The following is a 42,239-nucleotide window of genomic DNA, read 5'->3' as shown; positions in this document are numbered from 1 at the left end:
GCATGCGCTCACGAGCGTCACGGGAGAATTTTACGTCTTTGGCAGCCATTTTTAGCTCCTGGCAGGGGCTTGGATTGAGCCCGAAGATTTAAACGAGGGTGAGGCCGATATTCAGCCGATGATGCCCATAATGTCGGATTCCTTCATGATCAGAAGGTCTTCGCCATTGAGCTTGACTTCGGTGCCCGACCACTTGCCGAACAGGATGCGGTCGCCGGCCTTGACGTCCAGCGGGACGAGCTTGCCGGCTTCGTCGCGGGCGCCGGAACCGACGGCGATGATCTCGCCTTCCTGCGGCTTTTCCTTAGCCGTATCGGGGATGATGATCCCGCCCGCCGTCTTGGATTCGGATTCGACCCGACGAACGACCACGCGGTCATGAAGCGGGCGGAACTTCGACTTTGCCATTTTTTATTCCTCGATGAGAATGGTGAGAACAGTTCCTCCGTCCGGCGGCGCCGGACATGTGGTTAGCACTCATCTTGGGGGAGTGCTAACGTGGCGCTGAAATAGGCTGGCAGCTCGTGCGAGTCAAGGCGCCCGCTGGGCATAATCAGGACAATTGCTTCAAACGGATACTTGACCAAGTCAACTAAATCGCTGATCTTGCCGGGAGGAGGATGCCATGACCATTCATCATCACCCAGCCAAGGAGCGGATCGACGCGGTGCGAGCCTTCAACCGCTTCTACACCCGCCAGATCGGGCTGCTCGACGAAGGGCTGCTGAAAAGCACCTTCTCGCTGACCGAGGCGCGGGTGCTCTATGAGCTGGCGCATCGCGATGGCCTGACCGCCACCGACCTTGCGCGCGATCTCGGCCTCGATGCCGGTTATCTCAGCCGGCTGCTGAAGAAGTTCGAGGAGCGTGATCTGGTCGAGCGCGCCACGATCGAGGCGGATGCGCGGCGCTCGTCGATCGCGCTGACCAAGGCCGGGCGGCAGGCCTTCGCGCCGCTGAACCAGGGTTCGCACGACCAGGTCGCGGCTTTGCTCGAACGGCTTTCGGTTGCCGAACAGGACAGGCTGGTCAAGGCCATGCAGACGGTGCAGCTTCTGCTGGGCGGAAGCGCCGAACCCAAAATTCCCTATATGCTGCGGTCCCTGCAAGTCGGCGACATCGGCTGGATCATCCATCGGCAGGGCCTGCTCTACGCGCAGGAATATGGCTGGGACGAAACCTATGAAGCGCTGGTCGCCGAAATCCTCGGTGCCTTCGTCAAATCCTTCGATCCGAAATGGCAACGCAGCTGGATCGCCGAGCGGGAATGGGAGGTCGTCGGCTCGGTCTTCGTCGTGCGCCAGTCGGACGCGGTGGCGAAATTGCGCCTGCTCTATGTCGAGCCGTCGGCGCGCGGCCTCGGTATCGGCAAGCGGCTGGTCGAGGAATGTATCGGCTTTTGCCGCGCCACGGGTTACACGACACTGACGCTGTGGACCAACGACGTGCTCGCCGCCGCCCGCCACATCTATGAGGCTGCGGGCTTTAAATTGGCCAACGAGGAGCGCCACCATTCCTTCGGCAAGGATCTGGTCGGCCAGAACTGGAATTTGGAGCTGTAGCAGCGCCGCAGAATTTCGAGCATCGGCCTGGGGCGGTCGCTCAGGTCGCAGGCTTAATGTTTTGGTTCAAGCGAAAGAAATTGGTGGGATCATACTTGTTCTTTAGTGCGGCCAACCTCGGATAATTCTCGCCGTAAGCCGCCAGAACCCGATCAGTGCCCTCTTCGCCGAGATTATTCGCATAGACGCCGCCGGTCGAGAACGGTCTCATTGCATCCCACAGGTCGCGCGCCCATCGGATGTGCGTTTCGTCGTCAGACGGATTGTCCCAGATCGATATCGGGAAGCAATCGTAAAGTGCATCTCTGTTGGCGTAGGGCGTTCCGTCCATCGGTACTCGCGAGATGGCGCCGCCAACCTGCTGCAGGACTAGAAGCGATTCGCTGGGTGCAGTCATGTAAGCCGCTAGCATGGTATCGATCGCCTGATCTGTGATTTCGCGCATGAACTGCGCCTTCCAGTAGTAGCGCCGCCCGCGCGGAAAGAGGCTGTCCCCGGCCGATTGGATTTGAAGATAGGGGACAGGAGCAATCCGGCGCTCAACTGGCGTGCCATACTCTCTCAGAGGTTGAATGATTTGCTGGCCTTCGTCGAGTGGGCCGATGTAGCACGCCGATATGCTGAAGAAGCGTTCGCCCGAGGGCGCCGTCACAAGTGCTGCATCCAGGCTCAGCTCATCCGGGGCGCCGCTCGAGAACGCACGATAGAACCGCATCGCTTCGCGTGCCTCTTCGTAGCGGTATAGCATCGATCCCGCGATGAGGAGCGGACCCACGGGATGGAGCTTGTATTCGAAGGTGGTGACTATTCCGAAATTGCCGCCGCCGCCCCGAATGCCCCAAAACAAATCTGCATTTTCGGCCGCGTTTGCCGTGAGCAACCGGCCGTCCGCCGTCACGATTTCGACAGCGACAAGGTTGTCGCAGCTCAGTCCATGTTTGCGGCCAAGCTTGCCGAACCCGCCGCCGAGTGTCAGTCCGGCTATGCCGGTATCCGCGTTGACACCCACGGTCGTCGCAAGACCATGGACCTGTGTGGCTGCATCGAACTCGCCCAGGTTCAGGCCGGCTTCTGCGCGCGCAACACGGCGGATCGGGTCGACTTCGATCCGCTTCATGCGTGACACATCGATCACCAAGCCGCCGTCGCATACCGAACTGCCGGCGACGTTATGACCACCGCCGCGGACGGCGACGAGGAAGCCTTGCGATCGGGCGAAGTTGACGGCCGTGACGACATCGCTGGATTCGGCGCAATAGAAGACAGCCGCCGGCCTCTTATCGACCATGCCATTCCAAACTCTGCGCGCCTGGTCATAGCCAGGGTCGTCCGCAAGGATCAGATCGCCGCTAATCGCCTGCCTGAGCCGGGCGATATCTGGCGCCTGCAACGTCGGCTCGGAACCGTCTATAAGCTTGAACATGCTCATCAAGGGATACCCTTCGTGATCCAGCACGGTTGGACAGGCCGCTGTCGTTCACCGGATCATAATGATCTCATGCGGCGCCATTTCGCTGCAAAATCGAATATCTCAGTCGCTGGATGAGCTAAATTCATCTAAACTGCCTGGATGAGAAAACTTCCGCCGCTCGGGTCGCTTCGCGCCTTCGAAGCCGCTGCCAGGCTGATGAGCTTCAGGAAGGCCGCGACGGAACTCGGAGTGACGCCAACGGCCATCAGCCATCAGATTCGATTGCTGGAGGAGGTCTGTGGGCAACTGCTGTTCCGGCGGCGCCCACGACCGCTCGTGCTCACAGGCGTGGGCGAACGGCTATTCCCGGTAATTTGCAGCGGCTTCGACGCTTTCGCTGCGGCAATAGCATCAGCTTCGGCCGGAGTTGGCCAACGCCCGTTGCGCGTGACGAGCCCAAATGCATTTGCCAGCCGATGGCTGGTTCCGCGCCTGTCGAAGTGGCGCGAACAGCATCCGAACATTCCACTGGAGATCATCGGGACAGACGCTGTTCTGGACCTGCGAGCCGGTGACGCCGACGTCGCGATCCGCTATGCGCGCAGGATGCCGCGGGATGTTCCCGCGCAGGAAATTTTTCGGGACGCATTCTTTCCAGTATGCAGCCCGGAGCTGTTCGCAGGAGGCGACCGACAGATCGAGCGCGCCGCCGATCTGCTGCAATACCCGCTCATCCATTTCAATTGGACGAACCGCGACCCGGAAGCGCCGACTTGGCAACGATGGCTGGCGATCGCACGCTCGATCGATCCCAGCATCCCCAATGCCAACCAGGCATGGGACCTAAGCTTCCGCGAAGAGCTGCACGCGATTGACGCGGTAGCGGCAGGCCAAGGTATCGCTATCTGCAGCGATGTGGTCGTCAGAGGCGAACTCGAGGCTGGCAGGCTAGTCAAGGCACATGATCTCTGTCTGCCAGGCTATGGCTTTTACCTTGCCTGCGTAGCCAATCACCCCCGACAAGCGCATATCGAAGCGTTTTCCGCCTGGATGAGATCGATAGTCTGAGCATCTGAACGCCGATCTTCCGCATGCTCGTCACAAGCGCCCGGCGTAATAAATTGCTAACCACGATCGCCCTGCACCGACTGCCATGCACACTTGCCGGCTTCTGGCACAATCCGGCTCCTTGAATTATGAGCACGCTTATTATATATGTCGCTCATGGTTTCCGATGGCATCGACAGATTGGGCTTTTTGATCCACGATGTGCAGCGCCTGATGCGCAAGCGCTTCGAGGCGCGCGCCAGTGGTTTCGGCCTTTCTTCAGCGCAATGGCGGCTTCTGGTCCGCGTCGCCAAGGAGGCGGGTGTCGCGCAGGCGCGGCTTGCCGAGCTTCTCGAAATCGAGCCGATCAGCGTCTCGCGTCTTGTCGATCGCATGGAGGAGGGCGGCTGGATCGAGCGTCGTCCCGACGCGACCGACAGGCGAGTGCGCATGATTTTCCCGACCGCCAAGGCGAACGCGGCCTACGCCCACGTCAAGAGCCTTGCCGGCGAGGTTTATGAGGAATCGCTCGTGGGCGTTTCGCCAGAAGATCGCCGCGTCCTGGTCAAGGCGCTGGAGATGATGGTGCAGAATCTTGCGGATGGTGAGACGCCGCCCTCGGAAAAAGTGAAGAATACGGAAGGCGCAGCAGCATGAACGCGGTAGCCAAACTAGATGAGAATGCGACCAAGCTGGAGATGGAAGCTCCCGCGAAGCCGGCGGCAGCTCCGGTAACGGTCGCTCCGCAGATAGCTCCGGCGCCGGTGGCGCCGAAGAAGGAGCGCCGTGCCGGCCGCTTCCTTTTGATGTTTGTGCTGCCCGCTGCGTTGATCGCCGGCGGCAGCTATGTCTGGGTGACCGGCGGCCGCTATCAGGAGACCGAGAACGCCAATCTGCAGCAGGCCAAGGTGTCGATAGCCGCCGATACCGCGGGCCGCATCGTTCAGGTCGACATTTTCGACAACCAGTCTGTCAAGCAGGGCGACGTGTTGTTCGCTATCGATCCCGAGCCCTACCGGATCGCATTGGCCCAGGCCGACGCGGCGGTGGCCGGCGCACGGCTCAATGTCGAGCAGCTGCGTGCGGCCTACAGCCAGGCGCTGGCGCAGGAGAAGTCCGACGAAAGCCAGGTCCAGTACGCGCAGTCGCAATATGACCGCGCCGCCGACCTTGCCCAGAAGGGCATCAACGCCAAGTCGTCTCTGGACGAAGCCAAGAACGACCTCGACAAGGCGAAGCAGCAGCTGGCCGTGGCCCAGCAAGGGATCGTCAGCGCCAAGGCGGCACTTGGCGGCAATCCCGACATCGAGACCGACAAGCATCCAACGGTAATGGCGGCGCTCGCCGCACGCGACAAGGCGGCCTACGATCTGGTCCAGACCACGGTCAAGGCACCTGCCGACGGCATCATCAGCCAGGCCGCTTCGTTCAAGGTCGGCCAGTATGTCGGTTCGGGCACGCCGCTGTTTTCGCTGGTTGAGACCGGCGACACCTGGGTCGACGCCAATTTCAAGGAAACCCAGCTCACAAACATGAAGCCGGGCCAGAAGGCCGAAATCGTGGTCGATACCTATCCGGGCAAGACGTTCGAAGCCACCGTCAAGGCGATCGGCGCCGGCACCGGGGCCGAGTTCTCGCTGCTGCCCGCGCAGAACGCCACCGGCAACTGGGTCAAGGTCACGCAGCGCATTCCGGTCCGCCTGGAATTGGCCGATGCCGACGCCAAGACGGCGCTGCGCACCGGCATGAGCGCGACGGTCACGGTGGACACCGGCGTTTCCCGCGGGCTGCCGAGCATTTTCCGCCGCGCCACGGCAGGCGAGGCCAGGTAAAGAGGCCTGGTAGCGGCCGCATAGCAAACAGCGAGATGGATGCAGGATTGGTCCGAGGGAGGCGCAGGAAAAGTTGAATGCGTGGACGGGCTGCGCTGTAGCCTGCCTGAGCAGACAACGCCGCGCAGGATCTTCGGTCCTCAGGTTTCCGGGCGGCAGGCGCCCGCTTGTCGAGACGCTCAGTCGATGTAACCCCCACATCGATGCTCGCGTCCCACCGCGATGAGGGTCTCTCTACAGCGAGGGCCTCGCCGTCCGGAAACCTAATGTACACGTTTTTGTTACCTGCTGGAAGTTTTAGGTCATGAGCAGCCCAGAACCCTTTCGCGAAGTACCGCACCGCGGCCTGATCACAGTTGCGCTCATGCTTGCGACGATCATGCAGGCGCTCGACACGACGATCGCCAACGTTGCGCTGCCGACCATGACCGGCGATCTCGGCGCCTCCCCCGACAACATCAACTGGGTGCTGACCTCCTACATCGTTGCCGCGGCGATCATGACGCCGGTGACCGGCTGGCTTGCCGACCGCTTCGGCCGCAAGGAGCTGTTCCTGACGGCCGTGGTCGGTTTCACCGTCTTTTCAATGCTGTGCGGCATCGCCTGGAGCCTTGAGACCATCGTTTTGTTCCGGCTAATGCAAGGCGTGTTCGGCGCCGCCATCGTGCCGCTGTCGCAGACCTTCCTGCTCGACATCAACCCTAGGGAACGCCACGGCCAGGCCATGGCCATCTGGGGCGCCGGCATCATGCTGGGACCAATCCTTGGCCCGACGCTGGGTGGCTGGCTGACCGAGAATTTCAACTGGCGCTGGGTGTTCTTCATCAACCTGCCGGTCGGCATCATCGCCTTCCTTGGCATGGCCGCATATCTTCCCAGCGTCGCCCGTCGCGTGCGCAGCTTCGATTTCTTCGGCTTCACCATGCTCTCGCTCGGTGTCGGCGCGCTGCAGCTGATGCTCGATCGCGGCGGCGAGGTCGACTGGTTTTCCTCGATCGAGATATGGATCGAGCTTGGTCTTTCCATCACCGGTTTCTGGGTATTCACCATCCACACGTTGACGGCGGAGCACCCCTTTATCGACCCGAAGATCTTCCTCGATCGCAATTTCGTCACCGGGCTCGCGTTCATCTTTGTCATGGGCGTGCTCATCCTGGCGAGCATGTCGCTGCTGCCGCCAATGCTGTCGACCATCTTCGGTTATCCGACCCTCACCATAGGCATCGTCTTGGGCCCGCGCGGTGTCGGCACGATGATCGCGATGCTGTTCGTCGGGCGGATCATGCACAGGATCGATGCCAGGATCCTCGTCGTCATCGGCTTCCTGCTGACCGCGCAATCGCTCTACACGATGTCGAGCTTTTCGCCGCAGATGGACAACTGGCTTATCCTCAGCTCCGGCGTCATCCAGGGCCTTGGAATGGGAATGGTGTTCGTGCCGCTGTCCACCGTGGCTTTCGCCACGCTCGACGCACGCTTCCGCACCGATGCAACGGCGCTGTTCAGCCTGGTGCGCAATCTTGGCTCGTCGATCGGCGTATCGGTGGTGACGGTTCTGCTGGTACGCAACACGCAGATCAACCACGCCGAGCTCTCGGCCTATATCAATGCGTTCAATCCCAACCTCTGGGCGGCATCGCCGGCAGCGGCGGGCGGCGATCCGACGGCGCTGTCGCTGATGGATCGCATGGTCAATATCCAGGCGATGATGATCTCCTACGTCAATGACTTCAAGCTGCTGATGATGATGACACTGCTTGCTGTCCCCTTTGTTTTCCTGCTGCGCAAGCCAAAGGCTGCGCCGCCCGCCGGTGGCGCGCCTGCCGCGCATATGGACTAAGTCTCACGGCTCCGGCACCGCGACCGGCTCACGGCTTCCGTTGCCTGTGCCGGTAGCGTCGGCGTTGAGCCAGGTTCACCTGCCATTAGTATATCCGGACCAATATGCAGTCGCTTTTGGGTTGAAGGCGAGCCTCCTTTGCTTGCCTCAAGCATCAGCGGGAGGAATTGTGTTTGGCCACGAAGTCATCCAGGCAAACCGCCGACGCGCCCGAATCCGCAAATTTGACGACGCTGGCACAACTGGCGACTGCCTCATATGAGGCCCTCGAGCGCGAGCTTCGCGCCACGATTGCGGCACTTCAGGACCAGGCACTGCGGTTCCAGACCGCGATAGAGAACATCTCGCAAGGCATCTGTTTCTTTGATGCCGATGAACGGCTGATCCTGTGCAATCGACGCTATGCGGAAATCTATCGCCTTGCACCGGAGCAATTGCAGCCGGGTGCGGCGCTGCGCGAAATCGTCGAGCGGCGCGTCGCTGTCGGAACCTCGGCAATGAATGCGGACGCTTATCTGGCGTTGGCCCGGGCAGTCAATTCGGGCACGGCTTCGGGGAACTGGACAGCCGAGCTCGCCGATGGCCGGACAATTCAGGTCTGCCATCAGCCGATGCCTGACGGCGGCTGGGTGGCCACGCATGAGGACATCAGCGAGCTCAGCGCCAACCGCTTGGTCGTCGACGAGCGTATCTCCTTGCAGACGCTGATCGACCTGGTGCCTGACTACATGTGGGTGAAGGACACCGAAAGCCGCTTCGTCGTCGCCAACCGAGCCATTGCGTCCGACAGCGGTCGAGACAGCACGAGCGACATGATCGGTCTGAGCGACTTCGACCTTCACGCGCCGGATCTTGCGCAGAAATTTCGCCTCATCGAGCAGCAACTGATGCGCGACGGACAGCCGATGATCGACGAGGAGGAGTTCGTCGTCGATGCGTCAGGCACCGGCAAATGGTTCCTGTCTACGAAACTGCCGTTGAGCAACGTTCAGAACAACATTTTCGGCCTCGTCGGCATTGCCCGCGACATCACTGCGCGCAAGCAGGCCGAAATCCTTCGCGACGGGCAGGCGCATATCCTCGAGATGATCGCAAAGAGCGCTCCCCTCGAAGACGTGCTCGAGCGGCTCATGCGTCTGGTCGAGTCCCAACTGGCGGGGATATTCGGTTCGGTCTTGCTGCTCGACAAGGATGGCAGCCACTTGCGCCACGCCGCCGCGCCGAGCCTGGCGAGAGACTACACCGACGCCGTCGACGGCGCCGCGGTAGGCCCAAGGGCAGGGTCTTGCGGTACCGCAGTCTATCGGCGCGAGCCGGTGATTGTCGCTGACATCATGCAGGATCCGCTTTGGCAGGACTATCGCGAACTCGCGCGGCCACACGGTTTGCGTTCATGCTGGTCGACGCCGATCCTGTCGCATCAGGGCGCCGTGCTCGGCGTTTTTGCGATGTATTCTATGACGGTGCGCGAACCGACCGAGGCCGAGACTCGCCTCATCGATTTCACCACGCGCATCGCCGGGATCGCCATCGAACGCAAACAGGCCGAAGACCGGATCCACTTCATGGCCAATCATGACGTGCTGACCGGGCTTCCCAATCGCGCCTTGTTGGAGGACCGGCTTTCACAGGCGGTCTTGTACGCCCAGCGATACGATCGCTGGGTGACAGTGGTGTTCATCGATCTGGACAATTTCAAATTCGTCAACGACACGCTCGGCCACAATGCCGGCGACGAGCTTCTGAAGATCGTCGCAAGTCGCATGGTCGACTGCGTCCGGGCGACCGATACCGTCGTGCGACTTGGCGGCGACGAATTCGTCGTCGTGCTTTTCGACCAGCCGGCGAACGTCGATCTCGTTTCCGAGACCTTGCAAAAGCTCAGGGCTGCACTCGCCGAGCCGGGTCAGCTCGGAGCGCATCTTGTGCGGGCGACGGCCAGTATCGGCATTGCCAACTATCCCAAGGATGGAACGGATCCCGATATGCTGCTGGCAAATGCCGATGCGGCCATGTATCGCGCCAAGGAGTTCGGCCGCGATAATTTCCAGTTTTACGCTCCGGAGTTCAACACCAGGGCGCATGAAAAATTCGTGCTTCAGGAAGAGTTGCGAAACGCCTTGGCACGTTCGGAATTCACGCTGCTCTACCAACCGCAGGTGGACCTTCGGTCAGGTCGGGGTTTTTGCGGTCGAGGCGCTGATACGCTGGAACCACCCAACGCTTGGCACGGTAATGCCGACGATGTTCATCCCGACCGCCGAGGAGACAGGTCTGATCGTACCGATCGGCGACTGGGTTCTGCATGAGGCGTGCCGGCAGAACAAAGCCTGGCAAGACGCAGGACTGCCGCCCTTGACCGTTTGCGTGAATGTGTCGGCGCGGCAATTCAGGGAGCGCAACCTGATCGATCGCATCGTCAGCGCGCTGAAGGACAGCGGCCTGGAGGCCAGGTATCTCGAGCTGGAGGTGACCGAGAGCCTTATCATGCAGGATATCGAGCTGGCGGTCGCCACCATGAACGCCCTGCAAAGCCTGGGTGTCCAGATCTCGATCGATGATTTCGGCACCGGCTATTCCAGCCTCAGCGCACTCAAGACCTTTCCCGTGGCGCGGCTGAAGATCGACAAGTCCTTCATCAAGGATCTCGCCGCCGACGAGAACGATCAGGCTGTGGCCAGCGCGGTGATTTCATTGGGGCAAAATCTCAACCTGAGGGTCATCGCCGAGGGCGTTGAGACAGATGATCAGGTGGCTTTCCTGCGCAGGAACAATTGCGACGAAATGCAGGGCTATCATTTCAGCAGGCCGGTTTGTGCGCAGGACGTCGAGGAATTGCTCGGCGGCGGCCGCAAAGACTGACGGGTCGGCCATCCTGCAGGCTTCCGCCGACCAAATGGCGGAAGTTATCTGCCGAGCACAAGGCACCAGTAGCGAAGCGTGCTGTCGCGGCCGTCGCGCACATAGGCGAGGCCGAAGCGGGTGAAGCGCGGGTCGAGCATGTTGCGGCGGTGGCCTGGCGAATGCACCCAGATATCAAACAGCTTCTGCTGGTCGAAGCGGCCTTCGGCGATGTTTTCGGCGGCAGCGCCGGCAATGCCATTGTCTTTGACGCGCGAGGCAAAGTCCTTGCCCCAGCCGGTGGTGTGGTTCATTCGGCCGCCGCGCGCCATATAGCCGGCCTGCTGCAGCGCCGCCTGCTCGAGCGGCGCATCGGGGACAAGCGGCCCGAGACCCGCCGAAGCGCGGATGCCGGCCAGCGTGCCTGCGGCGGAGGCAGAGACACCGGCGCCTTCGCCGGTGGGCAGCACGGTGGCGCAGGCGACGAGCCCGGCAAGGGCGCCAAGGCCGGCAGCTCTGAGCAGCACGCGCCTGCTTAGGCTTGGTTGGGCCTCATAATTTTCGATTTTCGTAACGGTCATGCCCGCCTGACATAACCGCGATCATGGCTTTTGCCGGGCAGGGCGGTGAAAATGCGTGATGATGGTTTCGACGTGATGGCACTGTGTCAGATTGATTTCACTGCTCAATCGAAACAGGCTTGCTCGGATGGCGGCATTCGCCCAGGCGGCTGTTCGGGCTCCATACGCCCAGGGGCTCGATACCCAGTCAGGCATTCACGGACCGAGAGTTTCTTTTGCCCCATCTTTGCGGCTTGACGAGCGCTGGCGAGGTATCCTCGGTTGCAAATTTTCTCTGGGGGATATCGCTTGCAGTGACGACCGGAGCGATTCGTACGCCTGAGCACCAAGCAGCCTCCGGTATTGGTCTTCGAGACGCTGATTGAAATCGTGGACGGTCCGGATCACCGCAAGCGCCGCGTTAGTTGCAACGATTAATTTGGCCCGTCGGTCGTTCGGATCATGCGAGCGCCGAACATAACCGAGGCGCTCCAGTTCATCGATCAACTCACCCATCGATGCTTTGCCAATGCCCGCACGCTCTGCGAGGACGCTGGGTCGGGTTCCCTCCGCGTCGATGTTGGCGAATACAGCGCCGTGTTTGGGCTTGATTGCCGAATGGCCGCTCTCCCGGAGAACCTGGACCAAAGCGCTCGCCGACGATTGATAAGCATAGAGAAGCAGAGACTGCGTGTATGGCTGATTATCCATCTTTCCAAACTTATATGGTGCCCATATAGTATGGCAACCGAACTATATGACAGGAGATCAGCATGGCTACGGGCAACGTCCGAACTGAAGGGGTGGAAAGTGTCGCGCACAGGCTGATCGAAGCTTGGAATCGTCACGATGCTCGCGCCTTTGCCGCCGTATTCGCGGCAGATGCCGAGTTTACAAACGTCTTCGGTATGCAGGCGACTGGGCGTGACAAGATCGAGCAGTTCCATGCCCCAATTTTTGAGAAGATGTTCAAGCACAGCCATCTATCCGCCGAAAGCGTGCGGAACAAGCTTGTTCGCCCTGATGTTGCCACGCTCAACCTGCGGTGGTCCATGACTGGCGCGCTCGATCCGATGGGAAACGAATGGCCGCGTCGGCGCGGATTAATCAGCGTAGTGGCGACGCGGGATCATGACAAATGGTTGATTGCAACGATGCACAATATGGAACTTGGGGACGATCAAATGGCAAAGTCTCAGGAGAAACTTCAAGAGGATAAGTAGGCTCTTCGTTCACGTCAGGATCGAAAGCGACAGCCAGCCAGCATGGTCAAGCCGATCTGATCGGGCAACGAGATCGAACGGCGGGTCAGGTGATCGGGATTGGCGAGTTATGCTACAGGAGTTGGTGCCGGATGGCGGTGCCTTGTCCCGGTTTGGCTGGCCACAATGGCGCGCGCCATAGCCGGTCGCCTTGGTCTAGCGGAATCTAATGTATGAACGGCTTGGAGCGCTCTGGGCTCTCGCCGGCGTTTTTTGCGGCGGTGATCGCCGGTCGGCTATTCCGCCGCCACGAGTTTGGCTTCCGGCGTCGATGTAGCCCGGTCGGCCCGATCGTCCTCGGTATCTTCCCACCAATCGCCCAGGGCGTCGATGAGCGGCACAAGCTTGAGACCGGGCTCCGTCAGGTCGTAATCCACGTGTAGCGGATAGCCGGCATGCGCTGTTCGCCGCACAATCCCGGCTTCCTCCAGCTTGCGTAGTTCGAGCGCCAGGATGCGGTGCGACACTGTCGGATTGTCACGCCTCAGGTCGCTGAAGCGCTTGGTACCGTCCTTGAGATAATAGAGCAGCAAGGTGGGCCAGCGACCGCTGAGCACACGCATGGTCTCCTCGATCGGGCAGCGTGAGACGACATCTTTCATGGCGGGGACCTGGTTACAGAATAGTGCGTAATTTACATGGGGCGACCAGCGTTTAGGGTCAAGTTTCGCTGCGCAGCGTGACCCCTAACATGGAAGAGAGAAAGAAATGGAACCTATTCTCCTTTACGGCTTCCCGCTGGGAAGTTCGATGGGGCTTGTCGCTGCATTTGAACGCGTCGGACAACCCTACCGCCTGTGTCGCGTCGATATGCTCACTGAGATGAAGAACGACGCCTATGCCAGCATCAACGGCCGTCAGGAAACGCCGGTGTTGATCACGGACGAGGGCAGGGTGCTCACCGAGACCATGGCGATTGCCGCCTGGCTCGAAGCCCGCGACACGCAACGCCGTATCAGCTTCGATCCTCGCTCGCCGGAGGGCGACCGGATGCATCAGCTGATGGCTTTCGTGAACACCGGTTTCACCGCCGCTTTCACCCCGCTCTGGGCGGCATATGAAATGGAGTCGGCCGAACCGGTGCTGCTGGCGACCTTGCGTGATTTCGGCCGCAAGGTCGTTACCAACCGCCATGACCAGCTTGAGGCGATGATCCTCGACACGGATTTCCTGGTCGGCGACCGGCTGACGCTTGCCGATACCACGCTGATCGGCGTGGCGCGCTGGGCGGAGTTCCACCAGGCGGTCGACGGCGCCGCTTATCCCAGGGTGGCGGCGCTACGCCGCCGCATCGAAGCCGATCCGGCCGTGCGATACGCGCTCGTTGTCGAGGCTGGCGAAAAGCCCGCCGGGTCAGGCGCTTGCCTCGGTCACGTGCCGCTGGCCGAGGTGATCGATCGCTTCGCGGCCTAATCCGCTCGTTCAGCCGCCCGGCGCCCCGGCGCCGGGCGGTGGCGACAAGCACGCCGGGATCCGCTATCATACGGGCGTTCTTGAAGTGGCAGCTGCGGGCGGCCATCCTGGCGGTGACCGCCCCGACACACGGGAGAAAGGTTATGGCCGGCTTTCATGTAATGGCGGACGCACGTGGAATGCATGTACAGCCCACGGTGCGCCGCATCAGCACCGAGGATCTGATCGATGCGCTCCGTCTCGGCGTAGAGGATTTTTGGGCCAAGCCGTCGCATTATGTGTTCCTGTGCCTGATCTATCCGGTGGTCGGCCTGATCCTGACGCAGTGGACCTCGGGCTCGAACGCCATCCAGCTCATCTATCCGCTGATGTCCGGCTTCGCTTTGGTCGGTCCGTTCGCCGCTATCGGCCTTTACGAAATCAGCCGCCGGCGCGAGTTCGGCATGGATACATCCTGGTGGCATGCGCTCGACGTGCGCCACTCCCCGGCGCTGCCCGCGATTGCAGTCATCGGTATCATGCTGGTGGTACTGTTCCTGCTCTGGCTGTTCACCGCGCAATCGATCTACACCAGCCTGTACGGCAATCAGCCTCCGGCCTCTATCGTCGGCTTTATTCGCGAAGTGCTGACGACCAGCAAGGGCTGGACACTGATCCTGCTCGGCAACCTGGCCGGGTTCGCCTTCGCCGCGATCGTGCTGGCGACGACTGTCGTCGCCTTTCCGCTGCTGCTCGACCGCGATGTCGGCGCGGTCTCGGCAGTCGAGACGTCGGCAAGGGCAGTTATGACAAACCCGCTGCAGATGGCGCTGTGGGGCCTGATGGTCGCCGTGCTCCTGGTCATCGGCTCGATCCCGCTATTTGCCGGGCTTGCCGTCGTCATGCCCATCCTTGGCCACGCGACCTGGCATCTCTACCGCAGGGTGGTCGAACCGGAGCGGGCACAGCAGGTCAGGCGGCCGATGTAGGACCGATCAGCGTTGCGCGTCGGTTGCCATCTTGACGGCCAGCGCGGTCAGCACCGTGCCCATCATCCAGCGCTGGATCACCAGCCATAGCGGCCGCCCGGCGAGGAAGATGGCGATCGAGCCGGCCGTCACCGCGACGATGGCGTTGACGGTCAGGCTGATCGCGACCTGCGTGGCACCGAGCACCAGAAGCTGCGACAGCACGTGGCCCTTGCCGGGGCTGATGAATTGCGGCAGCAGCGACAGATAGAGCACTGCCACCTTCGGGTTGAGCAGGTTGGTCATCAGGCCCATGGCGAACAGCTTGCGCGGCCTGTCTTTCGGCAGTTCGCGGATCTGGAAGGGCGAGCGCCCGCCGGGCTTCACCGCTTGCCAGGCGAGCCACAGCAAATAAAGCGCGCCGGCAAGGCGCAGCACATCATAGGCAAAGGGCACGGCGAGCAGCAGCGCGGTGATGCCGAACGCCGCCGACAGCACATAGAACAAAAAACCGAGCGCCACACCGCCCAGCGAGATCAGCCCGGCCTTCGGCCCTTGCGACAGCGAGCGCGAGATTAGATAGATCATGTTCGGGCCGGGCGTCAGCACCATGCCGAGGCAGACCAGCGCGAAGGCAAGGTGGTTGGCGGGTTCAGGCAAGAGCGCATCTCCGGGTGGGGACACTCACCACATGCTTCCATCACCCGCAAGGGCATGACGGCAGGAGCCTTTGCGCTAGCGCGCCGGGCCCCCTGCCTTAGTTGCCAATCCCATCGCCTTCAGCCGACGATGCGCAGGTTCGACAATTCGTTGGCGATTTCCTTGAAATTGTCGGACAGCGTCGCGCCGGTTGCATTCCAGAACAGCTTGGCAGGCTTGCTCGGGTCGGCCGAATCCTTGCGGAAGCGCGAATCCGACGAACACGCCTTCAGCGCATCGATTGCCTTCTTGTCGCTGGCATCTGTGGGCGACAGGTCGAGCGCCACCGTCATCACCAGAATGTTCGAATTCTTTGCATTGGCGCAGAGCGTTTTCATCTGCTCGTCGAGTGCTGCCGTGTAGTTGGCACCGGTATAGGTGGTCTTGCCGATATCGGTGCTGGTATTCATGAACAGGCGGGTTACGCTTCCAGATCCCGGATAGGTCAGCCCAGTGTAGCCGTAGGCGGCGTAGGTCGACCTGTTGTTGGCGTAGCTGCCGTCGCTGACTGCACTATAAGTATTGGCTCCGTCGGTCAGCACCACGACCACCTTGTCGTTGCCCCTCTCGCTGTTCGGCCGACCATCGGTGAACGGTGGGTTGCTCGATACAGTTCGCCAGCCCCAGGCAAGGCCCTCCGGCACGTTGGTGTTGCCGTTCGGCGCCATGGCGTCGATGGCGTCCTTGATCTCCTGCTTCTCTGCGTCCTGGCTGACGTCCTTCAACGGCGTGGTCGGGTTGGTGGTGCAGGAGGAATTCGGTCCATCGCCCGCGGCTGCGGATTGCGAACCGTATGGTTTTACCAGGAAATATTTGCGCATGTCAGACTGGCGCTGGGAGGCGGTAGGACCGGCGACATAGGGCCAATCGGCCCACCAGTTGTTGCCGTAATTGTAGGACGTGCTGATGACGTCGTTGATGCCGTCACGGTTGAAATCGAGCCACAGAGTGCCAGCCTCATCCGGGGCGAACATCGGCACGAAAAGCGTGGCCGGCGCGGCTGTATCGGGCGTGGTGTCGTCGACATTGTAGGGATATGGCCGTGCTTCGACGCAACCTTGCCAACTCGCATAGCGGCTTGTGGTGTAGATATATTCCGGTGCGCTCCAGTGGCCGTACTGGCAGGTGCCGTTCTTCTTGTATGTGTCGCAGACATATTGCTTCGAATTGGGTACCTCTTCGCGGCCCGATTCGACCGTCATATCGGCGTAGAGGCTGAAACGCGTCAGCGGCTGGTCCTTGGTCTCGCCCCAGCCGGTGCCGCGCTTGTACCAGACGCCGTTGAGCTTCTCGGCATATTTGTCCGGATTGTTGGCGGCACTCATCGTCGTCCAGTCGAAATCCTCGTGCTGGATCGGGGAGATGCCGTCCTGATCCATCCAGCCGTCCTGGTCGTGGGTAGGGCCGACATTGACCGAGGCCGCAAACGGCACGAGAGAAAACTGCACCGGTTTGGTGATCTGCTTCATCTGCTGCGCCTGAAGCGCCAGCGTATCGACAAGCTGCTTGGCGGCCGACTTCAGCAGGTCTATTCGCTTCTCGCCGGTGCCGGAGCCGAGATCGCTCATCGAGCCGGAATTATCCAGTACAAGCGCGACTTCGAGGGTGTTCTTGAGGCGGAGTTCCGAACATTCGGTGAAGGTCGTGTCGCTTGCCGTGCCGCCGATCAGCAGGCTGGCGGCCGGTAGAAAATAGGGGTGGAAGGTGAGGCCGGCGCAGAGCTTCAAGGTGCCGCCGCCGGCATTGTTGTTGGGCAGCGTGACGGTCAGCGCTGTGTTCGCCGGGTCGATACGTGCGAGATTGGTTTCGAAAAATGTCTTGGCGTAGGCCTTGACGTCGTCGTCGCTGGCGCCGGCAACGATCTGCTGGGCAGCGGCGAGGCCGGCCGCATCAAGTGCGTTCAGCGTTTCGTGCTTTTGGCGCAGCAACTCCCCGTAATCGACACTGAGCGCCAGACCGGCCATCAGCGGCACAATGGTGATTGCAGTCATTAACGAGTAGTTGCCACGTCTGTCGTGTCGGAATTCACCGATTATTGCCTTCAGCATTCCCGCCCGCCCCATTTCTCCCGGACGATGCCATGCATGTTTAAATTTCCGATTGCTGAAATGCGTTCAAGGTCGACACGGTTTTTCAATGCCCGTTAACCACACGTCCTCGCCGGCGTCCCCGGGCGGCAATCTTGCGGGCACAACGAAAGCTGGTGACAGAGCGAAATGCTTCGGTTAATCCGGGCCGGCCGCTACGGACCGTCGGTCGCGGCGCTTGCAAGCATCATAGTACAGGGACAACGGCATGGCGGATTCGCCCGACATCATTGGTTCGCTCGCAGACCTGTCGGGAGTCTATTCAGCCATCCTGTGCGATGTCTGGGGCGTGGTGCACAATGGCGAATGGCATTTCCCGGCGGCGGCTGCCGCGCTGATCGCTGCTCGCGCGGCGAAAATACCTGTCGTGCTGATCACCAATTCGCCGCGTCGCAGCGCCGACGTGGTGGCACAGATGAACGCCATCGGCGTTCCTCCCGCCGCCTACGACCGTGTCGTGACGTCCGGCGACGTTACCCGCGACCTGATCGCCGAAGGGCCGCGAAAGATCTTCCATATAGGCGCCGATCGGGATTTCACGCTCTATGAGGGCCTCGACGTCGAACTCGTCGAGGAGTTCGAAGCATCCAGCGTGGTCTGCACCGGCCTGTTCGATGACGAGGTGGAGAAGCCGGAAGATTATGCCGATCTGCTGCAGAGGCTGCGTGCCAGGAACCTGCCCTTCATTTGCGCCAATCCCGACATCGTCGTCGAGCGCGGCGAACGCATGATCTGGTGCGCAGGCGCTTTGGCCCGCGAATACGCACAGCTTGGCGGACGCACGCTGATCGCCGGCAAACCCTACGCGCCGGTCTATGACGTCGCCATGAAGGAGATCGCCGTCATTCTCGGCCGCCCGGTCGAGCGTTCGCAAGTTCTGGCCATCGGCGACGGCATGATGACCGACATCAAGGGCGCGGCCGACAATGGCTTCGACGTGCTCTACGTATCGGGCGGCATCCATGCCCGCGATTACGGTGAGACGCTGCAGCCGGATCCGGCCAGGCTCGCGGCCTTCCTGGAAAAATATGGCTACAGGCCGGTCGCGGTGATTCCCAGGCTGCAATAGGTTCAAGCCATGACGGCCATGTTCGAACGCATTTCCGCAACCGCACCGCTGCCGGCCCATCTGCGCGGCGGCGTGGTGGCTATCGGCAATTTCGACGGCGTCCACCGCGGCCACCAGGCGGTGCTCGAACGCGCGCGCGCCGAAGCGGAGCGTCGCGGCGTACCCGCCCTGGTGCTGACCTTCGTACCGCATCCGCGAAAGGTGTTTAGGCCGGACATGCCGTTGTTCGTGCTGACGCCGCCGCCGATGAAGGCGCGGCTGTTGTCGCATCTGGGCTTTGCGGCGCTGGTCGAGCAGCCGTTCACACGCGAGTTCGCCTCCTTGTCGGCGGAGGCTTTCGTCACCGGCGTGCTCGAGCGCAACCTCGGCATAAGCCACGCCGTCACCGGCTTCGATTTCCATTTCGGCAAGGACCGCCAGGGCGGTCCGGCCTATCTGATGGCTGCCGGCGAGCGCCACGGCTTCGGCGTCACGCTGGTGGATGCGTTTCGCGACGAAAGCGCCGAGGTGGTGTCGTCGAGCCGCATACGCACGCTGCTGTGCGAGGGCAATGTGGCCGAGGCCGCCGGCTTGCTCGGCTACCGTTTCACCGTCGAGGCGGAGGTGATCGGCGGCCAGCAGCTCGGCCGGACACTCGGCTTTCCGACCGCAAACATGACGCTTTCGCCGGAAGCCACCCTCAAGGAAGGGATTTATGCCGTCCGCTTCCGCCGCGCCGACGGTTCGCTACGCGATGGCGTCGCCAGCTTCGGCCGCCGGCCGACGGTCGACGACAATGGCGCGCCGCTGCTGGAGACCTTCGTCTTCGACTTTTCCGGCGACCTCTATGGCGAGATTTGTGCCGTGTCCTTCTTCGGCTACCTGCGCTCGGAGGTGAAGTTCGACGGGCTTGACGCGCTGGTCGCCCAGATGAAGCGTGACGAGGCCGAGGCGAAGGCACTGCTCGCCGGCGTCAGGCCGCTTTCCGGGCTGGACGCGGCCATAGCTTTTTAGAGCATGGTCCCGAACCGAAGGTCAGCGCAGCAAAAAGTGGGATCCGGTTTTCCGATTAAGATCATGCTCAACCAGAATTTATCTCTTCAGCGCCAAGCCAAGGGCGATGAAGGTCCAGCCCTGGAAGATCAGGTCGACGGCCAGGAACAGGCCCAGCACCCACACGCTGTTGACCGGCCAGCCCATGGCGATGACCAGTCCCGCCAGCGCGCTGATGACGCCGGCCGCGACCACCCAGCCCCAGCCCGGCTGCGGCCGGTGGCTGTAGCCTACCCAGGCCCTGAGCACGCCTGAGGCAAGCAGCGCGACCGCCAGGAGGAAGGTCAGCACCGTCGAGGCGAGGACGGGATTGTCGAAGGCGAAGAAGCCGGCGACGGCGTAGAGGAGGCCGCTGAGCAGCCAATAGAAGAAACGGCCCCATGTCTTCACGCCGAAGGCATGGATGATCTCGACAATGCCGGCCATCAGCATCAGCCAGCCCACGACAAAGACCGAGGCGACGGTTGCGATGAACAGATTGCCGAAGGCAATGCCGCCGAAGACAAGCAGCAGCACCCCGAGCGCGACGAACCATCCCCATTTCGCCCGCGTCTGGCTGATCGCATCTTTCAAGGCGTCGCCGTGCAGTGTCATCGCCCTCTCCCTCAAGACTACTTGGCCTTTTTGTCGGCTTTGAAGGTAACGCCGATAGGCCCTCTCGTAAAGCGAGCAGGCTGTGAGGGTCACACCCATGCTCGGGCGGTACGCCTGCGAGACGTCTGCTTTTGGCAAGAGCAGCCGCTGCGAGTTCATTTCCGTGAAACGTGGGCTTGTGCCTCGTGCCAAACCGGTGGTCACGCTGAGGTTTAGTTGGAGAATAGCTCCTGTCCGCAAAGCGGCCGCAACGTCGAGCTTAGATACAGAGCCCGACCTCCAAATGCCGCAACGCCGGTCGCATCCGCATGTCACAACCTTGCGTCGAGGTCTCAGTAATCGCCGCCTTCGCGATGCAGGGTCGCGACGATTAGCCCGAGCGCGTTGGGCAAGAAGTAGATTGTTCCGCCGAGTTGGTTCGACAGCGGCATGGTCTTGGCCTCCCATGACAGGAAATAGTCGCCGGCGATCACCGTGAAGCCGATGCCCCACACCAGGATTGCGCACAGGCAGCCCAGCATCATCCATGCCTTGCCATGAGCGAAATCGCTGCTGCTGCCAACCAACTTGCGCAGCATAAGCACAAGCCCGATCAGTCCGAATATCCCCGCTAGGGTCTCGACGGCCATGATGCCGAGGAGTGCCACAGAGGCAGCCCATGGCATGGTGATGGCACGCCATTGCTGCCATGGGTTGCCGTAGGTGTTGGTCATTTCGATCATCGGCTTCACGGCATTCACCAGAGTGTCTTTGAAGTCGGTTGCATCGTTCAACAGACCGAGAAAACCCCACAGGGTGGGGAACAGCGCCATCACGATCAGCCCCAATCGTCCTACGCTGCGCGGATTGACAAGCCGCTCGGCAGTGGTTCCGGCATACGAATTGTCCGGCATCGGAATTCCCCCTCTTTTGAACCTTGCACCGTCGAGCAAATCGAAAATTGGCTGACACGGCAGCGCACCGCCAATATGGCACGGACGTCGGGCGATTTCTCGTTGATGTTGATCTGGCTGATCGCAAGATGATCGTGGCGCTTGGTTCGTCGCTATATTTGCAAGCGGGCAATCGGTATCTTGTCGATGACGTTTGGCTGTTCGCCTTTCTCGGCGCTTGGCAAGACTAGGGGAGCAAAATGGGCGATGTGGACGAACACCTCGATCTGACAGAGATCAACGCCGTCCGCAGGCTGTTGACGTCAAAACCACGAACGGTCCGCTGGGACGAACGCCGGGCGCGGCTCGACGAAGTCGGTTCGGTCTGGCCGGTCGCGGAGGACATCCGATGCGAGCGCGTGGTTTTCGATGGCCTTGAGGGAGAGTGGTCCCTGGCGCCTGGGAGTGACAGGGATAAGGTTCTGCTCTTTTTCCACGGTGGTGGCTACTGCTCCGGCTCCCTTAAAAGTCATCGTCGAATGGTTACCGAGGCAGGTCGGGCAATGGGAATACGCACCCTCGCGATCGACTATCGCCGCGCACCGGAACATCCTTTCCCTGCGCAACATGAAGACGCACTCACCGCATGGCGCTTTCTGAGCCGGCAAGGCATCGCGTCGGATCGCATCGTGGTTGGCGGAGACAGTGCGGGCGGCAACCTCACTCTGTGTCTGGTCAGTATATTGCGCACGGCAGGCGAGCCGTTGCCGCGATGTCTTTGGCTGGTTTCGCCTTGGACGGATCTTTCGATGTCCGGCACGACACTATCAACCAAGGACGCAATCGACCCTATCATCCACCGGGCGTATTTGGAGGAACTGGCAACGGCCTATGTTCCCAATGGCGTTGGTCGGCGCGATCCGCTGATCTCGCCTTTGTTCGCCGATCTGAGCGGATTTCCCCCAATGCTGATACAAGCCGGTTCGGCCGAGACGCTGTTGTCGGACGCAACTCGGCTCGCCGAAGCCGCTGGCGCGGCTGACGTCAAAGTAGGTCTCGAAATTTGGCCGCATATGATTCACGCTTGGCCGGTTTGGAATGCGGGGTTGAGCGCCGGTCGCCGCGCTCTTCACAGCGCAGGCATGTTTGTCCGCGAATGTTTGTAACCCCTGCCGAGGCAACTGCTATCGTATTCCAAACACTTGATCTGGAATCTTGGTGCGCCAAACAATCGACTGCAACGCGCAACAGGCCGGCCAACGCTGCCGATGTTGCGGATATTAAGTCAAATTTTACCGAACTGGCGCCATGGCTTCAGTCAAGGCTGGTTGTATCGGCCAATGCGTTCGACGTATGGAGTAACGATGCGGTCTGTCCTGACGATCCCGACGGTCTTGGCCGCATTCATGCTCGGCACCTGCGGCGTTGCCAAGGCCGGCGAGGGCACCTTCGGCTGGCTGTCCGGAGACTGGTACCTGACGGTCGGCGCCACCGGCATGGTTGCCCCGAATTTCGAGGGCGGCAAGAAGTACCTGCTCAGTGCCTCGCCGATCATCTCGCTCGGCAAGGCTGGTCCCGCGGCGCGCTTCACCTCGCGCAACGACAATATCTCATTGGCATTGATCGACGATGGCGGCGTCCGCGCCGGCCTGACAGGCAAGTTCCTGTTTTCCCGCGACGGTGGTGACGCCGACGAATTGAAGGGTCTCGACCCGGTGCACTGGGGCGGCGAGGCTGGCGGCTTCTTCGAATTCTATCCTTTGGATTGGCTGCGTGCCCGCGCCGAATTGCGGCACGGCATTCGCGCCCATAACGGCTTTGTCGCCGACATCGCCGCCGACGCCTTTTACGATGTGACGTCCGACGTCAGGATTTCGGCCGGACCGCGCGTTTCGTTCGCCTCATCGGACTATTTCGACGCCTATTACGGCGTTGATGCCAAGGAGTCCCTGGCCTCGGGACTTAGCGAATATCATCCCGGCGGCGGGGTGAAGTCGGCGGGCCTGGGCGGCGCGGTGACCTGGAAGGTGACCGAGCCGATGACGGCCAGTCTGTTCGGCGAATATTCCCGCCTGATGGGCCCGGCCGCCGATTCCAGCCTGGTCAAGGAGCGCGGCTCCAGGGATCAGTTCATGATCGGCGTGTCGACGACCTATCGCTTCGATTTTTCGATGTGATGTCTACCCCAGCAATCGGGTATCGATAGGATGCGTTGTGACCTCAACGATGTGGATGCCGTCGCGCGCCAGCAAATCTGGGTTGAAGAGATAGTTCCTTGTAAACGGGACGATCACACAGGGGACTTCCATAACGGCGTGCTTGGCTGTGGCGATAAAATCCGTGCCGAGCCGCTGCGTCGTGGCTGTATCGTGCTTCCAGTCATCAGATAATTCCAGAGATGCAACGGTAACGCCGTCCGGCACTTCGATTTCCAGAAGCTGATAGGTCTGGGGCAGGTCTTCCGCGTCCACATGCACCAGAATTTCGAGAAGCGCTGTAGCTGGATGATCGGCGCAGTAGACGATCGGTGTCCCCATGACATGCCAACGGCCGGCGCTGACCATGCCACCGGCGCCGGAGAGATCGGCGTAGCTGGAAATGCGCCACAGCCGCATATGTGTTAGGCGAGAATGCCGTAATCGATGCGATGGAGCTCTTCTTCCACCAGGACGGCACCCGTCTCGGACTGCAAGAGGTTGATCGGTATCTCGTTGAGCACTCTGCTGCGCTTGCGCAACCAACGCTGCGCCTTTTCATGACTGCCGAAAACCCGGTCCGCCATCGCTGAAACCCGCTCAAGTCGCTGGACGCGGTCGGATTCGGTGATCGTCAGAGTCTCGTTTCGCTCTTTACGACGCGCCAGGGTCCGTCGCGGGCCGACGATCTTGTAGATTTCATCACTACTGAAGCCCCGTTGACGGAGCCCTTCGACCCTGGTGACATGAACAAGAAACCGTTCCGTCGCGGTATCGGGAATTGCGGCGTCGGCGGGATCGGCTTCTGGGCGAACCTTGGTATGCAGACTAGACATGAGCTGGCTCCGCTGCCACTTGCCCCTAAATATAGGCGCAAGTGGCACATCATGCAAGGAAAACCACGACAACAAACTAACGACCATGATGCCCCGACAGGAAACCGCCGAGAGTTCGGGCTTTTCAACATCGCCTGTGTCGGTTAAAAGCCCAGCCATGACGAGCTTTTCGCGCCTTCTCGCGACTGCGATACGAATTACAGGCCCGGTGTTCCGGGCGGCCTGACCGCCGCCGGAGCCGCCGGGAATCTTGCGCGCGGCCTCTCGCGCTTTTTCCAGATCATGATAGTTCAACGCCCGGGCTCTTTTGCCGCCGGCAACGCATATGGCAGACGAATGACTGATACCGAGACCGCCGAGACGATCGATTATTCCAAAACGCTCTACCTGCCGCAGACGGATTTCCCGATGCGCGCCGGGTTGCCGGAAAAGGAACCGCTGCTGGTCAAGCGCTGGCAGGACATGGACCTTTACCGCAAGTTGCGCGAAGACGCAGCCGGTCGCGAAAAATACGTGCTGCACGACGGCCCGCCCTATGCGAATGGCAACATCCATATCGGCCATGCGCTGAACAAGATCCTCAAGGACGTCATCACCCGCTCATTCCAGATGCGCGGCTATGACTCGAACTATGTACCCGGTTGGGATTGCCACGGCCTGCCGATCGAATGGAAGATCGAGGAGCAGTACCGCGCCAAGGGCAAGAACAAGGACGAGGTGCCGGTCAACGAGTTCCGGCAGGAATGCCGTGAGTTTGCGGCGCACTGGATCAAGGTGCAGGGTTCCGAATTCCAGCGCCTCGGCGTTATCGGCGACTTCGACAATCCCTATACGACGATGGCTTTCCACGCCGAGGCGCGGATCGCCGGCGAGCTGCTGAAATTCGCCATGTCCGGCCAGCTCTATCGCGGCTCCAAACCGGTTATGTGGAGTGTGGTCGAGCGCACCGCGCTGGCCGAGGCGGAGGTCGAATACCAGGACTATGAGTCGGACACGATCTGGGCGAAGTTTCCGGTCGTCAGCCTCGCTCGCCAGGTCATCAACATCGAGGATGGCCAGCCAGCCCTGGATCCCAAGCTGACGCAGACGTCGCTCGATCTGCTTGATGCCAACGTCGTCATCTGGACGACGACGCCGTGGACAATCCCCGGCAATCGCGCCGTCAATTACTCGCCGCGCATCAACTATGGTCTCTACGAGGTTACCGCGACCGAGAACGCCTTTGGTCCTCAGCCCGGCGAAAAGCTGATCTTTGCCGAGAAGCTTGCGGACGACGCTGCCGCGAAGGCCAAGGTCACTCTGAATCGGCTTCGCAGCGTTGGCGCCGAAGAGCTTGAAAACCTTACGCTTTCGCATCCCCTCAAAGCTCTGGGCGGCGGCTACGATTTTCCCGTGCCGATGCTCGCCGGCGATCACGTCACCGACGATGCCGGCACCGGTTTCGTCCACACCGCGCCGGGACATGGCCGCGAAGACTTCGACGCCTGGATGGATGCTGCCTCTGATCTTCGCCAGCGTGGCATCGACACCGCGATCCCCTTCACCGTCGACGATGCCGGCTTCTTCACCAAGGACGCGCCGGGCTTCGGCCCGGACCGCGAGGGTGGAGCGGCGCGCGTCATCGACGACAATGGCAAGAAGGGCAACGCCAACCAGGCTGTCATCGACGAGCTGATCAAGCGCAACGCGCTGTTCGCGCGCGGCCGCCTGAAGCACTCCTATCCGCATTCCTGGCGCTCGAAGAAGCCGATCATCTTCCGCAACACGCCGCAATGGTTCGTCTATATGGACAAGGAGCTTGGCGACGGCACGACGCTGCGCAGCCGCGCCCTGAAAGCCATCGACGATACCCGCTTCGTGCCCGCCGCCGGCCAGAACCGCATCCGCGCCATGATCGAGGAGCGCCCCGACTGGGTGCTGTCGCGCCAGCGCGCCTGGGGCGTACCGATCGCCGTCTTTGCCGATGCCGACGGCAATGTGCTGCGCGACGAGGCAGTCAACCAGCGCATCATGGACGCCTTCGAGAAAGAAGGCGCCGACGCCTGGTTCGCCGCCGGCGCCAAGGAGCGGTTCCTCGGCAATCACGATGCCTCGAAATGGCAGCAGGTCATGGACATCCTCGATGTCTGGTTCGATTCAGGCTCGACGCATGCCTTCACGCTTGAGGACCGGCCCGACCTGAAATGGCCGGCCGACGTTTATCTCGAAGGCTCCGACCAGCATCGCGGCTGGTTCCACTCCTCGCTGCTCGAAAGCTGCGGCACCAGGGGCAGGGCACCCTACGACACCGTCGTCACCCATGGCTTCACCATGGATGAGGAGGGGCGGAAAATGTCGAAGTCGCTCGGCAACACCGTCGTGCCGCAGGACGTCATCAGGCAGTCCGGCGCCGACATCTTGCGGCTGTGGGTGGTGACGACCGATTATTGGGAAGACCAGCGGCTCGGCAAGAACGTGCTGCAGACCAATATCGACGCCTACCGCAAGCTGCGCAACACCATCCGCTGGATGCTGGGCACGCTCGCCCACGACGATGGCGAGGAGGTGCCGCTGGATAAGATGCCTGAACTGGAGCGGCTGATGCTGCACCGGCTCGCTGAGCTCGATGAGGTCGTACGCTCGGGCTACGACGCGTTCGAATTCAAGCGCATCACCCGCGCGCTGCTCGACTTCATGGTGGTCGAGCTGTCGGCCTTCTATTTCGACATCAGCAAGGACGCGCTTTACTGCGAAGCGCCTTCCAGCGTGAAGCGCAAGGCTTCCGTGCAGGTGGTGCGCCATCTCTTCGACTGCCTGGTGAAATGGCTGGCGCCGATGCTGCCCTTCACCATGGAAGAGGCTTGGCTCGACCGTCATCCGGATGCGGTCTCCCTGCATCTCGACCAGTTCCCGGAGATCCCGGCGGACTGGAAGAACGAGGCGCTGGCGGAGAAGTGGCGCAAGGTGCGGCAGGTCCGCCGTGTCGTCACCGGGGCGTTGGAAATCGCCCGTGCGCAGAAGGTCATCGGCTCTTCGCTGGAAGCGGTGCCGGTCGTCACCCTCGACGATGCCGTGCTCGAAGCGGCGATCGCCGATGTCGATATGGCCGAGATGGCGATCACCAGCGATCTGGTTATCATGCACGGCAAAGCGCCGGCGGGCAGCTTTACCCTCGACGACGTCAAGGGCGTCGCCGTGGTCGTCGAGAAGGCGGAGGACCGTGGCCTGGTGAAGTGCGCGCGCTCATGGCGCTACACCGCCGATGTCGGCTCAGATCCGGAATTCCCGGATGTTTCGGCCCGTGACGCCGCTGTTCTGCATGAGCTGAAGGCTTTGCGCCGTCTTTAAGGCGGTGCACAAATGCCACGGCGGGCGGCCGATCGGCCCCCGCGCGTTGCCCTTAACGAGTGGTTGAGGTAAACACGCGAAACTCCGGACGACAAATTGTCGCCGGAATTCCGTCGGAAGAGCATAGGCGATGGGGACCGGACCTTTCTTTGGCCGGCGGCAATCGAGAGGCTGTCTACAGTGGGACTTTTTGGCATGACCGAGAGAACTTACGCGCGCGTTGCGCTGCTGGCGCCGCTTGTCGTTTCGGGCCTCGCCTTGTCCGGCTGCATGGGCTCGCCCACTTACGGGACCGACAAGACCGCGGGCGCACAGCTTGCCGGCGACCTCACCGGGGCTTTTTCCTTCGCACCCAAGCGCAAGGATAGTATCGACTACAAGCCGCGCCCCACGCTGGTGAAGCCGGGGCCGGGGCAGAAGGAAGTCTTGCCGCCGCCGCAGGAAAGCATCGAGACGGCGAGTGCCGAATGGCCCGAATCGCCGGAGCAGCGCCGTGCCCGCCTGCGCGCCGATGCCACCCTGCATCAGGACGACCCGGCCTACCAGGCGCAGGTCATCGATGACGTGCAGACGGATCCGGCGTCGGTCAAGGCCGCGCTGAAGCAGTCGGGCTCGAGCCACCCGCCAGCCTGGACTCCGGCCGATTCGGACAAGAGCCGCGCCGCGGAAATCATGCGCCGCCGGGCTGAAGGCAAACAGGGCGACCCGACCACCCGCAGATATCTGAGCGAGCCGCCGGTGCAATACCGCGCTGCCGCCGCCACCGCGCCGCAGGGTGACCTCGGCGAGGACGAGTACAAGAAGGAACGCCGCCTCAAGAGGGAGGCGGCCGCCAAGAGTAAGAGCGGCGGCATGTTCGACTGGCTGCCCTGGTAGGCTGACGGCGCCAGAGACGTCCTTGCCCTGGATTGGCTGGCTGGATTGGCTGACTTGGATTTGGACCGTCTGCCGGACCAGAAAATCAGGGTCCGCGTCGCTCGCGAAAAAAGTCCTTCAGCAATGCTGCTGCAGCGTTCTCGGCCATGCCCGGATAGATGTCGGGCACATGGTGGCAGGTCGGTGACGTGAAGAAGCGAACGCCGTTGACCACTGCGCCGCCCTTCTCGTCGGCAGCGCCGAAATAAAGCCGGCGCAGCCTGGCGAAGGAGATGGCGCCGGCGCACATGGCGCACGGCTCCAGCGTCACATAGAGATCGTGGCCGCTGAGCCGCTCGCTGGAAAGCTTGCGGCAGGCCTCGCGGATCGCCAGCATCTCGGCATGGGCGGTGGGATCGGCAAACTCGCGGGTGCGGTTGCCGGCACTCGCAACGACCGTATCGCCGCCGACGACGACCGCGCCAACCGGCACTTCGCCACGCAGGGCGGCGGCTTCGGCTTCTTTAAGCGCCAGCGCCATGAAATCCCGCCGCTTCACGCGGTTTCCATTCCGATTATCTCCTCGCCACTAGAGCGCGATCCTGTTACTACCCGCGCAAACGAGCAAAGGCCACATGGACGACAAAAACAAGAAATTCCCGCGCAAGGCCGGCCCGAAGCCGGCGGGGCCGCGTGGTCGCGATGGCGCTCCCGGCAAGGGTGGCAAGCCGTCCTTCGGCGCCAAAAAACCTTACGCTCCGCGCGGCGACCGGCCGGCGGCGGCCGAAGGCGAACGGCCGAAGCGCGACTTCAAAGGCGGCGACAGGCCGTTCAGCAAAGGGCCGCGTCCGGAAGGCAAGCCTTATGAACAGCGCGAGGGTCCACGCAAGCCTTATGCGCCGCGCGGCGACCGGCCGGCAGCTGCCGAAGGCGAGCGGCCGAAGCGCGACTTCAAAGGCGGCGACAAGCCGTTCAGCAAAGGGCCGCGTCCGGAGGGCACGCCTTATGAAAAGCGCGAAGGTCCGCGCAAGCCTTACGCACCGCGCGGCGACCGGCCAGCAGCTGCCGAAAGCGAGCGCGGTGAGAGGCGCTTCGACCGTCCCAAGCGTGATTTTGGCGATCGTCCCAAGCGTGATTTTGGCGGCGATCGACCGCAAGGGGCACAAAGGGCACAGGCGGCATCGGAAGGCGGCTTCAAGCCGCGCCCGCGTCGCGTCGAGGCGACGGAAGAAGCCGGCGAACGCATTGCCAAGCGGCTGGCGCGTGCCGGCCTGGCCTCGCGCCGCGACGCCGAGGAATTGATTGCGGCCGGCCGCGTCAAGGTCAATGGCAAGGTGTTGTCCTCGCCGGCCTTCAACGTCATGCCCGGCGACATCATCCATCTCGACGGCATGGAGATTCCGCCGATCGAGCGCACCAGGCTGTTCCTGTTCCACAAGCCGGCCGGCGTGGTCACGACAAACCGCGATCCCGAAGGCCGCAAGACCGTCTTCGACGTGCTGCCGCCCGGGCTGCCGCGGCTGATGACCATCGGCCGGCTCGACATCAACACCGAAGGCCTGCTGCTGCTCACCAATGATGGCGGCCTGTCGCGCGTGCTCGAACTGCCGGCGACCGGCTGGTTGCGACGCTACCGCGTGCGCGTCCACGGCAAGGTCGAGGAAAGCGCGCTTGCCGGCCTGCGCGAAGGCATTGCCGTCGACGGCGTCTTTTACGGCGCCATCGAAGCGACGCTCGACCGCGAGCAGGGCTCGAACGCCTGGCTGACACTCGGCCTGCGCGAAGGCAAGAACCGCGAGGTCAGGAACATCCTGGGCGCGCTCGGTCTCGACGTGACGCGGCTGATCCGCATTTCCTACGGGCCGTTCCAGCTCGACGATTTGCCGGAAGGCCATGTGCTGGAGATCAAGGGCCGCGTGCTGCGCGACCAGCTCGGCGAGCGCCTGGTCGAAGAGTCCGGCGCCAATTTCGATGCCGATATCGCCAAGCCGTTTTCCAACAAGCCGGTCAGGCGTGAGCGCGAGGAGGAGCCCGAGCGGCCGAAATTCACCCGCGACGGCGAACGCCGGCCGATCGGCGAGGGCGGCCTGATCAAGAACCGCAAGCGGCGCGAGGGCAGCCGCGACGAAGCGCTCGGCAAGCTGTCGACAAGCCCTGACAGGAGCTTTGGGCCAAAAAAGAGCTTTGGCGAGCGTGGCCCCAGACCTGAACGCAGCGACTTCGGGGACAAACCCCGTGGCGACAAGCCTCGTGGCGGCTTCGGTGGGAAAAAATCTGAACGCGAGCAGCGGCCGATCGAGCCGCCGGGCCAGCGCAAGGCCAATGTCTGGATGGCGCCGGGCGCACGGCCGATCGGCAAGGGCAGGGCGGAGGCAGACGCCGCCAAGGCGGCAGAAAACAAGGCGCGCAAGGCATCGTTCAAGCCGTCTTACGGCAAGCCCGGCGGCAAGCCGCAAGGCGGCGGTGCAAAGCCGTTCGGCAAACCGCGCGGAGAGCGCCCGGATGGCGGTGGCGACCGGCCGCGCGGCGGCCCGAAAGGAAGCAATGCGGATCGTCGGCGGTGAGTTTCGCGGGCGTCCGCTGGCGACGCCCCGCACCTTTGCCATCCGCCCGACCACCGACCGCACGCGTGAGGCGGTCTTCAACGTGCTGGCGCATCGCTTTCCCGAAAGACTGGACGGCGTGCGCGTGCTCGACCTGTTCGCCGGCACCGGCGCGCTCGGCCTCGAAGCGCTGTCGCGCGGCGCCTCCTACGCTGTCTTCATCGAGGAATCCGCCGAAGGGCGCGGCCTGATCCGCACCAATGTCGAGGCCTTCGGCCTCACCGGCCGCACCAAGATTTTCCGCCGCGACGCGACGGGCTTGGGCGAGGCGGGCACCATCGCCGCATTCGGCCTGGTCTTCGCCGATCCGCCCTATGGCAAAGGCCTTGGCGAACGCGCGTTGCGCTCGGCCAAGGCCGGTGGCTGGCTCGCCCCCGGCGCGCTCTGCGTCGTCGAGGAAGCGGCGGCGGCGCCGTTCGAGGCAGGGTCGGGCTTTTCGGTTGTCGACGAGCGCAACTATGGCGAGACGGTCATCCGGTTCATCGAGGCCGCCTGAGTTCGGCTTCCACGATGGCGCCTTCAAAATGACGAACAATTCGTTTTGCCTCGACCAGCAACCCCGCCTATCGTCCCACTACAAACCGGAGCCATCTATGACATTTCAGGCTGAATGGCTGCGCGGAACGCTCTTGGGACTGGCTCTGGTGATGGCCGCGCCGGCTGTGGCGGATAACAATCCTGACGATGGCGTCGTCACCGATTTCCTGCTCGACAATGGCATGGAGGTCGTCGTCATCCCCGATCACCGCGCCCCCATCGTCACCCATATGGTCTGGTACAAGATCGGCAGCGCCGACGAGCCGCCGGGCAAGTCCGGCATTGCCCATTTCTTCGAGCATCTGATGTTCAAGGCGACCAGCAACCATGCGGCGGGCGAGCTCGACCGTGCCGTCGCCGCCATCGGCGGTTCGGACAACGCCTTCACCTCCTACGACTACACCGCCTTTCACGAGACGGTGGTGCCTCAGGCGCTCGGTGAGATGATGGGCTTCGAGGCCGACCGCATGCGCAATCTCATCCTCAACGACGACGTCATCAAAACCGAGCGCGACGTCATCCTCGAGGAGCGCCGCTCGCGCATCGATAGCAATCCGCAGGCGGTGCTCGACGAGGAGATCGACGCCACGCTGTGGCAGAACCAGCCGTACCGCATTCCGGTCATCGGCTGGATGCAGGAGATGGAGAAGCTGAACCGCACCGACGCGATGGCCTTCTACAACAAATATTATACACCCAATAACGCCGTGCTGGTGGTGGCCGGCGATGTCGAGCCGAAAACGGTCAAGGCGCTGGCCGAAAAGACCTATGGCAAGATCGCGCGCGGCCCGGACTTGCCGCCGCGCATCCGCCCCGTCGAGCCCGAGCAGAACACCAGGCGCACGGTGACGCTGACCGACGGGCGCGTCAGCGTGCCGAGCTTTACCACGCAATGGGTGGTTCCGTCCTATCACACGGCAAAGCCCGGCGAAGCCGAAGCGCTCGACGTGCTGTCCGAAATCCTCGGCGGCGGCAACCGCAGCCGGCTCTACCAGGAGCTTGTCGTCAGGCAAGGCATCGCCGCCGAGGCCGGCGCCTTCTTCCAGGGCACCATGCTCGACGACACCAATTTCACCGTCTACGGCGCGCCGCGCGGCGATGCCAAGCTTGCCGACATCGAGGCCGCGGTCGACGCCGAGATCGCCCGCATCGCGAAAGACGGCGTCACCAGCGACGAGCTGGAAAAATCCAAGGACCGTTTCGTGCGCTCGATGATCTTTGCCCGCGACAAACAGGAGGACATGGCCAACATCTACGGCTCGACGCTCGCCACAGGCGGTAACGTGCAGGACGTCCAGCAATGGCCGGACCGCATCCGCAAGGTCACCGCCGACCAGGTCAAGGCGGTCGCTGCCCGCTATCTCAATCTCGACCACACAACGACCGGCTATCTTCTGCCGCAAACCCAAGCTGGGAATTGATTTGATGATGAGCCAGCATGGTCCCGCTCTGTCTTCTCCCCTCGTGGGCTCCTCCCCTTCTCCCCTTGTGGGAGAAGGGGGCCGAGCGAAGCTCGGTCGGATGACGGGTGTTCCAGCTTGGCACCAACGGCACTCCGTCCAACACCCCTCAACCGTCTCGGCGCTTCGCGCCGATCCACCTTCTCCCACAAGGGGAGAAGGGAAGCGCCAGCACGCCGGCTCTCTTCTAGCAACCCTGTTCCTCTCCCTTCTCTTTGTCATCCTGCCGGCGCTTTCCGCTCGCGCCGCCATGAACATCCAGGAGGTGACCTCGTCGAAGGGCATTGCCGCCTGGCTGGTGGAGGATTATTCGGTGCCGATCGTCGCCATCCGCTTCGTCTTCGATGGCGGCGCGACACAGGATCCGCCCGGCAAGGAAGGGCTTGCCAATCTGATGAGCGGCCTGTTCGACGAAGGTGCCGGCAACCTCGACAGCGAGGCCTTCCAGATCAAGCTTGACGATGTCGGCGCCGAGATGAGCTTCGATGCGCAGCGCGACGGCATCTACGGCTCGATGCGCATGCTGGCCGAGCAGCGCGACGGCGCCTTCGACCTGTTGCGCGTGGCGGTCAACCAGCCGCGCTTCGACCAGACGCCGATCGACCGCATCCGCTCGCAAATCCTGTCCGGCATCATCGCCAACGAGCGCGATCCCGATACGCTCGCCCAACGCAAATGGCTGGACGCGATCTACGGCAGGCATCCCTATGCGCGGCCCGACCAGGGCACCAGGCAAAGCATCGCGACGATCACGCCGGCCGATCTCAGCGCCTTCCACAAGGCAAGTTTCGCCCGTGACGGCCTGCATGTCGCGGTGGTCGGCGCCATCGACGCCGAGACGCTGAAGCAGAAGCTCGACCTGGTGTTCGGCAGCCTGCCGGAAAAGCAGGCGCTTACGCCCGTTCCCGACATCGACCTGAGGCTCGGCCAGCAGCTCGAGGTCGTTTACGACCAGCCGCAGGCCTCGCTGCAACTCGCCTATCCCGGCGTGAAGCGGAATGCGCCGGATTTCTTCGCCGCGGTGCTGATGAACGAGATCCTCGGCGGCGGCACCTTCACCTCGCGGCTGTTCGACGAGGTGCGCGAGAAGCGCGGCCTGGCCTACAGCGTCAGCTCCGACCTCGTCGACCACCAGCATTCCGAGGCGCTGTCCATCACCACCTCGACCCGCGCCGATAGGGCGGCCGAGACGCTGGCCGTGGTGCGCGACGTGGTCAAGCGCATGGCCGAGGAGGGGCCGACCGAAGCCGAGCTGGCGGCGACCAAGAAATACATGATCGGCGCCTATGCCATCAACAATCTGAATTCCTCGGGCGCGATCGCCTCAATGCTGGTCGAGATTCAGCTCGGCAAGCTCGGCATCGACTACATGCAGCGCCGCGCCGCCCTGATAAACGCGGTGACGCTGGACCAGGTGAAAGCGGTGGCGAAAAAGCTGCTCTCCGCCGAGCCGGCCGTCATGGTGGTCGGGCCGAAGCTCGGCGCGGCCAACAAGGGATGAGCCCACTTTTCCCGCACTGGCCTGCGCCGGTTGGCTCCCCCTTCTCCCCTTGTGGGAGAAGGTGTCGCCGAAGGCGACGGATGAGGGGTGCTCCAGCTTGGCATCGACCGAGCTCCGTCCAACACCCCTCAACCGTCTCGGCGCTCCGCGCCGATCCACCTTCTCCCACAAGGGGAGAAGGAAAGACGCGCCACGACCGCAAACTGCCGACAATCCGGGCGAGGGGGCATTTGCCCAAATTCGATAGCTCCGCCACATGGGGCACCCAAAATGGCGCCTAGCTTCGGCATCGCCTTTGGCGGCGGCGGGGCGCGTGGGCTGGCGCATATCCATGTCATCGAGGCGCTGGACGAGCTGGGCATAAGGCCGGCGGCAATCGCCGGCTCGTCGATCGGCGCCATCATGGGCGCCGGCATGGCCTCGGGCATGACCGGCAAGGACATCCACGACTATACGCGCTCGATCCTCGGCCGCCGCGCCGAAGTGGCGACGCGCATGTGGCGGGCGCGGCCCGGCACTTTTGCCGAGGCGATGCAGGGCGGCCTGCGGGTCAGCCAGTTCAATGTCGAGCGCATCCTCAAGGCGTTCCTGCCCGACGCCATTCCCGAAACCTTCGCCGAATTGAAGATACCGCTGAAGGTGACGGCAACGGACTTTTATGGCCACCAGCTCGCCGTGTTCGACGAAGGCGAGCTGCATTCGGCGCTGGCCGCTTCGGCGGCGATCCCGGCGGTGTTCCGCCCGGTGATGCGCGACGGCAGGCTGCTGATCGACGGCGGCATCTACAATCCCGTGCCGTTCGACCTGATCGAGCTCGACGCCGACATCATCATCGCCGTCGACGTGGTCGGCGCGCCAACCGAGGCCGGCCGCAAATTTCCGACCTCCGTCGACCTGATGTTCGGCGCCACGCAGCTGATGATGCAGTCGATCATCGCCAGCAAGCTGAACCAGAGCCGGCCCGACATATTGATCAGGCCGGCCGTTTCGAAATACCGGGTGCTCGATTTCATGAAGGTCGAGGCGCTGATGGCCGAGACGGTGGCGATCAAGGACGAGCTAAAGCGCGAGATCGAAAAGGCGGTCGAGGCCCGCGCCAAAGCCGAAGCCAGCAAGCGCACCAACCGTCTCGGCGGATGACCGTAATCAAGCGTCCGGCGTCAGCGCCCGCTGGACCATGAGCGTATCCTTCGTAAGTGGCGCGGATCAGCTCGCGATTGGCGGCCATCTCAGCCCCACTTCATCTCGCCGGTGGCAACCTTGGAGCCGATGTCGAGCGCCACGCCCATGCCGAGGCCGGGGAAGCGGGCTTCCATGGCGCTCTTCAGTGCGGCCGCGTCCTTGGCCTTGGCCAGTTCTTCCTCGAAGGCGATGAGATAGGTCTTGGTGTGCTCGACGCCTGAAAGGTCCGTAGCGGCCTCAGGCGTCATGTGCCCGGGCACGACGATTGCCGGGTTGCGCGCCGCGATCTTTTCGAGATTGGCGAGCCAGGCGGCGCGCAGTTCCCTGGTCGGCGTGTCGGCTGTCCAGACATGCACGCCGGCAAAGATCATCACCCCGCCGAACACCGCATTCAGCGACGGCACGAAGAGATAGCGCCGGTTGGCGAGGCCTTCTGCGGCGACGATCTCGATGGTCTCGCCATCGACGCTGAGCGTCTTGCCGTCGAATGCTTCGGGGATGACGGCGTCGGCTAGCGCCTGCGGGCCATTCTCCTTGAGCTGCGGCCCCCAGACGGCGAGCTTCTTTTCGACATTGCCGTTGATGGCGGCCACCGTCTCGGCCGCGGCGATCACCCGTGCCTGCGGGAACGCCTGCTTGATCGGCTTGAGGCCGAAATAATAGTCCGGGTCGGACTGGCTGACATAGATGGTGGTGAGCGTCTTGCCGGTCGCCTTGATCGCCTCGGCCACGGCCCGGCCGTCGGGGTAAGTGAAACCGCCATCGATCAGCACGGCTTCGGCGGCGCCGGAGACCAGCACCGGGGCGCGGAAGAAGCCGTTTTGCCCGGCGGGGAAATGTTTCCAGGAAAGCCCGCCGGCCGCATGGCCAAGCCCGGCGGGAGCAAAGACCGCGGCAGCGCCGGCGGCGAGGGTGGTTTTCATGATGCTTCTCCGTGTGAACATGGATGTCTCCTGGGAATGCGGAACTCGGCGGCGCGCAGCCTCGATGCCCGCAAGATGGCAAAAGCGGAATGCGTATTGAAGGCCGACAAAATAGACGTAATGTATGCCATTGCCTGACAATGAGACTGCCTCCGCCATGAGCGAAGCATGAACCTGAACCGGCTGGCCTATTTCGCGGCGGTGGTCGATGCCGGCTCGTTCACGCGGGCCGCCGAGCGGCTGGACATCACCAAGGCGGTGGTCAGCCAGCAGGTGGCGCGGCTGGAGCGCGATGTCGGAACGACGCTGCTGATCCGCACGACGCGGCGCGTCCATCCGACCGAGGCCGGCCGAACGTTCCATGCCCGCTGCCTGCAGGTCCTGCAGCAGGCCGAGGATGCATTCGACGAGCTCGCGCAGGCCGCCGCCGAGCCGACCGGCACGCTGCGCATCGCCGCGTCCAACGACTACGGCACATCGGCGGTGGTGCCGGTGGTCGCCGCCTTCAGCGCGCGCTATCCCGCCTGCCGGGTGGAGCTGACGCTGGGCGACGAGACGATCGACCTGGTTTCCGGCCACATCGACGTGGCCATCCGCGTCGGCTGGCTGGCCGATTCCAGCCTGCAGGCCCGGCGCATCGGCACCTTCCAACAATTCATGGTATGCGGCGCCGGCTTTGCAGGCCGGTTCACCGCCGGCGAACCGCAAGACCTCGCCGGGCTGCCCTTCGTCGCCAACATGGCGCTGCGCGAACCGCTGCTATGGCAATTTTCGCGCGGCGATGACGAGCAGCAGGCCGTGCGCATGCAGGCAACGATTTCGATCGACGCAACGCCGGCAGTGCTGGCAGCGGTCCGCGCCGGCGCCGGCCTGTCGGTGCTGCCGGACTTTTTGGTGCGGGACGAACTGGCCGCCGGGCGGCTGGTGCAGATCCTGCCCGAGTGGCGGCTGCCCTCCGGCGGCATCTACACAGTCTACCCCGCCGCCCGCTTCCGCCCGCCCAAGGTGACGAGGTTTGTCGAGATGCTGATCGCCGCCGAGCAGAAGCTGGAGGCAGGCGGGCGGGGGCGGTAGCTTGGGTGAGGCGCTGATGGCCGAAGCTGCGATCTCCCCCCTTGAGGGGGAGATGGCCGGCAGGCCAGAGGGGGTCGGTTCGACCGGGCGCGGCCTGCCTCTTGCGTCGGTGGGGGTTGGCGCATTACGCGAGTCGCCCCCCTCTGCCCTGCCGGGCATCTCCCCCTCAAGGGGGGAGATTGGCTCATCACGCCTTCCCAGCCGCATACTCCAGCGCCACCACGCCGTTGCTGAATTGCCTGGCCGAGATCAGCTCGAGCGGCAATTGCGCGCCAGGCGGGAACAGCAGCTTGCCCTGGCCAACGGCACCGGGGTAGCTGAGCAGCCTGATGCGGTCGACCAGGCGATGGCGCAGCAATTCCTGCGCGACGCTGAGGCTGCCATGCACATAGATGTTGCCGCCGCTGCCTTGCTTCAGCCCTCTGACCGCGTCCGGCAACGCGCCCTGCAGCAGCTCGGCCGGCTGCCAGTCGAGCGCCTGCAAGCTGGTCGAGGCGACATATTTCGGCAGCGCGTTGAACCGGTCGGCGAAATCTCCGGTCTCCTTGGGCCACGAGCCGGCAAAGATCTCATAGGTCGTGCGCCCCAACAGCATGGCGCCGCTGTCGGCAAGCTCGTCGTCCTTGAACTTTTGCATCTCATCGTTCCAGGCCACGCTCGGCAGCTTCTCGACCTCGGCAATGCCATCGACGCTGATGAATTCGGTGATGATGAGTTTTCTCATGGCGGGTTCCTTTCTGGCAGGGCCGAATGGCGCGGGCCTTATGCGACATGCGCAGTCAACTAGCGCGGCGCTTTTTCAGGGGGAGGGTTTTCCCTGTTCGCTTCCAAAGACCGATACCGTGGGAAAAGCTTCTCCGACCTGCCCATCGTTCGGTCATGCCACAAGGTCCGCATCGGAGGCCGGTCTTTTTTGCCGATTGGATCTGGGTCGTAGTCACGGGCTGGCTACAGGCGGGCAATTCCGGCTTTCAGCAGTCCTTCACGGACGTGCTGCACATCAGACTCCTGGGCAAAGTGCAGGGTGGCGATAAATGAATCGAGGTCGAATTGGGGATCGAGCGTTCTGATCTTGCCTAGATGCGCCGCGGCCGCGATTTCGTCGCCGAGCCAGCCGTAGCAGGCAGCGGCGAAAGCGTGCTGAGCCGAGTCCATGGTTGACAGATGCATGAAAGCTTCGATCGCCTCGCCATACTGGCGCGCGGCGAAATGCGCCTTTCCCAGATGGCTCCAGAACCTCTCCGGGTGGTGCGGGTTCAACTGCATTGCCTTGCGGATCCATTCAATTCCCTCTTCCGGCCTCCCGAGCCACGTCAATAACTCGCCTTGCTGCACCACCACGAGGTCGTAATTGGGATTGAGGGCCAGCGCCCGCTCTTGATGGTAGCGCGCAGTGGTCAGCTCATTGTTGTTCACGTTCACTGCCGCGAGAATGCGGTGGACATCGGCATCGTTGTTGTCCAGCGCCAGCGCCCTGTCCAGCGCCGCCATGATGTTGTTCCAGACGGCATCCCTGTCTTCGCACCAGTTATGGACCCAGGCCTGGCCAAGAATGCAGGCCCGCCAGGCATGGGCATGGGCATAATCGGGGTCGAGCGCGACGGCCCTTTCTATTAAGGTTTGCGCGCGTTCATTATCCGCAATCGTGCTTCGGTGATGCAGCACCTTGGCAGCAAGCACACATTCATACGCGGCCATGTTTGCGGGTTTCGCGCGCGCGAGCTGGTCCCGCTGAGCCGCCTCGACACGACCGGGCAGCGTGGCTGCGATCGCCGCGGTCACCTCATCCTGAATCGCGAATATGTCGTCCAGCTTCCGGTCATATTTGTCCGCCCAAATATGAGCGTCGTTCGCCGTGTCGATGAGCTGAACCGTCACGCGCACCCTGTCGCCGATCTTGCGGACGCTTCCCTCCACCAGGTATTGGACGGTGAGTTTCTCGGCCACCTCGCGCACATTCACGGCGCGGTTCTTGTAGACGAAGCTGGAATTGCGCGAGATGACGAACAGCTCATGGTGGCGGGACAGTTCGGTGATGATGTCCTCGGTCAGTCCGTCCGCGAAAAATTCCTGCTCGGGGTCGCCGCTCATGTTGGTGAATGGCAGCACCACTATCGACGGTTTCGAGATGGATCGCTTTGCCTCGACTTCTGGCAGGACAGAACTATCAAACCCAACGCGATAGAGGCGAACCGGGCGGCTGATGTTCTTTAACGTCTTCTCGCCCAGGTCCTCCATGGCAATTTCGAGACGGTCGGCAATTTGGGTCGCCACCGCTGCGGTCACGCAGATGCCGCCGACGTCGGCGAGTTGCTCGATGCGCGACGCAATATTGACGCCGTCGCCGAAAATGTCCTCATCGTCGAAAATGATGTCGCCGAGATTTATGCCGATCCTGAATTCGATACGCCGTTCTTGCGGCACGTCCGAATTGCGCCGTTTCATGCGCTGTTGGATTTCCACGGCGCATTTCACGGCATCGGTCACGCTCTGGAACTCAACGAGCATGCCGTCTCCGGTGGTCTTGATGATCCGGCCCTTGTTCTTCGCGATGGCGGGATCGACCAGTTCTATGCGATGGGTCCGAAGACGTGCGAGCGTGCCGGATTCGTCGGCCTCCATTAGCCGACTGTAGCCCGCCATATCGGCGGCCAGAATTGCGGCTAGTCTCTGTTCCATCGCTTGAACCAAAAACCAAGCCTATACTTCCTGGGCTGCCAAATCCAGCAATTTGGGCTTTTGGCTGAATCAAGACGTCTTCTACCGCAGCAGCAAGAAAGGGCGGATCAGACCCTTCCGCCTTCCGCCAGGTGGCTGCGAACTCGATCGCATCAATGGCGGGAGGGATCCGCGCGGCGTCAAGCTCGTCGAGGCGACATATTTCGGCAGCGCGTTGAATCGGTCGGCGAAGTCTCCGGTCTCCTTGGGCCACGAGCCGGCAAAAATCTCACAGGTCGTGCGCCCCAAAAGTATGGCGCCGCTGTCGGCAAGCTCGTCGTTCTTGAATTTTGCATTTCATCGTTCCAGGTCACGCCCGGCAGCTTCTCGACCTCGGCAATGCCATCGACGCTGATGAATTCGGTGACGATGAGTTTGGCATGGCGGGTTCCTTCTGTCGGGGGACGGACGGCGCGGGCGTTGTGCGACACGCTGCGTGAAAAATAGCGCGGCGCTTTGCTAGCGTTTTCCCTATCGGTACAACGTGCGTTTCCAATGACCGATACCATGGGGAAAAGTTTCTCCGGCCTAGACTAAGCCCTCAAGATCAGATTTTGTTGTTACATCTGAGGCAGATGTCCCCAAAGAAAGCACTACAGGAAGATCATGGGATTCGGGGTCTTCATTCACCGCTCAGATTCGATCTACAATGACCGCCCCGCTGAGCAATATCAGTTTCCTGGCTCGTATCTGCGCCGCGTTCAAGAATGCGTTGGCAACTGGATCATTTATTACGAGCCCAGCAAGGTAAACGATACCCGAGGCTATTACGCCGTAGCCAGAGTCCAACAGGTCATTCCCGATCCAGCGACGCCTGATATGTACCTCGCTCTGATTGAGCCCGGGACCTACCTGGATTTCGTCAATCCGGTTCCATTTAACGGAACCGATGGTCTCGTTGAACGAGGCTTGCTCAACGACGAGGGACGGATTTCCGGTCGCGCCCAATCGGCCGTTCGCCCCATCAGTCCAGCCGATTTCAACCGCATTATCGATCTCGGCCTGGACACGAATGAGTTGTTGCTACCGCGCATTGATGACGTCGGCACATCTACCGGCTTTCAGGATGAGCAGGCGCCATTCGAATTCGAACAGAGCCGTGATCGCGTAAACTACATCGGATCGCGAATTGTGCGAGACCGCATTTTCCGTCGCATCGTCTTGCGCGCCTACGATGAGCGGTGCGCGATCACGGGACTGAAGTTGATAAATGGTGGCGGCCGGGCAGAGGTTTCAGCCGCCCATATTCGACCGGTCGAAGCGAACGGACCCGACGTCGTCAACAATGGGATCGCATTGTCCGGTACAGCGCATTGGATGTTCGATCGCGGGTTGATCAGCCTGTCCGATGACTTGGAAATTGTGATCTCCCGGCAGGTCAACGATCCCGACAGTGTGCAGGGATTTATAAACAGGACCGGTCGAGCGCTTACGCCTGTCCGCCAATTCGAACGCCCGCATCGTCGTTTCTTGCAATGGCACCGTGAGAACTGCTTCAAACAGTAAGGCGGCGTTCGGAGACGTGAGGAGCGCGTGAAGGCAGAGTTCTGTCTGACGTAAGTGCTATGTTCTGTATTTGAGCTTGAGGTTGGGAATGCTGCTCGCCGATAGAGGATGGCTTGCCCTATCCTCATGCTCTAATCCCTCGTATCCGGAAAAACGGTCACGCTTGCAAGAAGAATTAAAATCGTTGGCATTACTTGTCACAACTACAGAGTTCTACTAATGTTCACAAACGGATACCTGAATTGGAGTCTTTATGGCGAAGCAGTCGACGTCGAAGAATGGAACTTCACGCATTCGGTTCATCATGCTCGATGCCGAGATTCCAGAGGGCGACCTGAACCAGATCACCTTGGCTATTCAAAATGCACTTAGAGACCGTTTTGAAAATCGGCTGGCTATGGGTTCCGTCTGAGGCTTGGTTGTGATTCAAGCTTTAGATGTGGACAGAGCAGAGC

At 62.1% G+C, this 42,239-nt stretch carries 40 protein-coding genes; 25 read left to right on the top strand and 15 right to left on the bottom strand.

Features of this window, described 5'->3' with window-relative positions; genetic code table 11:
• Positions 1–111: 111 nt before the first annotated feature.
• Positions 112–408 carry a co-chaperone GroES gene (gene groES, locus NKK47_RS29350; protein WP_006203049.1) on the bottom strand — a complete coding sequence of 99 codons (297 nt, stop codon included), beginning with the start codon at positions 406–408 and terminating at the stop codon, positions 112–114.
• Between the two features lie 217 nt (positions 409–625).
• Here groES and NKK47_RS29345 point away from each other — a divergent pair, with 217 nt between their 5' ends.
• Positions 626–1,561 (top strand): bifunctional helix-turn-helix transcriptional regulator/GNAT family N-acetyltransferase, encoded by a 936-nt coding sequence (locus tag NKK47_RS29345; protein WP_352579234.1) that lies wholly within the window; start codon positions 626–628, stop codon positions 1,559–1,561.
• 40 nt (positions 1,562–1,601) lie between these two features.
• Here NKK47_RS29345 and NKK47_RS29340 read toward each other — a convergent pair whose 3' ends face one another.
• Complete coding sequence (locus NKK47_RS29340; RefSeq protein WP_352579233.1) at positions 1,602–2,990, bottom strand: FAD-binding oxidoreductase; 1,389 nt, start codon at positions 2,988–2,990, stop codon at positions 1,602–1,604.
• Positions 2,991–3,131: 141 nt separating this feature from the next.
• Here NKK47_RS29340 and NKK47_RS29335 point away from each other — a divergent pair, with 141 nt between their 5' ends.
• From NKK47_RS29335 to NKK47_RS29310, 6 genes are all read left to right on the top strand, one after another.
• Positions 3,132–4,040 (top strand): LysR substrate-binding domain-containing protein, encoded by a 909-nt coding sequence (locus NKK47_RS29335; RefSeq protein WP_352579232.1) that lies wholly within the window; start codon positions 3,132–3,134, stop codon positions 4,038–4,040.
• Between the two features lie 156 nt (positions 4,041–4,196).
• The gene (locus tag NKK47_RS29330) at positions 4,197–4,676 is read left to right on the top strand and encodes a MarR family winged helix-turn-helix transcriptional regulator (protein ID WP_352579236.1); all 480 of its coding nucleotides are present in this window, start codon (positions 4,197–4,199) and stop codon (positions 4,674–4,676) included.
• Complete coding sequence (locus NKK47_RS29325; RefSeq protein ID WP_352579231.1) at positions 4,673–5,851, top strand: HlyD family secretion protein; 1,179 nt, start codon at positions 4,673–4,675, stop codon at positions 5,849–5,851. Before NKK47_RS29330 ends, NKK47_RS29325 begins: the two co-directional genes overlap by 4 nt.
• A gap of 304 nt (positions 5,852–6,155) precedes the next feature.
• On the top strand, positions 6,156–7,691 hold the full coding sequence (locus NKK47_RS29320) for a DHA2 family efflux MFS transporter permease subunit (protein WP_352579230.1): 1,536 nt from the start codon (positions 6,156–6,158) through the stop codon (positions 7,689–7,691).
• Positions 7,692–7,864: 173 nt separating this feature from the next.
• A complete protein-coding gene (locus NKK47_RS29315) occupies positions 7,865–10,000 on the top strand; it encodes a diguanylate cyclase domain-containing protein (RefSeq protein ID WP_352579229.1) in 2,136 nt (711 codons plus the stop codon).
• A complete protein-coding gene (locus NKK47_RS29310) occupies positions 9,927–10,553 on the top strand; it encodes a putative bifunctional diguanylate cyclase/phosphodiesterase (protein WP_352579228.1) in 627 nt (208 codons plus the stop codon). The genes NKK47_RS29315 and NKK47_RS29310 overlap by 74 nt, the downstream gene beginning before the upstream one ends.
• 44 nt (positions 10,554–10,597) lie before the next feature.
• On the opposite strand, the gene NKK47_RS29305 is transcribed toward NKK47_RS29310, so the two are convergent.
• Both NKK47_RS29305 and NKK47_RS29300 read right to left on the bottom strand, forming a co-directional pair.
• Positions 10,598–11,113 (bottom strand): CAP domain-containing protein, encoded by a 516-nt coding sequence (locus NKK47_RS29305; protein WP_023674330.1) that lies wholly within the window; start codon positions 11,111–11,113, stop codon positions 10,598–10,600.
• A gap of 195 nt (positions 11,114–11,308) precedes the next feature.
• On the bottom strand, positions 11,309–11,803 hold the full coding sequence (locus NKK47_RS29300) for a MarR family winged helix-turn-helix transcriptional regulator (RefSeq protein WP_051406070.1): 495 nt from the start codon (positions 11,801–11,803) through the stop codon (positions 11,309–11,311).
• 62 nt (positions 11,804–11,865) lie between these two features.
• Here NKK47_RS29300 and NKK47_RS29295 point away from each other — a divergent pair, with 62 nt between their 5' ends.
• Complete coding sequence (locus tag NKK47_RS29295; RefSeq protein WP_352458066.1) at positions 11,866–12,315, top strand: SgcJ/EcaC family oxidoreductase; 450 nt, start codon at positions 11,866–11,868, stop codon at positions 12,313–12,315.
• 275 nt (positions 12,316–12,590) lie between these two features.
• Here the strand turns inward: NKK47_RS29295 and NKK47_RS29290 are convergent, their stop codons facing one another.
• Complete coding sequence (locus NKK47_RS29290) at positions 12,591–12,956, bottom strand: winged helix-turn-helix transcriptional regulator (RefSeq protein ID WP_352458065.1); 366 nt, start codon at positions 12,954–12,956, stop codon at positions 12,591–12,593.
• 106 nt (positions 12,957–13,062) lie between these two features.
• On the opposite strand from NKK47_RS29290, the gene NKK47_RS29285 reads away from it, so the two are divergent.
• Both NKK47_RS29285 and NKK47_RS29280 read left to right on the top strand, forming a co-directional pair.
• Positions 13,063–13,767, top strand: coding sequence for a glutathione S-transferase family protein (locus NKK47_RS29285; protein WP_352579227.1), 705 nt, complete (start codon positions 13,063–13,065; stop codon positions 13,765–13,767).
• Between the two features lie 143 nt (positions 13,768–13,910).
• Positions 13,911–14,735: a DUF2189 domain-containing protein gene (locus NKK47_RS29280; RefSeq protein ID WP_352453716.1), complete on the top strand. Its 825-nt coding sequence runs from the start codon at positions 13,911–13,913 to the stop codon at positions 14,733–14,735.
• Between the two features lie 6 nt (positions 14,736–14,741).
• Here the strand turns inward: NKK47_RS29280 and NKK47_RS29275 are convergent, their stop codons facing one another.
• On the bottom strand, positions 14,742–15,374 hold the full coding sequence (locus tag NKK47_RS29275) for a LysE family translocator (protein ID WP_352579226.1): 633 nt from the start codon (positions 15,372–15,374) through the stop codon (positions 14,742–14,744).
• A 119-nt stretch (positions 15,375–15,493) separates the two neighbouring features.
• Positions 15,494–17,461, bottom strand: a complete 1,968-nt coding sequence (locus NKK47_RS29270) for a pilus assembly protein TadG-related protein (protein ID WP_502905072.1) — start codon at positions 17,459–17,461, stop codon at positions 15,494–15,496.
• Between the two features lie 247 nt (positions 17,462–17,708).
• On the opposite strand from NKK47_RS29270, the gene NKK47_RS29265 reads away from it, so the two are divergent.
• Both NKK47_RS29265 and NKK47_RS29260 read left to right on the top strand, forming a co-directional pair.
• Positions 17,709–18,569 carry a TIGR01459 family HAD-type hydrolase gene (locus NKK47_RS29265; RefSeq protein WP_352579224.1) on the top strand — a complete coding sequence of 287 codons (861 nt, stop codon included), beginning with the start codon at positions 17,709–17,711 and terminating at the stop codon, positions 18,567–18,569.
• Positions 18,570–18,578: 9 nt separating this feature from the next.
• Complete coding sequence (locus tag NKK47_RS29260; protein ID WP_352458059.1) at positions 18,579–19,562, top strand: bifunctional riboflavin kinase/FAD synthetase; 984 nt, start codon at positions 18,579–18,581, stop codon at positions 19,560–19,562.
• Positions 19,563–19,640: 78 nt separating this feature from the next.
• On the opposite strand, the gene NKK47_RS29255 is transcribed toward NKK47_RS29260, so the two are convergent.
• Entirely contained in the window at positions 19,641–20,195 is a 555-nt protein-coding gene (locus NKK47_RS29255) for an HdeD family acid-resistance protein (protein ID WP_352579223.1), read from the bottom strand.
• A gap of 332 nt (positions 20,196–20,527) precedes the next feature.
• Complete coding sequence (locus NKK47_RS29250) at positions 20,528–21,127, bottom strand: DUF2165 family protein (RefSeq protein ID WP_352458057.1); 600 nt, start codon at positions 21,125–21,127, stop codon at positions 20,528–20,530.
• 8 nt (positions 21,128–21,135) lie between these two features.
• Here NKK47_RS29250 and NKK47_RS29245 point away from each other — a divergent pair, with 8 nt between their 5' ends.
• The 3 genes from NKK47_RS29245 (at position 21,136) to NKK47_RS29235 (ending at position 23,244) form a co-directional block, all read left to right on the top strand.
• A complete protein-coding gene (locus tag NKK47_RS29245; RefSeq protein WP_352579222.1) occupies positions 21,136–21,318 on the top strand; it encodes a hypothetical protein in 183 nt (60 codons plus the stop codon).
• A gap of 9 nt (positions 21,319–21,327) precedes the next feature.
• Positions 21,328–22,233: an alpha/beta hydrolase gene (locus tag NKK47_RS29240; protein WP_352458075.1), complete on the top strand. Its 906-nt coding sequence runs from the start codon at positions 21,328–21,330 to the stop codon at positions 22,231–22,233.
• Between the two features lie 198 nt (positions 22,234–22,431).
• The gene (locus NKK47_RS29235; protein ID WP_352458056.1) at positions 22,432–23,244 is read left to right on the top strand and encodes a MipA/OmpV family protein; all 813 of its coding nucleotides are present in this window, start codon (positions 22,432–22,434) and stop codon (positions 23,242–23,244) included.
• Positions 23,245–23,247: 3 nt separating this feature from the next.
• Here NKK47_RS29235 and NKK47_RS29230 read toward each other — a convergent pair whose 3' ends face one another.
• Both NKK47_RS29230 and NKK47_RS29225 read right to left on the bottom strand, forming a co-directional pair.
• Complete coding sequence (locus NKK47_RS29230) at positions 23,248–23,682, bottom strand: RES family NAD+ phosphorylase (protein ID WP_023674343.1); 435 nt, start codon at positions 23,680–23,682, stop codon at positions 23,248–23,250.
• A gap of 5 nt (positions 23,683–23,687) precedes the next feature.
• Positions 23,688–24,392: an Xre family toxin-antitoxin system antitoxin gene (locus NKK47_RS29225; protein ID WP_352458055.1), complete on the bottom strand. Its 705-nt coding sequence runs from the start codon at positions 24,390–24,392 to the stop codon at positions 23,688–23,690.
• A 42-nt stretch (positions 24,393–24,434) separates the two neighbouring features.
• Between NKK47_RS29225 and ileS the strand changes: the two genes are divergently transcribed.
• Together ileS and NKK47_RS29215 are read left to right on the top strand one after the other, a co-directional pair.
• Positions 24,435–27,425 carry an isoleucine--tRNA ligase gene (ileS, locus tag NKK47_RS29220; protein ID WP_352579221.1) on the top strand — a complete coding sequence of 997 codons (2,991 nt, stop codon included), beginning with the start codon at positions 24,435–24,437 and terminating at the stop codon, positions 27,423–27,425.
• 195 nt (positions 27,426–27,620) lie between these two features.
• A complete protein-coding gene (locus tag NKK47_RS29215; RefSeq protein WP_352458053.1) occupies positions 27,621–28,301 on the top strand; it encodes a hypothetical protein in 681 nt (226 codons plus the stop codon).
• 85 nt (positions 28,302–28,386) lie between these two features.
• On the opposite strand, the gene NKK47_RS29210 is transcribed toward NKK47_RS29215, so the two are convergent.
• Positions 28,387–28,839 (bottom strand): nucleoside deaminase, encoded by a 453-nt coding sequence (locus NKK47_RS29210; protein ID WP_352458052.1) that lies wholly within the window; start codon positions 28,837–28,839, stop codon positions 28,387–28,389.
• Positions 28,840–28,915: 76 nt separating this feature from the next.
• Between NKK47_RS29210 and NKK47_RS29205 the strand changes: the two genes are divergently transcribed.
• The 5 genes from NKK47_RS29205 (at position 28,916) to NKK47_RS29185 (ending at position 35,521) form a co-directional block, all read left to right on the top strand.
• The gene (locus tag NKK47_RS29205) at positions 28,916–30,844 is read left to right on the top strand and encodes a pseudouridine synthase (RefSeq protein WP_352579220.1); all 1,929 of its coding nucleotides are present in this window, start codon (positions 28,916–28,918) and stop codon (positions 30,842–30,844) included.
• The gene (gene rsmD, locus NKK47_RS29200) at positions 30,825–31,379 is read left to right on the top strand and encodes a 16S rRNA (guanine(966)-N(2))-methyltransferase RsmD (protein WP_352458074.1); all 555 of its coding nucleotides are present in this window, start codon (positions 30,825–30,827) and stop codon (positions 31,377–31,379) included. Before NKK47_RS29205 ends, rsmD begins: the two co-directional genes overlap by 20 nt.
• Before the next feature lie 97 nt (positions 31,380–31,476).
• Positions 31,477–32,841, top strand: coding sequence for a M16 family metallopeptidase (locus NKK47_RS29195; protein ID WP_352579219.1), 1,365 nt, complete (start codon positions 31,477–31,479; stop codon positions 32,839–32,841).
• 289 nt (positions 32,842–33,130) lie between these two features.
• The gene (locus NKK47_RS29190; protein WP_352579218.1) at positions 33,131–34,381 is read left to right on the top strand and encodes a M16 family metallopeptidase; all 1,251 of its coding nucleotides are present in this window, start codon (positions 33,131–33,133) and stop codon (positions 34,379–34,381) included.
• Between the two features lie 270 nt (positions 34,382–34,651).
• A complete protein-coding gene (locus tag NKK47_RS29185) occupies positions 34,652–35,521 on the top strand; it encodes a patatin-like phospholipase family protein (protein ID WP_352579217.1) in 870 nt (289 codons plus the stop codon).
• Between the two features lie 89 nt (positions 35,522–35,610).
• Here NKK47_RS29185 and NKK47_RS29180 read toward each other — a convergent pair whose 3' ends face one another.
• Positions 35,611–36,507 carry an MBL fold metallo-hydrolase gene (locus NKK47_RS29180; protein ID WP_352579216.1) on the bottom strand — a complete coding sequence of 299 codons (897 nt, stop codon included), beginning with the start codon at positions 36,505–36,507 and terminating at the stop codon, positions 35,611–35,613.
• Between the two features lie 147 nt (positions 36,508–36,654).
• Here NKK47_RS29180 and NKK47_RS29175 point away from each other — a divergent pair, with 147 nt between their 5' ends.
• On the top strand, positions 36,655–37,560 hold the full coding sequence (locus NKK47_RS29175; RefSeq protein ID WP_352579215.1) for a LysR family transcriptional regulator: 906 nt from the start codon (positions 36,655–36,657) through the stop codon (positions 37,558–37,560).
• A gap of 187 nt (positions 37,561–37,747) precedes the next feature.
• Here the strand turns inward: NKK47_RS29175 and NKK47_RS29170 are convergent, their stop codons facing one another.
• Together NKK47_RS29170 and NKK47_RS29165 are read right to left on the bottom strand one after the other, a co-directional pair.
• Positions 37,748–38,284: a dihydrofolate reductase family protein gene (locus NKK47_RS29170; protein WP_352579214.1), complete on the bottom strand. Its 537-nt coding sequence runs from the start codon at positions 38,282–38,284 to the stop codon at positions 37,748–37,750.
• A 224-nt stretch (positions 38,285–38,508) separates the two neighbouring features.
• On the bottom strand, positions 38,509–40,239 hold the full coding sequence (locus tag NKK47_RS29165) for an adenylate/guanylate cyclase domain-containing protein (protein WP_352579235.1): 1,731 nt from the start codon (positions 40,237–40,239) through the stop codon (positions 38,509–38,511).
• A 645-nt stretch (positions 40,240–40,884) separates the two neighbouring features.
• Here NKK47_RS29165 and NKK47_RS29160 point away from each other — a divergent pair.
• Positions 40,885–41,784 (top strand): HNH endonuclease, encoded by a 900-nt coding sequence (locus NKK47_RS29160; protein ID WP_352579213.1) that lies wholly within the window; start codon positions 40,885–40,887, stop codon positions 41,782–41,784.
• Positions 41,785–42,037: 253 nt separating this feature from the next.
• Positions 42,038–42,196, top strand: coding sequence for a hypothetical protein (locus tag NKK47_RS29155; RefSeq protein ID WP_352579212.1), 159 nt, complete (start codon positions 42,038–42,040; stop codon positions 42,194–42,196).
• Positions 42,197–42,239 lie beyond the last annotated feature (43 nt).

The organism is Mesorhizobium sp. M0019, assembly GCF_040323975.1.
In the GTDB taxonomy this organism is placed as follows: domain Bacteria; phylum Pseudomonadota; class Alphaproteobacteria; order Rhizobiales; family Rhizobiaceae; genus Mesorhizobium.
The sequence above is the reverse complement of the archived record's forward strand: the minus strand, read 5'-3'. Positions and strand labels throughout refer to the sequence as shown.

What these genes read in the sequence shown, in the direction of transcription:
- NKK47_RS29165 (WP_352579235.1), bottom strand. Translation starts at nt 40,239, where the DNA reads ATGGAACAGAGACTAGCCGCAATTCTGGCCGCCGATATGGCGGGCTAC.
- NKK47_RS29305 (WP_023674330.1), bottom strand. Translation starts at nt 11,113, where the DNA reads ATGACCGTTACGAAAATCGAAAATTATGAGGCCCAACCAAGCCTAAGC.
- NKK47_RS29175 (WP_352579215.1), top strand. Translation starts at nt 36,655, where the DNA reads ATGAACCTGAACCGGCTGGCCTATTTCGCGGCGGTGGTCGATGCCGGC.
- NKK47_RS29240 (WP_352458075.1), top strand. Translation starts at nt 21,328, where the DNA reads ATGGGCGATGTGGACGAACACCTCGATCTGACAGAGATCAACGCCGTC.
- NKK47_RS29155 (WP_352579212.1), top strand. Translation starts at nt 42,038, where the DNA reads ATGGCGAAGCAGTCGACGTCGAAGAATGGAACTTCACGCATTCGGTTC.
- NKK47_RS29300 (WP_051406070.1), bottom strand. Translation starts at nt 11,803, where the DNA reads ATGGATAATCAGCCATACACGCAGTCTCTGCTTCTCTATGCTTATCAA.
- ileS (WP_352579221.1), top strand. Translation starts at nt 24,435, where the DNA reads ATGACTGATACCGAGACCGCCGAGACGATCGATTATTCCAAAACGCTC.
- NKK47_RS29190 (WP_352579218.1), top strand. Translation starts at nt 33,131, where the DNA reads ATGAACATCCAGGAGGTGACCTCGTCGAAGGGCATTGCCGCCTGGCTG.
- NKK47_RS29160 (WP_352579213.1), top strand. Translation starts at nt 40,885, where the DNA reads ATGGGATTCGGGGTCTTCATTCACCGCTCAGATTCGATCTACAATGAC.
- NKK47_RS29185 (WP_352579217.1), top strand. Translation starts at nt 34,652, where the DNA reads ATGGCGCCTAGCTTCGGCATCGCCTTTGGCGGCGGCGGGGCGCGTGGG.
- NKK47_RS29270 (WP_502905072.1), bottom strand. Translation starts at nt 17,461, where the DNA reads ATGCTGAAGGCAATAATCGGTGAATTCCGACACGACAGACGTGGCAAC.
- NKK47_RS29295 (WP_352458066.1), top strand. Translation starts at nt 11,866, where the DNA reads ATGGCTACGGGCAACGTCCGAACTGAAGGGGTGGAAAGTGTCGCGCAC.
- NKK47_RS29260 (WP_352458059.1), top strand. Translation starts at nt 18,579, where the DNA reads ATGACGGCCATGTTCGAACGCATTTCCGCAACCGCACCGCTGCCGGCC.
- NKK47_RS29280 (WP_352453716.1), top strand. Translation starts at nt 13,911, where the DNA reads ATGGCCGGCTTTCATGTAATGGCGGACGCACGTGGAATGCATGTACAG.
- NKK47_RS29330 (WP_352579236.1), top strand. Translation starts at nt 4,197, where the DNA reads ATGGTTTCCGATGGCATCGACAGATTGGGCTTTTTGATCCACGATGTG.
- NKK47_RS29320 (WP_352579230.1), top strand. Translation starts at nt 6,156, where the DNA reads ATGAGCAGCCCAGAACCCTTTCGCGAAGTACCGCACCGCGGCCTGATC.
- NKK47_RS29265 (WP_352579224.1), top strand. Translation starts at nt 17,709, where the DNA reads ATGGCGGATTCGCCCGACATCATTGGTTCGCTCGCAGACCTGTCGGGA.
- NKK47_RS29340 (WP_352579233.1), bottom strand. Translation starts at nt 2,990, where the DNA reads ATGAGCATGTTCAAGCTTATAGACGGTTCCGAGCCGACGTTGCAGGCG.
- rsmD (WP_352458074.1), top strand. Translation starts at nt 30,825, where the DNA reads ATGCGGATCGTCGGCGGTGAGTTTCGCGGGCGTCCGCTGGCGACGCCC.
- NKK47_RS29230 (WP_023674343.1), bottom strand. Translation starts at nt 23,682, where the DNA reads ATGCGGCTGTGGCGCATTTCCAGCTACGCCGATCTCTCCGGCGCCGGT.
- NKK47_RS29195 (WP_352579219.1), top strand. Translation starts at nt 31,477, where the DNA reads ATGACATTTCAGGCTGAATGGCTGCGCGGAACGCTCTTGGGACTGGCT.
- NKK47_RS29285 (WP_352579227.1), top strand. Translation starts at nt 13,063, where the DNA reads ATGGAACCTATTCTCCTTTACGGCTTCCCGCTGGGAAGTTCGATGGGG.
- groES (WP_006203049.1), bottom strand. Translation starts at nt 408, where the DNA reads ATGGCAAAGTCGAAGTTCCGCCCGCTTCATGACCGCGTGGTCGTTCGT.
- NKK47_RS29310 (WP_352579228.1), top strand. Translation starts at nt 9,927, where the DNA reads ATGCCGACGATGTTCATCCCGACCGCCGAGGAGACAGGTCTGATCGTA.
- NKK47_RS29335 (WP_352579232.1), top strand. Translation starts at nt 3,132, where the DNA reads ATGAGAAAACTTCCGCCGCTCGGGTCGCTTCGCGCCTTCGAAGCCGCT.
- NKK47_RS29255 (WP_352579223.1), bottom strand. Translation starts at nt 20,195, where the DNA reads ATGACACTGCACGGCGACGCCTTGAAAGATGCGATCAGCCAGACGCGG.
- NKK47_RS29290 (WP_352458065.1), bottom strand. Translation starts at nt 12,956, where the DNA reads ATGAAAGATGTCGTCTCACGCTGCCCGATCGAGGAGACCATGCGTGTG.
- NKK47_RS29180 (WP_352579216.1), bottom strand. Translation starts at nt 36,507, where the DNA reads ATGTTCACACGGAGAAGCATCATGAAAACCACCCTCGCCGCCGGCGCT.
- NKK47_RS29215 (WP_352458053.1), top strand. Translation starts at nt 27,621, where the DNA reads ATGACCGAGAGAACTTACGCGCGCGTTGCGCTGCTGGCGCCGCTTGTC.
- NKK47_RS29235 (WP_352458056.1), top strand. Translation starts at nt 22,432, where the DNA reads ATGCGGTCTGTCCTGACGATCCCGACGGTCTTGGCCGCATTCATGCTC.
- NKK47_RS29345 (WP_352579234.1), top strand. Translation starts at nt 626, where the DNA reads ATGACCATTCATCATCACCCAGCCAAGGAGCGGATCGACGCGGTGCGA.
- NKK47_RS29170 (WP_352579214.1), bottom strand. Translation starts at nt 38,284, where the DNA reads ATGAGAAAACTCATCATCACCGAATTCATCAGCGTCGATGGCATTGCC.
- NKK47_RS29205 (WP_352579220.1), top strand. Translation starts at nt 28,916, where the DNA reads ATGGACGACAAAAACAAGAAATTCCCGCGCAAGGCCGGCCCGAAGCCG.
- NKK47_RS29325 (WP_352579231.1), top strand. Translation starts at nt 4,673, where the DNA reads ATGAACGCGGTAGCCAAACTAGATGAGAATGCGACCAAGCTGGAGATG.